Origin of the sequence: Variovorax sp. Root473 (assembly GCF_001426505.1) — a bacterium.
GTDB lineage: Bacteria > Pseudomonadota > Gammaproteobacteria > Burkholderiales > Burkholderiaceae_C > Variovorax.
Genome location: NZ_LMEV01000012.1, coordinates 111752 through 161811, shown reverse-complemented (window position 1 = coordinate 161811; position 50060 = coordinate 111752). Strand labels below are relative to the sequence as shown.

Here is a 50060-nt window from a genome sequence, read left to right as displayed (position 1 = left end):
CCAGTCTCTCAAAACCACTCCGGGTGAACACCCGCAACAACCTATTGAAGCTTCACACCTAGCGCCCGCGCGTCGCCCGCGCCTCGATCGCGTCGTGAACGACCAGCAGCGCCTGCGCTTGCGCCAGGTGCAGGCGTTCGACCATCTTTCCGTCGAGGTTGACGACCCCTGCGCCAGCGTTCTCCGGCCGGGCAAAGACCGCAACGATCTGCCGTGCGTCGGCCACCGCGGTTGCCGAAGGAAAAAAAGCCTGGTTCGTCGGCCCGATCTGCGTCGGATGAATGAGGGTCTTGCCGTCGAAGGCCATCTTCACGGACTCGGCCGCTTCCGCTGCGAAACCCGACTGATCTGCGAAGTCGTTCCAGACCCCGTCGAGCACGCACACGCCATGGCGCTTGGCGCAGAGCACGACGTGCATCAGCCAGGGCCGGAGAAAGGCGCGTCCGTCTCCAGCGGAAACGCCCGTCTCCTTGGCGATGTCGTTGGTGCCGACCACGAGGCACGCGAGGCGGGCCTGCGACGCGAGGCCCGCGCGAACGATCTCGTCGAGCGAGAGCAGTGCCGCGGGCGTCTCGACCATGGCCCACAGGCGCGGCGTCTCGTTCGTGCCCCTCTCTTGCAGCGCGCTCGCGATCACCGCGAAGTCACCTGGACTCGAGAGCTTCGGCACCAGCACCGCGTCCGGTCGGCAGGCCGCGACGGTTGCCATGTCGGCTTCGAAGTCCGTCGTGTCGATGGCATTCACGCGGATGACCCGCTCCTGCGTGCCCTCCTTCGGCGCCGCAAAGAAAGTCTCGAGGTTGCGCCTCGCGGCCTCCTTCATGTCGGGCGCTACCGCATCTTCCAGATCGAAGATGACCACATCGCAGTCGAGCGATGAGGTCTTTGCGAGCGCGCGCTGGTTGGTGGCGGGGACGTACAGGGCCGAGCGTCGGGGTCGTCGGGCTTGGGCAGTAAGTGTCATGGCAAGGGCATCGATGAGTTGAACAAGCGCATCGCAAGGGAAACGGACGCGAATGCCTAGTCTGGCCCGGGTGCGCTTGGACTTTCATCATGGATGTGATGGTGTTCCGCATCGATCAACCATCACATATGTGATGCAACTTTGCCCGAGCCTGCTCAATACTTTGGAGAGCCCACCAACGAGCCTCTCACCGAGGCCAAGAGACAACGTGAAGAATCAGACCAACGAGAGCATCGACAGCGTGGCGGTCACGCACCTGATGGCCGACTGGATCAGCCGCACCGACGATGCCGCCCCCACCCCCGCGGCGTACCAGTGGGCGAAGCACGCGATGTTCGACTGGCTCGCCGTCAGCATCGCAGGCACGGCCGAGCCGCTGGTGCAGATCCTTGCCGATGCGTACCAGGGGTCGGCAGAACAACCCTGCCTGCTGCTGGCGCGCGGACGGCGTGCAGCGCCACACGACGCGGCGCTCATCAACGGTGCGGCGGGCCATGCGCTGGACTACGACGATGTCGCTTCACGGATGTTTGGCCACCCCACGGTGCCGGTGGCGCCAGCCGTGCTCGCCATGGCGCAGTCTCGTGCGGTCTCGGGTCGCGACCTGCTGCGCGCCCTGGTGGTGGGCCACGAGATCGAGAGCCGACTCGGGGAGATCGTCGGCCCGAGCCACTACCAGCATGGCTTCCATGCCACCGGGACGGTCGGCACCTTCGGCGCCGCAGCGGCCTGCGCGAATCTGCGCGGTCTGAGCAGCGACCAGACGGCGCATGCCCTCGGACTCGCGGCGACCCAGGCCGCGGGGCTCAAGTGCATGTTCGGAACCATGGGCAAGCCGCTCCACGCCGGCAAGGCCGCGATGAACGGACTGATGGCTGCAGAGCTCGCCGCGCGCGGCTTCACGGTGAACGACAACGCCATCGAATGCGTGCAGGGCTTTGCCCGCACCATGGCCCCGGCGCTGAACAATGTGGCCCCGTCGATCGACACGCGCCAGGGCTTTGCCGTCGAACAGACGCTCTTCAAGTACCACGCCTCCTGCTACCTCACGCATTCCGCGATCGAGGCGATCCGCGCGTTGCGGCAGCACGATGGGATCGATCTCGACGCATTGGAGTCGATGACCATTCAGGTCGCGGGCAACCATCGCGGGGTCTGCGACATCGCGGTGCCCCAGAGCGGGCTCAACGTGAAGTTCTCGATCCAGCATCTGGCCGCGCTGGCGCTCGACGGCGCAGACACCTCCGACCTCGGCCTCTACTCCGACCAGACCGCGCTCGATGCGCGCTACGCCGCCGCGGCCCGGTGCGTGTCGATGGTCGTGGTCGAAGCCGAGAACCGCGATGCGGCCACGGTGACGATGCACACGCGCGACGGCAGAACGCTCTCCCGGACCGCCAACGTGGCGATTCCCGCCACCGACCTCGACGCGCAATGGAAACGCCTGCTGGCCAAGGCGCGCGCCATCGCCGAGCCGGTGCTCGGCACCGCCCGCTTCGACCGGTTCGTCGAGGCCGTAGACGCGCTCGACCGCTCCCCCTCTCTCCACCCTCTGTTTGAAGCCATCCAATGACTCCCAACGACACCACGGTCGCACGGCTGAAAGCCGACGCGACGCTGCGACGCCGCGGCAACCGCTACGAAGATTTCGAGATCGGCCGCAGCTTTGCGCACCACTGGGGTCGCACGGTCACGGCGGCCGACAACACGATTTTCTCGACGCTCACGCTTCACTACAACCCGCACTACACCAACGAGGCCTTTGCCAAGTTACACGGGCACCCGGCCACGCCGGTCAATCCGCTGCTGGTATTCAACACGGTCTTCGGGTTGTCGGTCGAAGACTTGTCGGAAGGCGGCGGCCCCTTCCTGGGCGTCGACGAACTCAGCTACCGCAAGGCGGTGTACCCCGGCGACACGCTGTACGCGCGCTCCGAAGTCATTGCGCGGCGGCTGGCCTCCAACCGGCCCGGCTACGGGATCGTGACCTGGCACACGCGTGGGTCGAACCAGCAAGGCGAGGAAGTCATCGACTTCAAGCGCTCCAACCTCGTCAAAACAAGGAACTGAGAATGTCAGAAGACGGACTGGGCTACATGACCGAAGAGCGTCGCATGATTCGCGACGCCGCACGCGACTTCACCATGAGAGAGGTGCTGCCGGTTGCCAACCGGCTCGACGGGCCCGACGGCGAGATCCCGATGGACCTGCGCCAGAAGCTGGCCGACATGGGCTACTTCGGCATCATGATCCCCGAGGAATACGGCGGCATGGGGCTGGGCTACTTCGAGTACTGCCTCATCTGCGAACAACTGGCGCGCGGCTGGATGTCGGTGGCGTCCATCGTGGCCCGCGCCCAGGGCGGGTGGATCAAGTCGGCCATGCCGGAAGAAATGCGTGCGCGCTACCTGCCCCGTGTCGTGCGCGGCGAGTTCCTCAACGCCAGCGCACTCAGCGAACCCGACACCGGCTCCGACCTGGCATCGATCTCGTGCCGCGCAGTGCGCGATGGCAACGAGTGGGTGCTCACCGGCAACAAGTACTGGTGCACCTTCGCCGATGGCGCCGACTACCTCACGCTCTTTGCGCGCACCTCGCCGCCACCGAGTTCGGACAAGCGCTACCTGGGCATCTCGTGCTTCCTGATCGAAAAGGAGCGTGGCAGCTTTCCCCAGGGCATGACGGGTTCTCCCATTCCGAAGATCGGCTACTTCGGCTGGAAGACCTTCGAGCTCGCGCTCGACGGCTTGCGCGTGCCGGCTGAAGGGCTGATCGGGGAAGAAGGCAAGGCCTTCCACCTGATGACCAAGGGACTCGAAGGCGCACGCGCACACACGGCAGCTCGCGCCATCGGCCTCGCGCAAGGCGCACTGGAAGACGCCATCGCCTATGCGGGCGAACGCAAGCAGTTCGGCATGCCCATTGCGGAGTACCAGGCGATCCGCTTCAAGATCGCGACCATGGCGACCGAGATCGAGGCGGCGCGCCAGCTGATGTACTACGTGTGCGGCCAGATCGACAGCGGCCGGCGCTGCGACAAGGAGGCTTCGATGGTCAAGTATTTCGCCTCCGAGATGGCCGAGCGCGTGACGTCCGAGGCGATGCAGATCTTCGGCGGCGCGGGCTACACCACGCTGTTTGCGGTCGAGCGCTACTGGCGCGACGCACGCCTCACCAAGATCTTCGAGGGCACGTCGGAAATCCAGCAACGCATCATCTCGACGCAGCTGCTGGGCAAGTCGGAAGTGGAAGCCATGATCGCCGAGCGCGCTTTCGAGAAGCTGCAGGCTGCCAAGCGGGGAGCCACGGCATGAAGGCGTCGGAACTCACCAGCACGGACAACTACTTCGAAGACTTCGAAGTGGGCGCATTGATCCGGCATGCACGCGGCAAGACCGTGACCGAGATGGACAACGTGCTCCTCACGAACATGGTCATGAACACGGCCGAGGGCCACTTCAACGAGCACGCGATGAAGCGCGATGCGCGCGGCATCTTTTCGCAGCGCGTGGTGTTCGGCGGCATCAACCTGTCGATGGTGCTCGGGCTCGCGGCGCAGGACACCGCCGAACAGTGCCTGCGCGAACTGACGCTCGACAAGATCCGCCTGTCGAACCCCGTCTTCCACGGCGACACGCTGTACGCCTTCAGTGAAGTGCTCGAACGCCGGGACGCCGACCGGCCCGACGCCGGCATCGTGCGCTTCCGGCACTACGGCATCAACCAGGACGACACGCTCTGCGTGGAAGCCGAGCGCACCGTGCTGCTCAAGCGCAAGAGCCACTGGGCCGACAAGTGATGGGCACTGCAGCGCCCTTCCGTTGTGCGACGGGGGCTCTCGAAGGCCTCGTTGTGCTCGACCTGACGCAGATGCTCGCCGGTCCGTACGCCACGATGATGCTGGCCGATCAGGGCGCGCACGTCGTGAAGATCGAGCCGCCGGGCGGCGACCTCACGCGCCGCACTGGGCCGCACCTCGAAGGCGCCAGGCGCATCGACGAACAGGGCTTCGGCAGCTACTTCGCTTCGATCAACCGCAACAAGGATTCGCTCGTCCTCGACCTGAAACATCCGGCCGGCAAGGCCGCACTGTTGCGCCTCGTGCGGCAGGCCGATGTGCTCGTCGAGAACTACCGCTCCGGCGTGATGGAGCGGCTCGGCCTCGGCTACGAAACGCTGGCGCTGGAGAACCCGCGCCTGGTGTATGCGGCGCTGCGCGGCTTCGGCGATGCACGCAGCGGCGAGAGCCCGTACGCCGACTGGCCCGCCTACGACCCGGTGGCCCAGGCGATGGGCGGCATCATGGGCATCACCGGCGCCGTGCCGGGCGGCGCTCCCACGAAGATCGGGCCCGGTGTGGGCGACATCGTGCCCGCCATGTACCTGGCCTACGGCATTGCCGCAGCCTGCTGGCGCACGCAGCGCACCGGCCAGGGCCAGTTCCTCGACGTGGCGATGGTCGATGCCGTGCTCGCGGTCTGCGAACGGCTGGTGTTCCAGCACAGCGCGACCGGCGCCGTCCCGGGACCCGAGGGCAACGGCCATCCGCTGCTGTGCCCCTTCGGCCTCTTTCCCGCAAAAGACGGTCATGTGAGCCTGGGCGTGCCCAACGACCGCTTCTGGGTGCCGCTCGTGCAATGCATGGGCCGGCCGGAACTCGCGACGGACCCGCGCTACGCGACCAACGAGGCACGCGTCAAGCACAAGGCGAGCGTCGAGGAGATCGTCGGCGGCTGGACCGCGCGCCACACCAAGGCCGAGCTGTCGGCGCTGCTGGGCGGCGAGATTCCGTTTGGCCCCGTCTTCAATGCGGCCGACATCTTCGACGACCCGCACTTTCGCGCGCGCCAGATGCTGGTCGATGTCGAGCAGCCGGGCGCTTCCCGCCCGCTCACCGTGGCCGGCACGCCGGTGCGCATGAGCGGCACCCCGGGCGGCGTTCGCCGCCGCGCGCCCCTGACCGGCGAACACACCGACGAGACGCTCCAAGCCTTCGGCTTCAGCCGCGAAGACATCGCGGCGTTGCGCGCCGAGCATGTCATCCAGTAACTCCTTCCCTCTTCTGATCTCCCAAGGAAAACCCATGCAAGAAAGACCCAAGCGGCTGCGCCGTTGCCAGTTGTCCGTTCCAGGCTCCAGCGAAAAGATGATGCAGAAGGCCGCCGGCATGGACGTCGACTTCGCCTTCCTCGACCTCGAGGATGCGGTCGCGCCTTCCGAGAAGCGGCCCGCGCGCGCAAAGATCGTGCAGGCACTGAACACCCTCGACTGGGGCCGCACCACGCGCTGCGTGCGCATCAACGACCTGACCACCGAGTACGCCTACGAGGACATCATCGAGGTCGTCGAAGGTGCGCGCGAGAACCTCGACATGATCATGCTGCCCAAGGCCATGAGCGCGGCCGACGTGCAGTTTGTCGACAAGCTGCTCACCATGATGGAAAAGAAGCTCGGCCTGAAGAAGTGCATCGGCATCGATGTGCTCATCGAAGAGGTCGAGGCCATGATGCACGTTGAAGAGATTGCCGCATCGACGCCGCGGCTCGAATGCCTGATCTTCGGCATGGGCGACTACTCGGCGAGCCAGGGCATATCGATCCGCGACATCGGTGGGCCGAGCGGCTACCCCGGCGACATCTGGAGCTACCAGCGCCACAAGCTCACGATCGCTGCGCGAGCGAACCGCATCGATGCAGTCGACGGGCCCTTTGCCGATTTCAAGGAACCGGAGGCCTTCCGCGAAGAGTGCCGCAGGGCCATGATTCTCGGAATGGTTGGCAAGTGGGCGATCCACCCGTCGCAGGTGGAGATCGCGCAGGCCACCTTCTCGCCGGCCGCCGCCGATGTGACGCGCGCGCGCGAAATGATCCAGGCCTACGACGCGGCGCTGGCGCAAGGGCTGGGCGCCGTCCAGTACGGCGGAAAGATGATCGACATCGCCTCGATCCGCATCGTGAAGAACCTGGTCGACCGCGCAGACCAGATCGGTATGTAGCCGCGCTTCACGGGCCCCTTGGCCCGGCACGCACACCTGATTCCCAAAAATGACGGAGACACACATGACGACGAACATCGAATCGACATCGGCCCCCGAGAGCGCGGAACGCCGCCGCCTTCTTGGCACCGGACTGGGCCTGCTGGGTGCCGGATGGCTTCCGGACGTGGCGCGTGCGCAGGACTGGCCTTCGCGGCCCATCAAGATCATCGCGGCGCAGGCACCGGGTTCGTCCAACGATGCGACCGCGCGCGCGCTCGCGGAATACATGACGGGCCGGCTCGGCGTTCCCGTGGTCGTGGAGAACCGACCCGGCGCCATCGGCATGATCGCGGCGGATGCCGTGGCGCGCTCCGCACCGGACGGCTACACCCTGCTGATCACACTGCACAGCCAACTGGCGCAGGCACCCGTGCTGCTCAAGAAGGTACCGCTCGACACCACCAAGGACCTGACACCGATCGCCGCGTTCAGCACCGGCACGTCGCCCATGGTCGTCAAGAAAGACCTGCCAGTGAAGAACTTCAAGGAGCTGATCGAGTTGGCGCGCAAGCGGCCGGTGTCTGTCGGCAACTACGGCATCGGCTCAGGTTGGCAATTGATGATGAGCCAGCTGGCCAAGCAGACCGGTGCCAAGTTCGATCTCGTCAACTACAAGGGGACGGGGCCGATGGTGTTCGACCTGATGGCAGGCAACATCGACATGGGGGCCGGTTCGATGGCCGGCATGGCAGCCGGCATCCAGCGCGGCGCGTTTCGGCCGATCCTCGTGATCTCGGGCGACCGTTCGGAGCGGCTGCTCCCGGGCATTCCGACCTGGGCCGACGAAGGCTTCACGGGGCCGGCGTTCGAGAACCTCAAGGAATGCAACATGGTGCTGGGCCCGGCCAACCTGCCCAAGGAGGTGGTGCGGCGGCTCGCCGAGGTGGCCCTTGAATCGTCGACGAAGTCTGAGCCCGTGAAGACCGTGCTCACGCAACTGGGCGTAGAAAGCCCGCCGTGGACCGGCGTCGAACTGCAGAAGTTCATCCAGCAGACCTGGCCGACGTACCAGAAGATGACGCGCGAGTTGGGGCTGATGGTCGAGTAGCAGGAACGACGTCCCCGCATTGCGTGCGGGGACCGGCGCGCGCTACGCCCGCAGAATCTTCTCGATCGCCTTCCCCTTCGCAAGCTCGTCGACCAGCTTGTCCATGTAGCGGATCTTCTGCATCAGCGGGTCTTCCACCTCCTCGACGCGCACGCCGCACACCACGCCCTTGATCAGCGCGCGGTTCGGATTCAGCGCCGGGGCCTGGGCGAAGAAGGTCCTGAAATCGTTCTGCTGTTCGATCTGCTGCTGCAGCCCCGCCGCGTCGTAGCCGGTGAGCCAGCAGATGACTTCATCGACCTCTGCCTTCGTGCGATTCTTGCGTTCCGCCTTCTGGACGTACATCGGGTACACCTTGGCGAACGGTATCGCGAAAATCTTGTGCTCGGGCATCGTCATTGCTCCTTCATGTCGGTCGGATGGTCGATTCTGGCCGGATGCTCGCGGCTACGGATACCAGACGATCGAACACCCGTTCTCGAGTGCGCCTTCGTAGTGCTTGCTGAACGCGTGCATCCGAGGATCGTTCAGCGACTCGACCATCAGCGGGCGCCCTGCCATGAGGTGAAGATCGACGAATCCGAATTTCGCGAGTTCCGCTGCGGCCTCCGCTTCGCGGGAGAAATCGTCGCCTTGTGCGAGGAAGAGCATGAGCTTGTGTCGGCCCCCAACGGGCGGTGCATCCCACGCGAAGTCGCAGGCCCCGCTGTAGGTCGCCTCGGCGCCGTAGGCACAGACGGTGATCGCGGGGGCTGGCGACCGACTCACTTCTTCCCGCCCCGTCCCGCCTTCTTCGCAGCCACGGTCTTGCGCACTGGCTTCAACGCCGGCGCCTCCCGCGCCGACTTCATGTGCCCGCTCTCCCCCGAGGTCATGCCCACGATCTTCGCGAGCTGGCGGCTCACGCTCACGTAGGCGTGTCCGAGGCGGCTGTCGAAATACAGCGAATCGCCACGCCCCAGGCGCACCACTTCCCCGTTGTCGAAGTGCACGTCGATCTCGCCCGACAGCACGTACGCGAACTCTTCGCCGGCATGCCGCACGAAGTCCTCGGGGCCGTTGATGCGGCGCGCATGCACGGTGCCGACGATGGGGCTCATCTGCTTGCCTGCGGCGGTGGTGCCCAGGAACTCGTAGGCGATGGCCAGCCCCTTGTAGACCACGCCCTTGCCCGCGCGCGTGACGACCGGACCGTCGAACTGCTCGGGCTTGACGCCGGCGCCCGCGAACATGGCGTTCATGTCCATCTCGAGCGCGCGGCCCAGCGCGGTGAAGTTCTCGTAGCCGAGCGCGAGCTGGCCCCGCTCGGCGCGCGAGATGGTGGTGATCGACACGCCGGAGCGCTCGGCCAGTTGCGCCAGCGTCCAGCCGAAACGCTTGCGCGCGGTGCGCAGGCGATGGCCGAAAGTGGTGCGGTCCAGCGTGGGCGGCTCTTCCTTCGGCTTCGCCCCGCCCCGGTTCCCTGTGTGTGGAGTCACGCTTGGCTTTCTCTAGGTATGCCGGGTGATTCTGCCAGCCCCGCGCCCGGCCGGCCACGCAGGGCGCGATCGGTTCCGGCATGCGTTTTGCGTATGCGCAAATTGCGTGTACGCAAATTTCACCTTGGTGGTGCACCCATGGTTTCCCCTTGGTCGGTGCAAATCAATTTGCGTATCCGCAAATTTCTACCTACACTTTTCGGCGATGACAACACGCACAACCACCCCCGTCGTGGCCGACTTTCTCGTGATCGGCGGCGGCATCGCCGGGGCCTCCGTGGCCCATTGGCTCGCCCCGCATGCCCGCGTGATCCTGCTCGAGCGCGAGGCCCAGCCGGGCTACCACTCCACCGGCCGTTCAGCCGCGCTCTTCATGGAAAGCTACGGCACGCCGCAGGTACGTGCCCTCACGATGGCCAGCCGTGCCTTCCTCGAACACCCGCCCGAAGGCTTCGCCGAGCACCCGCTGCTCACGCCGCGCGGCGCGATGATGGTCGCGGGCGCCGAGCACCTGCATGAGCTCGAAGCGCACTGGGAGCTGCTGCGCGCCATGAACGTCGGCGCCCAGCGCCTGGACGGCGCACAGGCGCGCGAGATGGTGCCGGCGCTGCGCTCCGAGCAGGTGGCCGGCGCGGTGTACGAGCCCGACGCGTCCGACATGGACGTGCACGCCATCCACCAGGGCTACCTGCGCGGCATGCGCCAGGCCGGCGGCAAGCTGGTGTGCGACGCCGAGGTCACGGCCATGGAGCGCGTGGGCGAACGCTGGCGCGTGAAGGCGGGTGGCTCGATGTACGAGGCGCCCGTGGTGCTCAACGCAGCGGGCGCCTGGGTCGACACCATTGCGCAGCTGGCCGGCGTGCGCCCGCTGGGCATCGAGCCGCGCCGCCGCTCGGCCTTCATCTTCGCGCCGCCCGAGGGCCAGAGCGTCGCGCACTGGCCCATGGTGTTCGCCGCCGACGAGGGCTGGTACATCAAGCCCGACGCCGGCATGTTGCTCGGCTCGCCGGCCAACGCAGACCCGGTCGAGCCGCAGGACGTGCAGCCCGAAGAGATGGACATCGCCATCGCCATGCACCGCATCGAAGAGGCGACCACGCTCGCCATCCGCCGTCCCACGCGCACCTGGGCCGGCCTGCGCTCCTTCGTGGCCGACGGGGACCTGGTGGGCGGCTTCGCGCCCGACGCGCCCGGCTTCTTCTGGGTCGCGGCGCAGGGCGGCTACGGCATCCAGACCTCGGCCGCCATGGGCGAGGCCTGCGCTGCGCTGGCACGCGGCCTGCCACTGCCCGAGCGCATCGCAGGCTTCGGACTCACGGCCGAGATGCTCGGCCCGCAGCGGCTGCACACGGCCGGCTGATCCGTTCCTTCTCCCCTACAAATCTTCCCCACGAGAAATCACCATGCGTGTCTTCAGTGCCTCTCTTGCGACCGAAACCAACACCTTCGGCCCGATGCCGACCGGCATCGCCTCCTTCAAGGATCGCGGCTACTTTCCCGCCGGCCAGCATCCCGATGCGTTGACGATCTACTCGGGTCCGCTGTGGGCCGCACGCATCCGCGGCAAGGAAAAAGGCTGGACGCTGCTCGAAGGCATGGTGGCGGGCGCGCAGCCCAGTGGCATCACCACGCGCCACGCGTACGAAACGCTGCGCGACGAAATGCTGAACGACCTGCGCGCGGCACTGCCAGTCGACATGGTGCTGCTCGGCCTGCACGGCGCCATGGTGGCCGACGGCTACGACGATTGCGAAGGCGACATGCTGGTACGCGTGCGGGAGATCGTCGGGCCCGACGTCATCGTCGGCGCCGAGCTCGACCCGCACAACCACCTCACGCCCGCCATGGTGGACAACGCCAACGTGATGGTCTCCTTCAAGGAGTACCCGCACACCGACGTGCTCGAACGCGGGCTGGAGCTGGTCGACATCTGCGCCGCGGCCGTGGAAGGCAAGGTCAAGCCGGTAGTCGCGATGGTCGACTGCGACATCATCGTCACCGTCCACACCTCGCGCGAGCCGGCGCGCAGCTTCGTGCAGCGCATGCAGGCGCTCGAAGGCAAGGACGGCGTGCTCTCGGTCTCGCTCACGCACGGCTTCTCGTGGGGCGACGTGCCCGAGATGGGCACCAAGGTGCTGGTCTACACCGACGGCGACCAGGCCAAGGCCGACGCACTGGCGCGCCAGCTGGCCGACGAGGTCATCGCCATGCGCGACGGCCTCACGGTGAACTACCCCGGCATCGACGAATCGCTCGACCAGGCACTGGCCTTCGACGGCGGCCCCGTGGTGCTGGCCGACGGCGCCGACAACCCCGGCGGCGGCGCGGCGAGCGACTCCACCTTCATCCTGCGCCGCATGCTCGAACGCGGCATCACCAACGCGGCCCTGGGCCCGATGTGGGACCCGATCGCCGTGCGCATCGCCTTCGACGCCGGTGTGGGCGCCAGGCTGCAGATGCGCATCGGCGGCAAGATCAGTCCGCTGTCGGGCGATCCGCTCGACCTTGAATGCACCGTGAAGGCGCTGCAGCACGACCTGGTGATGACGGGCCTGTCGAACACGCCCACGGCCATGGGCGACTGCGCGCTGGTCGAGGTCAACGGCATCGAGATCGTGCTGATCACGCGGCGCAACCAGGCCATGGGCACCGACCTGTTCACGCAACTGGGCTGCGACCTGGCGGCCAAGAAGATCGTGGTCGTCAAGTCGTCGCAGCACTTCTACGCGTCGTACTCGCAGGTGGCCAAGCACGTGATCTACGCCGGCGCACCGGGCGCCGTGACGCTCGACCTCACCACCCTGCCGTACCGCAAGGCCCGCCTGCCCAAGTGGCCCATCGGCGTCGCCGCCTGAACTCCCTCTTCTTTTTTCGCCCCACCGACCGGAGAACCGACGATGAAACGACGAACGCTTGCCGCCCTCGCTGCCCTGGCCTTTTCAGCCGCCAGCCTTCCCGCGCTCGCCCAGACAACGCCGCCCAAGACACTCAAGGTGGTGGCGCATGCCGACCTGAAGATCCTCGACCCGACCTTCACCACGGCCTACATCTCGCGCAACTTCGGCCACATGGTGTACGACACGCTGTTCGCGCAGGACGCCACCGGCAAGCCGCAGCCGCAGATGGTCGAGAAGTACACGACCTCGAAGGACGGCAAGCAATGGAGCTTCACGCTGCGCCCCGGCCTGAAGTTTTCCGACGGCACCGCCGTGACCTCGGCCGATGCCGTGGCGTCGCTGCAGCGCTGGGCCGCGCGCGACAGCCTGGGCCGTGCCATGACGGCCGTCGGCGCGCAGTGGAAGGCGACCGACGCGCGCAATTTCACGCTCGCGCTCAACGAGCCCTTCGGCATGGTGCTCGATGCGCTGGCCAAGCCCTCAGGCTTTCCCCCGGTGATCCTGCCCGAGCGCATCGCCAAGCTGCCGGCCACCGCGCCGCTGACCGAAGTCGTCGGCTCAGGGCCCTTCATCTTCAAGCGCGACGAATGGGTACCGGGCAACAAGACGGTGTTCGTGCGCAACCCGAACTACGTGGCGCGCAGCGAGCCGCCGAGCGGCCTGGCCGGCAGCAAGAAGACCACGCTCGACCGTGTCGAATGGCTCTACCTGCCCGACGCCAACAGCGCCGTGTCGGCGCTCAAGCGCGGCGAGGTCGACTACATCGAGCAGCTTCCGCCCGACTACATCGCGCCGCTGCGCACCGACAGCAACATCAAGATCGGCTCCGGCGGCGCCTACCAGGGCTTCCTGGTGATGAACCAGCTGCACCCGCCCTTCGACAACCCGAAGGTGCGCCAGGCGCTGCTGCAGGCCGTGAACCAGGAACGCTTCGTCGCGGCCATGGGCTTCCCGCTGGACATGCGCATGGCCTACTGCGCCACCTGGTTCATCTGCGGCAGCCCCAACGACACCTCGGCCGGTGCCGAGCCCTTCCGCAAGGCCGACGTCGCCAAGGCAAAGAAGATGCTCGCCGATGCCGGCTACAAGGGAGAGAAGGTGGTGCTGATGGTGCCCAGCGACGTGCCCTACCTCAACGCCGAGGCGCTGATGGCCGCGCAGACCATGAAGAGCATCGGCCTGAACGTCGATGCCCAGACCATGGACTGGGCATCGATCGGCGCGCGCCGCGCCAAGCGTGACGCGGGCGACGCGGGCGGCTGGAACATGTACGTCACCGTGGCCGGAGAGTTCGACGTGAACTCTCCCATCGCCAACGCCTACCTCGGCGCGGCCTGCGGCAACACGCTGCCCGGCTGGCCCTGCGACAAGCAGCTCGACGAACTGCGCACCGCCTGGCTGAAGGAAACCGTGCCGGCCAAGCGCAAGGAACTGCTCGACGCCTTCCAGACACGCGCCTACGAGGCCGTGCCATACATCAACGCCGGCCAGTACTCGGCCGCGTTCGCGGCACGCGCCAGCCTCAAGGGGCTGGACAAGATGTGGGCCGGCCTGCCGACCGTCTGGATGCTCGACAAGTAAGCCGCCGCGCACCACCATGGGCTACATCGTTCGACGCTTTCTTTCCACGCTGCCGGTGATGGCGGTGGTGGCCGTGGTGGTGTTCCTGCTGATCCACCTGTCGCCGGGCGATCCGGCCGCGCTCATCGCGGGCGACCTCGCCACCACCGAAGACATCGACAAGCTGCGCGCCGCGCTCGGTCTGAACCTGCCGCTGTGGCAGCAGTTCGGGCTGTGGATCGGCAAGATCTTCACCGGCGACCTGGGCACCTCGATCTTCACGCAGGTGCCCGTGACGCAGCTGCTCGGCCAGCGGCTGGAGCCGACGGTGTCGATTGCGGCACTGACCATGCTCATCACGCTGGTGACGGCCGTGCCGCTGGGCACGCTCGCGGCCTACTGCGCGGGCACCTGGATCGACCGCTTGGTGATGCTGTTCGCGGTGCTGGCGTTCTCGGTGCCGGTGTTCCTCGTGGGCTACCTGCTGGTCTACACCTTCGCGGTGCAGCTGCCGTGGTTTCCGGTGCAGGGCTACGTGAACTTCTCCGAAGGCCCCGGCGCCTGGCTGCGCGCGCTGGTGCTGCCCTGCGTGAACCTGGCGCTGGTGTACATCGCGCTGGTGACCCGCATGACGCGCGCCACCGTGCTCGAGGTGCTGCACGAGGACTACATCCGCACCGCGCGCGCCAAGGGCCTGGGCGTGCTGCCGGTGCTGGGCCATGCGCTGCGCAACGCGGCCATTCCCATCGCGACCACCATCGGCGCGGGCATCGCGCTGCTGATCGGCGGCGTGGTGGTCACCGAGACGGTGTTCGCCATTCCAGGCGTGGGCCGGCTGGTCATCGATTCGGTGCAGCGTCATGACTACCCGGTGATCCAGAGCGTGCTGCTGCTGTCGGCGGGGGTGTATGTGCTGATCAACCTGCTGATCGACCTGAGCTACCGCCTGTTCGATCCGCGCATCCAGTACTAGAACAAAGAACGAGCCCCACGACGCCATGTCCACTGCCCTGCCCTTGCGCGAGGTCGATGCGCCGGTTCCTGCCGCCGCCGCAGACTCCGCCGAAGACACCCCTTTCGTACCCCCACGCTGGCGCTGGGTGCGCAAGCACCCGACGCTGATCGTCGGCGCACTGCTGCTGATCGTGGTGGCCGCGCTGTCCATCGCCGCGCCCTGGATCGCCACCCACGACCCGCAGGACATCGATCCGCTGGCGCGCATGCAGTCGGCCTCGGCCGAGCACTGGTTCGGCACCGACGCGCTCGGCCGCGACGTGTTCAGCCGTGCCGTGTGGGGCGGTCGCGTGTCGATGATCGTCGGCGCCTCGGTGGCCGTGCTCGCCACCTTCTTCGGCATCGTGCTGGGCCTGGTGTCGGGCTTCGTGCGCTGGGCCGACGGACCGATCATGCGGGTGATGGACGGCCTCATGGCCATCCCCGGCATCCTGCTGGCCATTGCGCTCATGGCCGTGACGCGCGCCAGCCTCATCACCGTAATCATCGCCATCACCGTGCCCGAGATTCCGCGCGTGGTTCGGCTGGTGCGCTCGCTGGCGCTCACGTTGCGCGAGCAGCTGTTCGTGGAGGCCGCGCATGCGGTCGGCACGCGGCTGCCGGTGATCCTCGTGCGGCACGTGCTGCCGAACATCGTGGCGCCGCTGGTGGTGCAGGCCACCTTCGTCGCCGCCGCCGCCGTGCTCACCGAAGCCGCGTTGTCCTTCCTCGGCGTGGGCGTGCCTTCGCAGACGCCGAGCTGGGGCAACATGATGGCCGAGGGCCGCAACTTCGTGACCGTGGCGTTCCACATCATCCTGTACCCGGGCCTGCTGCTGGCGGCTACAGTGCTGGCCATCAACCTGCTCGGCGACGGCCTGCGCGATGCGCTCGACCCGCGCCTGGCGCGGCAGCTGTGAAGAGGAACGCGCCATGACCCTTCCCATGTCCCAGGCCACCCTCGCCCCCGGCGAGCCCTTGCTCGAGGTCGACAACCTGCGCACCTACTTCAGCACGCTCGCGGGCACGGTGCGCTCGGTCGACGGCGTGTCGTACACCGTGCGCGCGGGCCGCACGCTCGGCGTGGTCGGCGAATCGGGCTGCGGCAAGAGCGTGACGGCGCTGTCGATCCTGCGGCTGGTGCCCACGCCGCCCGGCCGCCACATGGGCGCGGTGCGCCTGCGCGGCACCGACCTGATGCAGCTGAGCGAACGCGAGATGCGACAGATCCGCGGCAACCGCATCTCGATGATCTTCCAGGAGCCGATGACCTCGCTGAACCCGGTGCTCACCGTGGGCCGGCAGATCGCCGAGACGGTGCAGCTGCACCAGAAGGCCAGCCGCGCCGAGGCGCTGCAGCGCGCGGTCGAGATGCTGCGGCTGGTGCAGATCCCCGAGCCCGAGCGGCGCGTGAACGAGTACCCGCACCAGCTCTCGGGCGGCATGCGCCAGCGCGTGATGATCGCGCTGGCCCTGGCCTGCAACCCCGAGGTGCTGATCGCCGACGAGCCGACCACCGCGCTCGACGTGACCATCCAGGCGCAGATCCTCGACCTCATCAAGCGGCTGCAGAAGGAGCTGGGCATGGGCGTGGTGATGATCACGCACGACCTGGGCGTGGTGGCCGAGAGCTGCGACCGCGTCGTCGTCATGTACGCCGGCAAGAAGGTGGAAGAGGCCGACGTGGTCGACCTGTTCGACCGCCCGCTGCATCCCTACACGCGCGCGCTGATGGCCTCGATGCCCGCCATGAGCACGTCGAGCGCGCGGCTGCACGAGATTCCGGGCATGGTGCCCGCCGCGCACGAGCTCGGGCGCGGCTGCGCCTTTGCCGCGCGCTGCGCGCAGGCGCGCGAACGCTGCCGCCGCGAGACACCGCCGCTTTCCACGCAGGGCGACGGGCACGTGGTTGCCTGCTTCGCGGTGCAGGAGCAATGGGCCGACGAGACTGCCGAGGTGAGCGCATGACGACGACAACAACGACAACATCCACGAAGGCGCCGCTGCTGCAGGTGCGCGAGCTGCGCAAGCACTACACCTCGCCGCGGCGCTGGCTGCGCCCGGCCAAGCCGGCCATCCAGGCGGTCGACGGCGTGTCGTTCACCGTGGGGCACGGCGAGACGCTGTCGCTGGTCGGCGAGTCGGGCTGCGGCAAGACGACCACAGCCAAGTCGGTGATGCGGCTGGTCGAGCCCACCTCAGGTTCGGTGCAGCTCAACGGCGAAGAGCTGCTGAGCCTGCCCGCGAACGCGATGCGCCAGCGCCGGCGCGACCTGCAGATCATCTTCCAGGACCCGTACGCTTCGCTGAACCCGCGCCTCACGGCCGGCGACATCGTGGCCGAGCCGCTGCGCAACTTCGGCGACGTGTCGGTGGCCGAGCGGCGCGAGCGCGTGCAGTGGCTGTTCTCGCGCGTGGGCCTGCGGCCCGAGGCGGCGAAGAAGTTTCCGCACGAGTTCTCGGGCGGCCAGCGCCAGCGCCTGGGCATTGCGCGCGCGCTGGCGCTGAACCCCAAGCTGATCGTCTGCGACGAGCCGGTGTCGGCGCTCGACGTGTCGGTGCAGGCGCAGGTCGTCAACCTGCTGATGGACCTGCAGGCCGAGTTCGGCATCGCCTACCTGTTCGTCGCGCATGACCTCGCCGTGGTGCGCCACATCAGTCACCGCGTGGCCGTGATGTACCTCGGCCACATCGTGGAGATTGCCGACCGCGACACGCTGTTCTCGGCGCCGCGCCATCCGTACACCGAGATCCTGCTGTCGGCCGTGCCCGTGCCCAACCCGCGCACGCCGGCACGCCGCCTGCTGCTGCAGGGCGACCCGCCGAGCCCGGCCAACCCGCCTTCCGGCTGCCGCTTTCACACGCGCTGCCCGATGGCGCAGGCCGTGTGCAAGGAGAAGACGCCCGCGCTGAGCGAGCGCCCCTCGACTTCCCAGGGCGGCCACTGGGTCGCCTGCCACTTCCGTTGAAAGCATTGCCCCCATGACCGACAAGACACCCCACTACGACCTCTTGATCCACGGCGGCACCGTGATCGACGGCACCAAGGCCCCGCGCTTCGACGCCGACGTGGGCATCGTCGACGGCCGCATCGCCGCCATCGGCAAGCTCGCGGGCCACACCGCCGACCAGACGCTCGACGCCACGGGCCGCATCGTCGCGCCCGGCTTCATCGACTCGCACACGCACGACGACCAGGCCGTGCTGTCGCAGGCGCAGATGCCGTTCAAGGTGTCGCAGGGCGTGACCACCGTGGTGGCGGGCAACTGCGGCATCAGCGCCGCGCCGCTGCGCGCCGACATGGACCTGCCCATGCCGCTGAGCCTGCTCGAAACGCCGCCGGAAGACCGCTTCACGACGTTTGCAGCCTACCTCGACGCGCTGCGCGCCACGCCCTCGTCGGTCAACGTGGCGGCGATGGTCGGCCACTCGACGTTGCGCGCCGTGACCATGTCCGACCTCGACCGGCCTGCGACCGACAAGGAGATTGCCGCCATGCAGGCGCTGGTCGAAGAAGCCATGCAGGCCGGCGCGATCGGGCTGTCGACCGGCACCTTCTACCCGCCGGCCGTGAAGGCGACGACCGAAGAGATCATCGAGGTCGGCCGCCCGCTCACGGCGCGCAAGGCGCTGTACGTGACGCACATGCGCGACGAAAGCGACCGCGTGATGCAGTCGCTGGAAGAAACCTTCCAGATCGGCCGCGCGCTCGACATCCCGGTGGTGGTGTCGCACCACAAGGTGCAGAACACGCAGAACTTCGGCAAGACCAAGGTCACGCTGCCCTTCATCCAGGAAGCGATGAAGCACCAGTGCATCGGCCTCGACTGCTACCCGTACACCGCAGGCTCCACCATGATCCGCACCGACCGCGGGATGATGGACGGGCGCGTGCTCATTGCCTCCAGCGTGCCGCACCCCGAATGCGCAGGCCGCGACCTGAAGGACATCGCGGCCGAATGGGGCGTGTCGGGCGAAGAGGCCGCGCTGCGCCTGTCGCCCGGCAGCGCGATCTATTTCATGATGGACGAGGACGACGTGCAACGCGTGCTCGCCTTCGACGAAACCATGATCGGCTCCGACGGCATTCCGCTGGGCGACAAGCCGCATCCGCGCCTGTGGGGCACCTTCCCGCGCGTGCTGGGGCACTACAGCCGCGACGTGGGCCTGTTCCCGCTGGAGACGGCCGTGTGGAAGATGACAGGGCTCACGGCGCGCAACTTCGGCCTGCACGAGCGCGGCGCGCTCAAGGTCGGCCATCACGCCGACGTGGTGGTCTTCAATGCCGCGACGGTGCGCGACACCGCGAACTACGAAACGCCGACGCAGCCCGCTGAGGGCATCGATGCGGTCATCGTGAATGGCACCGTCACGTGGCGCCACGGCGTGCACAGCGGTGCGCGCAACGGGCAGGTGATCGTGCGCAAGGACGCGGCCTGACAGGTCGCACGCGCCATCATCCGCATGGCGCCGCTGCTTCACATCCTGGTGCATGCGCAGCACCGGATCGGTGAACACGCCGGGCCTCACGGGCCCGGTTTTCTTTCTTTTTCTCTCCCTGATCCTGTGACGGCGCGCCCCTAGGGGATTTCCCTCGACGGCTGGCCCGGAGCTTGCGTAGTCCGCCCTCATAGTTGAAGATTTCAACTATTGAAGACTTCTACAAACCCTCATGCATGCCCCGCTTCGCCTGAAGAACGACTACCTCAACGTGCTGATCGACCTGGCGTCGCAGCGCACGCGCGATCGCGGCTCGCGCATCTACGAGATCGAGCTCGGCCTGTCGATCCGCGACGTGCGCCTGCTGCGCATGATCGGCGCTGCGCCCGGCATCACCATGGGCCAGCTGGTGCAGACCTGCGCCATCGAGAAGACGCTGGTCTCCAAGCTGGTGGGTTCGCTGGTGCAGCGCAATCTGGTCGAGCGACACATCGGCACCGAGGACGCGCGGCAGATCCGCCTGTGCCTGAGCAAGACGGGTGTCGACATGGTGCTGCGCGCCGAGCCCATCGGGCATGAAATGGAAGCGCGCTTTCTCGACTGCCTGAGCGTCGCCGACATCGAGAACCTGCGCCGCATCATGCACAAGCTCATCGACGCCGAAGAAGGCTCGCGCGACATCTTCGAATTCCTGCTGGTGCAGCTGCGCGAAAGCAAGGAATCGCCCCCGTCCTCCTCCCCCGTGTCTTCCGCTCCCTCCCGAAAGAAGTAAGGCTCCATGGCAATCCACCTTTCACCGCGCCGCGTCGCGGCGGCTTCCCTGTCGGCGCTCGCTTTGTGCTTCGCCGCCACCGCCCCCGCGCAGACCGTGCTTCGCACCGTGCCCTCGTCGGACCTGAAGATCGTCGACCCGATCTGGACCACCGCCAACATCACGCGCAACCACGGCCTGATGATCTACGACACCCTCTTCGCGATGGACGAGAAGGGCGTCATCAAACCGCAGATGGTCGACAAGTACAGCGCGAGCGCCGACAACAAGGTGTGGAGCTTCACGCTGCGCCCGGGCCTGAAATTCCATGACGGCGCACCGGTCACCTCGCAGGACGTGATCGCCTCGCTGGCGCGCTGGGCCAAGCGCGACACGCTGGGCCAGAAGATGTACGAGGCGATGGACAGCGTTGCCGCCGACGGCCCCAACGGCTTTCGCATGACGTTCAAGCAGCCCTTCGGCGTGGTGCTCGACGCGCTCGGCAAGCCCAACCCGCTGGTGCCTTTCATCATGCCCAAGCGCGTGGCCGACACGCCCGCAGACAAGCAGATCGACGAGATGGTGGGCTCCGGCCCCTTCACGCTCGCCAAGGAAGACTTCCGCCCCGGCGACCGCGTCATCTACCGCAAGAACACCGCCTACGTGCCGCGCAAAGAGCCCGCCTCGGGCCTGGCCGGCGGCAAGGTGGTGCACGTCGACCGCGTCGAATGGGTGCTGCTGCGCGACCCGCAGACGCAGACCAATGCGCTGCTCAACGGCGAGGTCGACATGCTCGAGACCGTGCCCGCGTCGGGCTACACCGGCATGCGCACCAACGACAAGATCGAGCTGGTCGACGTGATGCCGGCGGGCCCCTTCACGGTGCTCTACAACCACAAGGTGCCGCCCTTCAACAACCCGAAGGCGCTGAAGGCCGCGATGCTGGCCGTCAACCAGGAAGCGATGCTGCGCGCGCAGGTCACCTTCCGCGACTTTTACAAGCCCTGCGCGTCGATCTACCTGTGCGGCTCGCTCTACGCGAGCGACAAGACCGGCTTCTACACCGGCAAGCCGCAGTTCGAGGAAGCGCGCAAGCTGCTCAAGGAATCGGGCTACGACGGCAAGCCGGTGGTCATCATGCTGCCGGGTGATTCGCCCGCGCTGAACAAGCTGCCGGCGGTGTACGGCCAGCTGCTCAAGCAGGTGGGCTTCAACGTCGATGTGCAGACCACCGACTGGGCCACGCTCGTGACCCGCCGCACCAAGAAGGACCTGCCCGAGAACGGCGGCTGGAACGCCTTCATCACCTTCTGGGGCGGCGTGGACGCAAGCAGCCCCATCAGCTACAGCCCGCTGACCGGCAACGGCGACCAGGGCTACTTCGGCTGGCCCGTGGTGCCCGAGCTCGAGGCGCTGAAGTCGAAGTTCATCGCCACCGCCGACCTCGCGCAGCGCAAGGACATCGCCACGCAGATCCAGCAGGTCGTGCTCGAGCACGGCGTGCTCGCGCCGCTCGGCGAAGGCAAGGCACCCACGGCCGTGCGCCGCGGCACCATCACCGGCCTGCTGCCCTCGCCGGCGGTGCTGTACTGGAACGTGCGCAAGAAGCAGGCGCCGTAGGCCGGCGCGCACTCGCGCCGCTCTCCCCTCCTGATCGACACCCCTGACCGGCTGCGCCCTGCGCGGCAGCCGGGCGGGACTTCCTTTGCCCGCGCCGGACGCCCGGCCCTTCGTCACGGAACCGATTCACATGCTTCACTTCCTGTTGCGCCGCGGACTGGCCACCGCGCCCGTGCTCCTGATCGTGGCCGTCATCGTCTTCCTGCTGCTGCGCATGACGCCCGGCGATCCGGCGGCGGCCATCGCGGGCGACGCGGCCAATGCGCAGGACATCGCGCGCATCCGCGCCCAGCTGGGCCTGGACGCATCGATCGTCACGCAGTTCGTGCACTGGCTCGGCCAGGTGCTGCGCGGCGACCTGGGCTACTCCTTCTTTTACCGGATGCGCGTGACCGAGCTGATCGGCCAGCGCCTGGAGCCCACGCTCTCGGTGGCGGCAGTGACGGTGGTGCTCACGGTGCTGATCGCCGTGCCGCTGGGCGTGCTCGCGGCCTCGCGGCGCGGCGGCCGGCTCGACCGCTTCATCATGGGCGCTTCGGTGCTCGGCTTCTCGGTGCCGGTGTTCGTGGCCGGCTACGTGATGATCTGGCTGTTCTCGATGCAGCTCGGCTGGCTGCCCTCGCAAGGCTACCAGCGCATCGGCGACGGCATCGGCCCGTGGCTGCGCCACCTGGTGCTGCCCTGCGTCACGCTGGCCGTGATGTACGCGGCACTCATCGCGCGGGTCACGCGCGCGGCGGTGTCGGAGGCCCTCACCGAAGACTACGTGCGCACGGCGCGCGCCAAGGGCATTTCGGAGTGGCGCATGCTGCTGCGCCACGCGCTGGCCAACGCGGCGGTGCCGATCGCCACCGTCATCGGCCTGAGCGTGGCGGGGCTGATCGGCGGCGTGGTGGTCACCGAAACGATCTACGCGATCCCCGGCCTCGGCCAGCTCACGGTGGATGCGGTGCTCTCGCGCGACTATCCGCTGATCCAGGCGATCACCCTCTTCTTCTCGCTCGTGTACGTGGTGGTCAACCTGCTGGTGGACCTGAGCTACCTGCTGCTCGATCCGCGCATCCGGTACTGACCTTCCTTCGAAAGCCCCGCCATGACTTCGATCTCCCTGCGCGACGATGCGCCCACCTCGGCTGCGGCTGCAGCGGCCGGGGTTGCTCCCGCCGCGCCCCGCGCCCCGGCCCGGTCGCTGCTGCGCCGCCTGCTCGCCAACGGCGGCGTGCGCATCGGCGGCGCCCTGCTGGTCGCGATGCTGGTGCTCGCGATGGCCGCGCCCTGGCTCTACACCATCGACCCGAACGCGATGGACCCCGCCAACTCGCACCTGCCGCCCGGCGCGCGCACCGAGTTCACCACGCTCGCGGGCGACAGCTTCGAGCGCTTCTTCCCTCTGGGCACCGACAGCATGGGCCGCGACCTGTGGAGCCGCACGGCCTATGGCGCGCGCATCTCGCTGTCGGTGGGCGTGGCGGTGGCGCTGGGCTCGGTCGCGTTCGGCCTCGTGATCGGCATGGTCGCCGGCTACTTCCGGCGGCTCGACGGCTTGATCATGCGGGTGATGGACGGGATGATGGCCATCCCCGGCATCCTGTTCGCGATCGTGCTGGTGGCCGTGTGGCGGCCCAGCCTGCTCACGGTGATCCTGGCCATCGTGGTGCCCGAGACACCGCGCGTGGCGCGGCTGGTGCGCTCGGTGGTGCTGTCGGTGCGCGAGGAGCCGTACGTGGAAGCGGCCGTCGCTCTCGACACGCCGACCTGGAAGCTGATGCTGCGCCACATCCTGCCCAACACGGTGGCACCGCTGATCGTGCAGGGCACCTTCATCTGCGCCGCCGCAATGCTGGTGGAGGCCGTGATGTCGTTCCTGGGCATCGGCCTGCCGTCCGAGGTGCCGACCTGGGGAAACATCATGTCCGAGGGCCGCACGCACTTCACCTCGCACCCCTCGACCGTGCTGATGCCCGGCGCCTTCCTCGCGCTCACGGTGCTGGCAGTGAACATGCTCGGCGACGGCCTGCGCGACGCACTCGACCCCAAGTTCAAACCGCGCGGAGGCTGAGCATGACATCCACCACTTCTTCGGCTTCCACGACCACTCCCGCGCCCTGCCTCGTGGTGCGCGACCTCGCCATCGACCTGCCCGCCGGCGCCGACCGCGCACACGCGGTGCACGGCATCTCGTTCGACGTGATGCCCGGCCAGGTCGTGTGCCTGCTGGGCGAGTCGGGCTCCGGCAAGTCGGTCATCGCGCAGGCCGCGATGGACCTGCTGCCCGCGTCGCTGCGGCCCTCGGCCGGGCGCATCGAGGTGCAGGGCGAGGACGTGCTCGCAGCCAGCCCGGCGCGGCTGCGCGCCCTGCGCGGCGCGCGCATGGCGATGGTGTTCCAGGAGCCGATGACCGCGCTCAACCCGGTGATGCGCTGCGGCGAGCAGGTCGACGAAATCCTGGCCGAGCACACGACGCTGGGCGCTGCCGCGCGTCGCCAGCGCGTGCTCGCCATCTTCGAACGCGTGCGCCTGCCCGAGCCCCAGCGTATCTACGACGCCTACCCGCACCAGCTCTCGGGCGGGCAGCGCCAGCGCATCGTGATCGCCATCGCGCTGATCCTGCGCCCGGCATTGCTGATCTGCGACGAACCCACCACCGCGCTCGACGTGACCACGCAGGCCGAGATCCTCGCGCTCATCCGCGAGATGCAGCAGGAGAACGGCACGGCCGTGCTGTTCATCACGCACGACTTCGGCGTGGTGGCGGACATCGCCGACCAGGTGGTGGTGCTGCAGCTGGGCCGGCAGGTCGAGAGCGGCCCGAAGGACGAGGTGCTGCGCCGCCCGAAGGAGGCCTACACGCGCATGCTGCTCGACGCGGTGCCGCGGCTGGCCCCGGTGCTGCGCGCGCCCATCGACGCCCAGGCGCCGCTGCTCGACGCGCGCGGCGTGGGCAAGGTCTACCGCACGGGCAGCTGGCCCGGCAAGCGCCGCACGGTGCATGCGGCGGCCGACGTGTCGCTGAAGCTGCATGCGGGCGAGACGGTCGGCATCGTGGGCGAATCGGGCTCGGGCAAGTCGACCGTGGCGCGCTGCATCGCGCGGCTGATCGAACCCACCGACGGCGACATCCGCGTGCCGGGCATCGAGGGCTCGCGCGGCGCGCAGCGCTCGGCTTTCCGTCGCATGGTGCAGGTCGTGTTCCAGGACCCGAACCGCTCGCTCAACCCGCGCCGCACGGTGGGCCAGTCGATCGTCGAGGGGCCGGTGAATTTCGGCGTGCCGCACGCCAAGGCCTGGCAACGCGCCGAGGAGTTGATGGCGCTGGTGCGGCTGCAGCCCGAGGTGCTGCACCGCTACCCGAGCGAGTTCTCGGGCGGCCAGCGCCAGCGGCTGTGCATTGCACGCGCGCTGGCCTGCGAGCCACGCGTGCTGATCGCCGACGAGGCCGTGTCGGCGCTCGACGTGTCGGTGCAGGACCAGATATTGAAGCTGCTCGCGGAGATCCAGCAGCGGCTGTCGATCGGCATCCTGTTCATCACCCACGACCTGCGCGTGGCCAGCCAGATCTGCGACCGCCTGATCGTGATGCACAAGGGCCGCATCGTCGAGCAAGGCAGCGCGCACGACGTGCTGCTGTCGCCGCGCGAGGCCTACACGCGCACGCTGCTGGCCGCCGCGCCGGGCCAGGGCTATGCGTTCGGAGGCGGCTGAGCGCCGTCGCCTCCCCTGTCTTTTCCGACCACCTTCATCCAACCAACCCAAAGAGACGAAGCCATGACCACACCCCTGTACGAACTCAGTGCCCTCCAGTTGCTCGAACGCTACCGTGATCGGGCCTTGTCGCCGGTCGAGGTGACGCAGGCCGTGCTTGCGCGCATCGAGCGCTGGGAGCCGCACATCCACGCCACCTACGGGCTGGACGCCGAAGCCGCGCTCGCATCGGCGCGCACCTCCGAGGCACGCTGGGCCCAGGGCAAGCCGCAGGGCGAGCTCGACGGCGTGCCGGTCACGCTGAAGGAAAACATCGCCACGCGCGGCACGCCGTCGCCGATCGGCAGCGCGGCGACCGTGCTGGCCCCCGCCCCTTCCGACGCCCCTGCGGCCGCACGCCTGCGCGAGGCGGGCGCGGTCATCGTGACCAAGACGACGATGCCTGACTTCGGCTTCCTGGGCGCCGCGCCGTCGAGCTTCCACGCGCTCACGCGCAACCCGTGGGACCTGGGCCGCAACACCGGCGGCTCGAGTTCGGGCGCGGGCGCTGCCGCCGCCGCGGGCTACGGCCCGCTGCACCTGGGCACCGACATCGGCGGCTCGGTGCGCATTCCGGCCAGCTTCTGCGGCGTGTTCGGCCTGAAGCCCAGCCACGGCCGCATTCCGGTCGACCCGCCCGCGGCCGCGCGCGTGATCGGCCCGATGACGCGCACCGTCGCCGACGCCGCGCTGATGATGCAGGTGGTGACACGGCCCGACGCGCGCGACTACATGAGCCTGCCGCCGAACGACTTTGCATGGCAGCGGCTCGAGCGCAATGTGAAGGGCCTGCGCATCGGCTTGTGGACCGAGACCACGGGCGGCTGGCCCATCGATGCAGAGGTGAAAGAAGCCGTGCTCGCCGCGGCCCGCCTGTTCGAGCAGGCCGGTGCCATCGTCGAGCCGCTGGCCGACTGGAGCACGCTGGACATGCGCATGGGCATGGCCCACTTCTTCACGATGCGCTGCCGCGTCGACCTGGCCGCGATGCCGCCGGAACGCGCAAAGCTCGCGGCCGGCTACATCCATCAGGCGGCGGAGTACGCGGCCTCGCTCACGCCCGAAGACACCTTCCGTGCCTTCACGCGCATGCAGGCGCTGCGCGCGGCCACCGTGGCGGCCACTCAGCCCTTCGACTACGTGCTGTCGCCGGTGTCGCCAGTGCTGCCGTTCGCGGCGGACGCCATCAACAGCGGCTCGGAGAACCTGATGAAGGACTCACACTTCACCTCGGTGTTCAACCAGTCGGAACAACCGGCCGCGTCGATCAATTGCGGCCACGCGAAGAACGGTTTGCCGATCGGCCTGCAGATCGCGGGGCGCCGCTTCGACGACCTGGGCGTGCTGCAGATGGCGCACTTCTACGAATCGGTGCGTCCGGCACAGGCGCGCTGGCCGGAACCGTCCTGATCGAGCGGATCAGTCCGGCGCGTTCATCACGCGATCGAACTCTTCGTCGGCCGGCACGTTGTCGGCATCGAGCTCGCTGGCATCGGTGAGGTCGATGCCCGTTTCGTCCGACAGGTCGTCGGACGCATCGGCTTCGAGTTCCTCGAAGTCGTCGGCAGGCGTGTTGTCCTCTTCGTCGTCTTCGGACGACGAGGCGGAGCGCGCGGTGGCATCGGCGTGGGGCGTCATGATCGAATTCCTCGGCAGATGGGTGAACGGCCCTCTATGGTGCGCCTGTTTTGCCCCTTGCGGTGGATCGACGGGCTGACGTCGGTGTCGGAAAGTTTCCCGTCCCCCGAGGCCGCGCGCACGCTGCAGCGTCAGTCCTTGTGGACGTGGCCGTGCTCGCCGTGCCCTTCATCGTGGCCGTGTTCATGGCCATGCTCGCCGTGCGCGAGCCGGCTCACGAGCGTGACCAGCACGATGCCGGCGACCAGCCACGCGATCTGCGCCGCGGTCTGGCGCGCGGGTAGGCGCTTTTGCAGCTGCGGAATCAGGTCGGCCAGCGCCACGTAGACGAAGCTGCTACCCGCCAGCACCAGGAAGTACGGCAGCCAGCCATGCAGCTGGTCGACCAGCCACCAGCCCGCGATGCCGCCGAGCATGGTCATCGTGCCCGCGAGCGACACCTTCACCAGCGCCGCGCGCGAATTGGCCGAGCTCTGGCGCAACACGACGAGGTCGCCGATGTGGTGCGGCACCTCGTGCGCAAGCACGGCCAGCGCGGCCACGAGGCCCAGGCGGATGTCGGCCACGAAGGCCGAGGCGATCAGGATGCCGTCGCCGAAGCAGTGCACGCTGTCGCCGGTAAGCACGGCCCAGCTGCCGCCGCCCGTGGGCGACGTGTGATGGTGGGCGTGGCCGTGCGAATGGCCGTGGTGGTCGTGATCGTGGTGATCGTGCGCTTCGCCCTTCACGGGTGCGACGTCGCCATGGTGGTGCTCATGCCCGTGGTGCCACAACTCGGCCTTGTCGAGCAGGAAGAAGAACACCAGCCCGAACAGCAGCACGGCGAACAGCAGCGCGGGCTCGATGCGGCTTTCGAAGGCCTCGGGCAGCAGGTGCATGAAGGCGGTGGCCAGCAGCGCACCGGCGGCCAGGCTCAGCAGGTGCTGCGAATTCACGCCGCCGCCGCCGCTTCGCACGCCCACGCGCAGCAGCAGGGCCGCGAGCCAGACGCTTCCGATGCCGGCGACCAGGGTCGCCACGAGAATTACTATCAAATTCATAGCTGCTTGCGCAAGAGGAACGGCCAGTGAAACCATTTCATGGCCTTGTTCCGATCATAAAAAGAGAAAGGCCGTCACGTCGGACGGCCTTCGGCGGAGAGTGGCTACGGGTCGCTGACGCGGTCAGGCGACACCATTGGCTTTGAACCAGGCCGTGGCACGCTGCCAGCCGTCGTCCGCGGCGCTCTTGACGTAGCTGGGACGGTAGTCGGCGTGGAACGCGTGGCCTGCTTCGGGGTACACGACGAAGCTCGATGCCTTGGCCGCCGGGGTTCCAGTGGCCAGAGCAGCTTTCATCTTATCAACCGTGTCAAGGGGGATCCCTTGGTCTTTTCCGCCGTACAAACCGAGCACCGGCGCCTGCAGGCTGGCGGCGATGTCGACAGGGTGTTTGGGCTGCAGTTCGCTGGCCTGCCCGACCAGCCGGCCGTACCAGGCCACACCGGCCTTGACCTTGCCGGTGGCGGCATACAGCCACACGATGCGCCCGCCCCAGCAGAAGCCGGTGATGCCGGCCTTGCTGGTGTCGCCGCCGTTGGCCTTGGCATAGGCGAGCGCGCCGTCGAGGTCGGCCATGACCTGCGCGTCGGGCACCTTGGTGACGATGTCGGCCTGCAGCTTGGGAATGTCGGTGTAGCCGCGCGGATCGCCCTGGCGGGCATACAGCTCGGGCGCAATGGCGAGGTAGCCGAGCCCGGCGAAGCGGCGGCACGTGTCGGCGATGTACTCGTGCACGCCGAAGATTTCCTGGATCACCAGGACCACCGGCAGCCCGGTCTTGCCGGCCGGTGCGGCGGCGTAGGCGGGCACCTCGAAGCCGTTCACGGTGTACTTGATGGGGCCGGCCTTCAGGCCGTCGGCCGGGGTCGAGATGGCTGTCTGCGCGGCCACCGGCAGCACGGCGGCGGCGTAGCCGACACCGAGGGCGGCCTTGAGCGCGGTGCGGCGCGTGGCCCCCTGCTCGGTGCTGTCGCCGGGGCGCAGCGAATCGAATTCGGAACGGTTGTCGTCGTAGGAGGTCATGCGAAGGCTCCGGTTGAATCGTCTGACAAGGGGGTGGCGCGTAGAAAAACGCACGCCGCAATGTAGGCGAAATCGGGCCGGGCCGTGTGACCGGACCGTAAAGCAGCCGGGCCGCTTCCGGCTGCGGTCAGGTGCCGTAGGCCCGCCGCGCCAGCGCCTCGGCCAGCACCTGCGCCGGATCGACGAGGCGCAGCCCCGCCACCGCGGCCGAGCCCTGCAGGCCCAGCGGCACCTCGGTGCAGCCCATGATGATCGTGACCGGGCCGTGCCGTTCGGCCAGCCGCAGCGCAACCTCGGAGAAGCAACGTTCGGCCAGCGGCAGGTTGCCGGCCTTCACGCCCTCGAAGATGCCGCGCATGATGGTCTGGCGCTCGTCGGCCAGCGGCACGTGGCAACCCAGTCCGGCCTCGGCCAGCGCCTCTTCATACAGCCGCACGCGGTAGGTGCCTTCGGTGGCCATCAGCGCCACCTCACTCGCTCCCTGCGCGGCCAGGTGCTGCGCGGTTTCGCGCGCCATGTGCAGCAGCTCGACCTGCGGAAAGCGTTCCTGCAGGTTGGCGTGCCACGCATGCGCGGTGTTGCAGGCGATGGCCACGGCGCGGCTGCCCAGTGCGGCCAGCCGGCCCAGCGCCTGCAGCATCGGCTCGAGCGGCTGGTGCGCGCCCTGTGCGTCGGAGGCCAGCGCGCCGGTGCGGTCGGGCACCGGCACCTGCGCCAGCCAGTGCTCGGGAAAAGACTGGTCGCGCACCGGCTCGCCGCGCGCGCGCATCTGCTGGGCACAAGCCTGCACGAAGAGCCGGACGAAGTCGGCGCCCGCCGCGGGGCCCATGCCCCCGAGGATGCCGACGACCTGTGTGGCAGCGACCATGTCTTTTCTCTTTCGCTCTCTCTGTGCGATCAGGTCGCTGGTTTGTCGCTGAAGGCCTTGAGGTTCTCTTTCAGCTGATCGCTCATCGGCAGATTCAGCGGCACGTTCTTCGGCGGGATCGGCTGCATGAACCACTTGGTGTAGAGCTTCTCGAACTCGCCGCTCTTCATCATGGCGGTGAAGGTGTCGTCCACCAGCTTCTTGAAGGCCGGGTCGTCCTTGGGCAGCATGCAGGCGTAGGGCTCGACCTGCAGCGACTCGCCCACCACTTCGTAGTCGGCCGGGTTCTTCGAGTTGGCGATGAGGCCGAACAGCAGGATGTCGTCCATGGCGAAGGCCACGGCGCGGTCGTTCTCGACCAGCAGGAACGCGTCGGCGTGGTCCTTGCCGAGCACGATGTCCATGCCCAGGTTCTTCTCGGCGTTGTACTTGCGCATGACCAGCGCGTTGGTGGTGCCGGTGGTGCTGGCCACGGTCTTCTTCGCGAGGTCGGCGTAGTCCTTGATCCTGGAAGATTTCTTCGTCAGCAGGCGCGTGCCCGTGTAAAAGTGGTTGACCGCAAAGGCCACGTCCTTGCCGCGCGCGGTGTTGTTGGTGGTGGAGCCGCACTCCAGGTCGACGGTGCCGTTGGTGATCAGCGGAATGCGGTTCTGCGAGGTGACCGCCATCAGCGAGACCTGCAGGTTGGGCTTGTTCAACTTCTTCTTCACCGCCTCGACCACGGCGTTGGAGAGTTCCACCGAAAACCCGATCGGCTTGTTGGGGCCGTCCAGGTAGCTGAAAGGCACCGACGACTCGCGGTAGGCGAGCGTGATCTTGCCGGACTCGGCGATCTTGGCGAGCGTGTCGGCAGCCTGCGCGGCGGGTGCGGTGAAGAGGACCGCGGCAGCCAGGGAAGCCATCAAGACGGAGAGTTTCATTCGAGCCTTCATTCGGTTGGATTGATCAGACAACCAGTGTAAGAAGGAGTGACACATCGGGACAATTCCAATTAACCCCGGGGTCATGCCCAAAGGTTATGGGCTGGGTTCTTTTGGCATTTCCGGCCAACGCGGGGCGCCTCTACAGTCGCAGGCTGTCTCTTTTGACTTCCTTCTTCTTCACTTCCGGAAAGTTGCCCCCATGCATGTGTGCGTGCTCGGCGCCGGCATCGTGGGCCTGGCGACCGCCTGGCAACTCGAGCGCCAGGGCCACCAGGTCACGGTGATCGACCGCGCGGCGCCCGGCGCGGGCGCCAGCGGCGGCAACGGCGCGCAGCTGAGCTACTCGTACGTGCAGCCGCTGGCCGACCCGTCGATCTGGAAGCAGCTGCCCAAGCTGCTGTTCTCCCCCACCTCGCCGCTGAAGCTGCGCCCGCAGCTCGACCCGCTGCAATGGCGCTGGGGCCTGGCCTTCCTCGGTGCCTGCAACGCCGAGACCTCGCGCGACACCACCGCACAGTTGCTCGCGCTGGCGGCCGCGAGTCGCACGGGCTTCGAGGCCATGCAGGCCGACATCGCACCCGACTGCGACTTCTCCGCCACCGGCAAGCTGGTGCTCTACGCCAGCGAGGCCTCGCTGGCGGGTGCGCGTGCGCAGGTCGAACTGCAGCGCCGCATGGGCAGCGAGCAGCGCGTCGTCACGCCCGACGAGTGCGTGGCCATCGAGCCCGCGCTCGCGGACTATCGCGGCCAGATGGCGGGTGCGGTCCACACGCCGAGCGAGTGCGCGGCCGATTGCTTCAAGGTGTGCGCCGAGCTGATGCGCGCATTGAGCGCGCGCGGCGTGCGCTTCGTGCTCGGTGCCGACGTGCACGGCTTCGCGCGCAGCGCAGGCCGCGTGGCAGCCGTGCAGACCAGACAAGGCGACATCGAAGCCGGTGCCTTCGTGATGGCGCTGGGCTCGGCCTCGCACACGCTCGGTCGCGCACTTGGCGCCTACCTGCCGGTGTACCCGCTCAAGGGCTACAGCATCACGGTCGACGTCGACCCCGCGCCCGGCGCAGCGCCGCGCGTGAACGTGACCGACAGCGCGCGCAAGGTCGTCTTCGCGCGCATCGGCTCGCGCCTGCGCGTGGCCGGCATGGCCGAGCTCGTGGGACACGACGCGAGCATTCCCGCCACGCGCATCGAGACGCTGGCCGACGCCACGCGCGCCGTGTTTCCGCGCGCGAGCCGGCTGGCCGAACTGCACCCCTGGACCGGCATGCGCCCGGCCACGCCGAAGGGCTTGCCGATCATCGGGCGACTGCCGCATGCGCCGTCGAACATGCTGTTCAACACCGGCCACGGCGCGCTGGGTTTCACGCTGGCCTTCGGCTCGGCGCAGCGGATCGCGCAGGCGCTGGACGCGCCCCCGTCGCACTTCTGAGCTTGCGGCCCAGGCGCCGCCAGCCGATCACCACGCCGGTCAGGCTCAGCAGCGCGCCGCCCGCACTGAGTGCGACCAGCAACACGTCCCACAGCGGGCGGTGCTCGAGCAGCGGCAGCCAGTCCCAGCTGTGCAGCATCGCGAACAGCCATCGGCTCAGGCGCCGCGTGCGGTCGCTGCGAGCAAGCACGGCACCGGTCTGCGGATCGACGTGGACCCAGGTGGCGTGCGTGTCGGCGAACACCACGCGCCAGACGGGCAGCGGCTTCTCGCTGCCGCCGGTCATGGTGTGCGCTTCGCGCGTGTAGTAGTGGCTGTCGTAGGCGGTGAGCACATCGATGCGCGCGACCGGGTCGGGCAGCAGCTGCGCGACGGCAGTGCGCAGCGCCTCCGGGTCGATCTGCCGAGGCTGTGCGCGGGCCGCGTCGCGCACCAGCGGTCGGCCGCCGGCGGTGCTGGCCAGCACCAGCGTCTGCCCCGCCGCGCGCACCCAGCGCAGTTCGCGGACGTCGCCGCGCGTGGAAGCCAGCAGCGCAGCGGGCGTCGCATCGCCTGCGTTCACCACGAGCGGCCCGCCCTGCATCGCCGCCATGCGCAATGCCGGCGCACCGCTGTCGAACACGCGCCAGGGGTTCATCGACATCAGCCCGCTGAAGATCCACGTCAGCGTGACGAGCGCAAACAGCAGCCCGCTGATGTGATGCCAGCGCATCATGAAGCCCTGGTACGGCGAGTGCGAGCCGCTCTTGTAGGTGCGCCGGAAACGCCAGCGCATCACGCCCACCACCGTGCCGGTGAGCGTGACGGCGATGCCGACGATCGACAGCCAGTTGACGATGTCGGCCCAGTAGCGGTCCAGGCCCGTGCCGCGCAGCGGGTACAGCCAGTGGATCCACGCACCGGCGTAGTTCCACAGCCGCTCGGCACGCGGTGCATCACGCACCACCTCGCCGGTGCGGCCCGAGATGTACAGCCGCGTGGCCTGCGCATCGGCCAGGTCGACCACATGCAGCGGGCGGTGCGCGTCGAGCCCGCGCGAATGGGTGAAGGCGTCTTCGTCGATGGTGCCCCGGTACCTGAGCAGCACGCCCTCGCCCCCATAGGCCTGCGCGCTGACGAGCGCGCGGGCGCGGTCGACCTCGCGCAGCAGCGCGCCGGTCTGCGCATCGACGACGACCACGCCGCGACCCGCCGGCGAACGGCGCGCGCCGGGCTCTGCTGCGCGCGCCGGCACCGCAAGGTACACCGCCTGCCCGCCGCTGGCCACGGCGAGCCGCAGGTCCTGCAACGGCCCCGCGATGCCGGCCGCGTCGAGCGCCTGTCGCGGACCCAGCAAGGGCGCCGACGCATCGAGCGGCGGCAGGTGCTGCAGGCGTTCGGCCTCGGTGAGCTTGGGGTAGCCCACGTACATCATCACGACGCCCGAGATGAACCACATCGCGAAGAAGGCACAGACGACGACACCGAGCCAGCGGTGGACCAGGAACAACCAGCGTTTGGCATGCATGGCGGTGCTCCTGCGGTTCAGAAGCTCACGCGCAACGACACGTCGGCCGTGCGCGGCGCGCCCAGGTAGGCGAAGCCGGCGCCGACGTTCGCGGCATACACGCGGTCGGTCATATTGCGGATGCGGCCCACCACCGACACCGTCCGGTTCACCTGCCAGCTCAGCCCGAGATCGAGCAGCGTGTAGCCGGGCCAGTGCATCGTGTTGGCCGCATCGGCGTACACCTTGCCCACATGCCGCACGCCCGCCGTGGCCTGCAGACGCGGCGTGATGGCGTACGACACCCAGAGGTTCGCGACCACCGCCGGCGTGTTGGTGGGCGTTCGGCCCGCGAGCGACACGCCGCCCTGGCGGAACTGCTCATAGCGCGCATCGACGTACGTGAGGTTGCCTTGCAGCGACCACTGCGGCGTCGGCTGCAAACCGAACGCCAGCTCCACGCCCTTGGACGACTGCTCGCCAACGAGCACCGTGAGCGCGCTGTTGGCCGGGTCCTGCGTCGCGATGTTGGTGCGGCGGATGCTGTAGGCCGCGAGCGTGGCCGTGCCCTTGCCCTGCCAGAAGTCGAGCTTGGTGCCGACCTCGACCTGCCGGCCGGTGGTGAGCTCGCTGTTGTTGCGCACGTCGGCGAACGACGCGGTCGAGAGCACGCCCGACGGCGGATCGGCCGCCGTGGCGTACTGCGCGTAGAGGCTGGTGCCGGGCGCGAAGTCCCACACCAGGCCGATGCGGCCGGTGGTGGGTTGGTAGCCGCGATGGAAGGTGGCCGGGTTCGCCGCGTCCACGGTGCGGCGGTTGACCAGGTCGAGGTCGATGCGCTCGTGGCGCAGCGCCGTCACGAGGTGCAACGACGGCTGCAGCGCGGTGCGGTTCTCCAGGTACAGCGCGGTGGTTCGCACCTTGTTGTTCCGGTCGGGCCGGAAGCCCGGCGTCATGCCGGGCACGTCGAAGAAGCGCTCGGTGGCGAAGACATACGGGTTCACCGTGCTCACGGTGCCGGGCAGGCTGTTGGGAAAGCGCGTCTGCCGGTTCACGCTGAAGTCGAGCCCGAAGGACCAGTCGCTCTTCAACCCGCCGAGCTGCCCCTTGTAGGTGCCTTCGACGCGGTTGCCCCACACGCCCTGGTCGTGCCGCTGCAGCAAGGCGCCCGAGCGGATGACCGCCGTGTTGTTCGCGTTGTAGCGGTAGTTCTCGACATTGCGGTAGTCGCGCAACGCGTCGTAGGCGTAGAAGGTGTTCTTGAACTGCAACGCATCGCTGGCCTGCCACTCGGTGACCGAGCGCAGCCACTGCACGCGCTGCGCGTAGAGGCCGTCCGCGCTGTTGTAGTTCTTGAAGCGCGCGGCGCGGTCGATGCGCATCTCGCCGCCCGCGGGGTTCAGCACGGGCGTGCCCCAGTAGGGCCGCGTGACATCTTCGTCCTGGTATTCGTAGGCCAGCGTGTGCTTCAGGCCGCCGCCGAAGTCCGACAGCAGCGAAGCCGCGAGCTGCGTCGACTGGTTCTTGGTGCCGTCGGTCCAGCCATTGGCGTCGCGGTGGTTCACGTCGATGCGCGCGTAGTGGCTGCCCGCGCCGCCGTCACCGGCGATGCGGCGGTTCAGGCCGAACGAAGCCTCTTTCAGGTGCTGCGTGCCCAGGCGCAGTTGCGCTTCGGCGAAGTCGCTGCGCTCGGGCGCCTTGGTGATGTAGTTGATCGAGCCGCCCAGCGCGCCCGAACCGAACAGGAAGCTCGATGGGCCGCCGATGGCCTCGACGCGGTCGTAGATCCAGCTGTCGACCGGGCGGGCCGCGATCGAATACTGCACGTTGATGCCGTTGAACAGCTGCGCGATCGAGCCGCTGCCGAAGCCCCGGTAGCTCACGCCGACATTGCCGGGCGCATCGTGCGCGGTCACGCCGGGCACGGCACGCAGCGCCTCCTGCGTGTTCTGCGCACCGCGCGCATCGAGCACCGCGCGGTTCACCACGGTGACGGAAGCCGGCATCTCGCGCGGCGTGAGGCCCAGGCGGCTCGCGGTGTCGGCGGGCGTGTCGAGGTCGAGCCGCCCATTGGGGCGCGGGGCGTCGTCGGCCACTTCGATCAAAGGCAGTGAAGACACGGCGGTCTGGGCATGGGCAGGCGCATGGACGGCGCCGAGCAAGGCAAGCAGCCCCAAAGCGGGGGCACGGGACAGGGTAGGCATGGCATCTCTCTCGCGACGGCGCTGGCGAAAAAATGAAACGCAGCACCGGCCGCACAACGACCGGGAACGCACCGCGCGGCCCGTTCAGGCGGCGTCAGGTGCAGGAACGACGAAGCTCAGGAGAGATGCGTGGGCGGCGCTCGCGCCGGCGGCGGCGAGGCCGTGGCTGCCGCAAGGCGGGCAGCGGGAATCGATTGCAGCGCGCGGCCCAGCGGCAGCGGCGTGGGCAGTGTCACCTGCACAGTGGCAGGCGGTGGTCCGGAGACCATGCACAGCGGGCAGTCCATGGCCGCCATGCCGACTTCGGTCGCACCGTCGTCGCCCTGCACGATGAGCTTGACGGTGCCCGCAGCGGAACACACCAGCTCCATCGCCTGCGGGTTCACGAGCGGCGACGCGCCCGCGACCAGCAGCGACGCCATGAACCACGCCAGCACCAGGCGGTGCATTGCGAAGAAGGTTCGAAGGGCGTGCATGGGCGCGGATTATGGCGCGAGGCGAATGCCCCGCATCTTTTCTCAGGCGGTCTGCTCGATCGCTTCGCGCATGCAGCGCGTGATGCCGCGCACGGCCACGGAATCAGGCCGGCCCGCGAAGCGCAGCGCGCGCACCGGCACCGGAATGTGTGGCTCCAGCGTCAGCACGTCGACCTTGGCGTGGTCGGCCGAGCGCGCCGTGCAGCCGTCGACCAGCGCCACGCCCAGCCCGTGGTGCGCCATGGCCAGGGCCGCGTGGTAGGTCTGCACCGTAACCACGGCCTGCTGGAAACCCACGCCCGCCTGCCGGCAGGCCTGGCTCAGGCTGGTGCCGACGGGGTCACGGCCATCGAGGCCGATCACGGGACGGTCGATGAGGTCGTGCAGCGCCACCGAGCCGTTGCGTACCAGCGCGCGCGGCAGCATGCCCTTGGGCGCGACGCACACCATGCGGCTGTCGGCCAGCGTCTCCTGCGTGAGCGAGGGATGCACCGCGGGGCTGAAGGCAAAGCCCACGTCGGCCTCTTGCAACAGCAGCGCGGACATGATCTGCGGCGAGTGCAGCGACTCGACCGTGATCGCGTAGCCCGGATGCATTTCGCGGAAGGCCTTGAGCGCGCGCGGCAGGATTTCGTAGCTCAGCGCGAGCACGCTGAGGATGCGCAGCTCGCCGGTGTCGTTGCCCGCGCGCAGGTTCGCCGCCAGGCGCTGCACCTCGTCGAGTTGCGCGAACAGCCGCTCGATGTGCGGGTACAGCGTGAGCGCCTCGGTGGTCGGGGTGAGCCGTCCCTTGGCGCGCTGGAACAGCGGAAAGCCCAGCTGCAGCTCGGCATGCTGCAGCGTGCGGCTCACGGCCGGCTGCGTGATGTTGATGAGCCGCGCAGCCGCGCTCACGCTGCCCGCGAGCATGATCGCGTTGAAGACCTCGATGTGGCGCAGCCGCATGGCCGACAGCGGTTGGTTTCGCTCAGCGGACGGTGGTCTTGCCGCTCGCGATGTCCATCACCATGCGCACGCCCAGGTACAAGCGCGGCTCGATGGAATCGATCAGCACGTACTCCGCGTCGGCCGAATGCGCGCCGAAGCCCTGCAGGCCGAAGCGCTCGATGACGGGCGCCTTGGTCTTGAGCGAGGCGAACGCCGCGTCGGTGCCACCACCGGCCGCCTTGTCGTCGGCGCCCAGCGGGCGGCCCAGCTCATCCTTGTAGATCGCCTGCGCGTGCTTGGCGAGCGCACGGGAGGCGTCGGTGGCTTCCAGCGGCGGACGGCGGCGCTCGAACTTCAGCTCGACCTTGGCCTCGGGCACCAGCTGCTTCTTCACGCGCTCGTTCACCTGCTGCTCGATGCGGTCGTAGTCGGCCACCTTGAGCACGCGCACGTCGGCGCCCGCGGTGGCGCTGGCCGGAATCACGTTGCGGTTGGTGCCCGACTTCGAGATGGTCCAGTTCATCTTCAGGCCCGAGGCCGGGTCGGACAGGTCGCGCATCTGCAGGATCTGATGCGACAGCTCGTACAGCGCGTTCACGCCCAGCTCGGGCGCCGAGCCCGCATGCGAGGCCTTGCCCGCCACGTTCAGCGTGACCGAGGCGATGCCCGCGGTGGCCAGCGAGAGCTTGTCGTCTTTGATGGACGCACCCTCGAACGACAGCACGGCATCGTGCTCACCGCCCAGTTTGGTCAGCAGCGCGCGCGAACCCGGCGAGCTGATCTCTTCGTCGCCGTTGATCAGCACGGTGAGCGTGCCGTAGTCCTTGAACTTCAGTGCCTGCAGCATCGACACCAGGTGCGTGATGACCGCCACGCCCTGCTTGTCGTCGGCAATGCCCAAGCCGTAGGCCTTGTCGCCGTCGATGCGGAACGGCTGCTTGTTGAGCATGCCGATGGTGTAGACCGTGTCCATGTGCGCGATGAGCATGATCTTCTTCGTGCCCGTGCCCTTGAAGGTGGCGCGCACCACGCGGCCGATTTTCTCGGGCGTGTCTTCCATGCGGTAGGCCTCGGCGCTCGGGTCGATGAGCTCGACCTCGCCGCCCAGTGCCTTGAGCTTGGCGGCGATGAGGTCGGAGATCTTTTCCAGACCTTCGATGTCGCGGCTGCCCGACTCGATGGAGACCAGTTCCTTCAGGGTCTCGAGCAGCGCGGGCTTTTCCTTGGCGGCGAGCGCAGCGATGCGGGCATCGGGTGCGGCGAAAGCCGTACCGAGGAAGGCCGCGCAGACGGCGGCAAGCAGGAAGGTACGAGGCTGGAGTGTCATGGACGTGCTTCTTCTTTCTGTCGTTTGTCTCAGGGCGTCGTGTACGTGCGAATCAGTGGGCCTTGTCCCAGTTGGGACCGACGCCGATCTCGGCGAGCAGCGGCACCTTGAGCGCCGCCACGCCGGCCATCAGGCGCGGGATTTCGGTGCGCACCCATTCGACCTCGGCCTCGGGCACTTCGAACACCAGTTCGTCGTGCACCTGCATGATCATCTTGGTGGCGCGCTTTTCTTCGTCAAGCACGTTCTGTACCTTGACCATGCTGAGCTTGATGAGGTCGGCCGCCGTGCCCTGCATCGGCGCGTTGATGGCCGCACGCTCCGCGCCGCCGCGGCGCGGGCCGTTGGGCGAATTGATCTCGGGCAGGTACAGGCGCCGGCCGAACACAGTCTCGACGTAGCCCTGCTCCTTGGCGAGCGCCTTGGTCTCGTCCATGTAGGCCTTCACGCCCGGATAGCGCGCAAAGTAGCGCTCGATGTACGAGGCCGCGGCCTTGGTCTCGATGCCCAGGTTCTTCGCCAGGCCGAAGCTGCTCATGCCGTAGATGAGGCCGAAGTTGATGACCTTGGCGTAGCGGCGCTGCTCGCTCGACACCTGGTCGGGCGTGGAGCCGAACACCTCGGCGGCCGTGGCGCGGTGCACGTCGACGCCGTCGGTGAAGGCGCGCAGCAGCGACTCGTCGCCGCTGATGTGGGCCATGATGCGCAACTCGATCTGCGAGTAGTCGGCGCTGGCGATCACGCAGCCCGCCGGCGCCACGAAGGCCTCGCGCACGCGACGGCCTTCGGGCGTGCGGATCGGGATGTTCTGCAGGTTGGGATCGTTGCTGCTCAGGCGGCCCGTGACGGCCACGGCCTGCGCGTAGTGCGTGTGCACGCGGCCGGTGCGCGGGTTGGCGAGTTGGCCAAGCTTGTCGGTGTAGGTGCCCTTGAGCTTGGACAGCCCGCGGTGCTCGAGGATCTTGGCGGGCAGCGGATAGTCTTCCGCCAACTTCTCGAGCACTTCTTCGTCGGTGCTGGGGGCGCCGCTCGGCGTCTTCTTGACCACCGGCAGGCCCAGCTTGGTGAAGAAGATTTCGCCGATCTGCTTGGGCGACCCGAGGTTGAAGGGCTGGCCCGCGATCTCGTAGGCCTCCGACTCCAGCGCCATGATGCGCGTGCCAAGGTCGTGGCTCTGCGCGGCCAGCGTGGGCGCGTCGATCAGCACGCCGTTGCGTTCGATGCGGTAGAGCGCCTCGCTCGAATCCATTTCGAGCTGGTAAATGAAGCCCAGCTTCTCTTCCTTCTGCAGCTGAGGCCACAGGGTGCGGTGCACGTCGAGCGTCTGGTCGCTGTCCTCGCACGAATATTCGGCGGCCTTGGCGATGTCGACCTGGCTGAACGAGATCTGGTGCGCGCCCTTGCCGCACAGGTCTTCGTACGAAATGCCGCTGCGCCCCAGGTGGCGCTCAGCCAGCGACGACAAGCCGTGCGGGCGGTGCACTTCGAGCACGTAGCTCTGCAGCATGGTGTCGTGCGCGTAGCCCTGTACCTCGATGCCGTGGTTGGCGAACACGTGGCGGTCGTACTTGATGTGCTGGCCGAGCTTTTTCTTGTCGGCGTTCTCCAGCCAGGGCTTGAGCTTCGCGAGCACCTCGTCGATGGGTAGCTGCGCGGGCGCGTCGGGGTAGTTGTGCGCGAGCGGAACGTAGGCGGCCTCCCCCGGCGTGACGCTGAAGCTGATGCCCACGATCTGCGCGACCATCTCGTCGAGCGAGGTGGTCTCGGTGTCGATGGCCGTGAGTTCGGCGGCCTCGATCTTCGCGAGCCAGGCGTCGAGCTGCGCCCACTCGATGATGGTGTCGTACTTCAGGTTGCTCGCGGGCGCGGCGGCATCGAGCGCGCCCAGTTCGGTGCTCTCGTCGAACAGCCCGCCCTGGTCGGCGCTCGCGCCGCCGCCGCGGGCCTTCTGCTTCTTGAGGTTTTCCTCGATCAGCTCGGGAGGCACTTCCTGCGCTTCGAGCGACTTGACCAGGCTCTTGAAACCGAACTTCTCGTAGAAGGGCTTCAACGCGTCCGTCTGCGGCGCGCCGACAGGCAGGCCCTCGAGCGACGGCAGGCCGGTCACATGGCCGTCGAGGTCGCAGTCGGTGCGGATGGTCACGAGGCGCTTGCTCAGCGGCAGCTTGTCGAGCGCCTGGCGCAGGTTCTCGCCGGCGGCGCCCTTCACTTCGGTGGCGCGTTCGATCAGCGCGTCGAGCGAGCCGTATTCGAGCAGCCACTTGGCCGCGGTCTTGGGGCCGACCTTCGGCACGCCGGGCACGTTGTCGACCGTGTCGCCGATGAGCGTCTGGTAGTCGACCATGAGGCTGGGCGGCACGCCGAACTCGGCCGTCACGCCGGCGACGTCGCGCTTCTTGCCGTTCATCGTGTCGATGATGGTGATGTGCTCGTCCACCAGCTGGCTCAGGTCCTTGTCGCCGCTGGACACGATCACTTCGACGCCCTGCGCAGCCGCGATCTTGGCGAGCGTGCCGATCACATCGTCGGCCTCGACGTCGGGCACCGTGAGCACGGGCCAGCCCATCAGTTTCACCACTTCGTGGATGGGGTCGATCTGGCTGCGCAGGTCGTCGGGCATTGGCGAGCGGTTGGCCTTGTACTCGGGGTACCAGTCGTCGCGGAAGGTCTTGCCGGGAGCGTCGAAGATGCAGGCCGCATAGTCGGCGCGCACCTCGCGGCGCAGCGCCGTCATCATGTTGATCATTCCGCGAATGGCGCCGGTGGCGGGGCTCTTCGGGTCGCCGGGCACGGCGCGCAGATCAGGCATCGCGTGGAAGGCCCGGTACAGGTAGCTCGAGCCATCGACGAGCAGCAGCGTTTTCTTGTCGGTCATCGGGGCATTTTGCCGTGCCCGGACCGGCGTCCGGAACCACACCAGGGTCGGCCGGCGGCCGACACGCCACCAGCGGGTGCGCGCCTACAATCTGCGCATGCCTAGCTCCCCACTCCTGGTCGCCCGCCGCATCCTGCTGGCGCTGGCTTTCGCCACCCCTGTTGCCGCCCTGGCGCAAGCGCCAGCCGCGCCCGCCGCCCAGTCGGCACCGGCGGAACCGCTACAAAATCAGGAGCAAGCCGACGGCCGGCGCAACCAGAAGGTCGAGCACATTCACACGGAAGACAGCGGCGCCTCGGTCGACGAGGTGCGCTACGGCGGTCGCACGCAGAGCATCAACGTCAAGCCCAAGTCGAACATGCCCGGCTACGAAGTGCTGCCCAGCGACGGCGGCAGCGCCCGCCCCGGCACGACCGGCGACGCGAACAGCGGCGGCAACGGCCCGCGTGTCTGGAACGTGCTGAAGTTCTGACCGTGACGTCGTCGTTCTCCTTCCCGGCCACCCTCTTCTCTCCCGCAGCCGCCGCCCGGCGCTGAGCATCGCCATGGCAGTTTTTACCGAAGTCCAGTTCGGCGAGGCAGACGCGCTTGTCCAGCGCCTTGGCATGGGCGCCCTGCGCGAGCTGCGCGGCATCGAGGGCGGCATCGAGAACACCAACTACTTCGCCACCACCGAGTCGGGCGAGTTCGTGCTGACGCTGTTCGAGCGCCTGAGCGCCGAGCAGCTGCCGTATTACCTTTGCCTGATGAAGCACCTGGCCGGTGCCGGCCTGCCAGTGCCCGCGCCCGTGGCCGACCCCACCGTGACGCCACCGACCGGCCATGCGCTTTCGATTCCCGCGCAGGCGCCCTGCGAGCTGCTGCACAGCGTGGCCGGCAAGCCCGCGGCGCTGGTGCAGAAGCTGTCGGGCCGCAGCGAGCTGGCGCCCACGGCCGCCCACTGCGCCGAACTCGGCGCCATGCTGGCCCGCATGCACCTGGCCGGGCGCGACTACCCGCGCATCCAGCCCAACCTGCGCGGTCTGCCCTGGTGGAACGAAACCGCCCCGGTGGTGCTGCCCTACATGGACGAGGCGCAGTCGGCGCTGCTGCGCGCCGAGCTGGCCTACCAGAACCATGTCGCCGAATCGTCGGCCTACGCCGCACTGCCGCGCGGCCCGGTGCATGCCGACATGTTCCGCGACAACGTGATGTTCGCGACCGGCGGCGCGCCCGATGCGCCGCCGCGCCTCACGGGCGTGTTCGACTTCTATTTCGCCGGCACCGACACCTGGCTGTTCGACCTGGCCGTGTGCCTGAACGACTGGGCCATCGACCTGTCCACCGGCCGGCACGATGCCGCTCGCGCCGACGCCCTGCTCGCTGCCTACGAAGGCGTGCGCGCGCTGAACGCCTCCGAGCGTGCCCTGCTGCCCGCGATGCTGCGCGCCGCCGCGCTGCGCTTCTGGATCTCGCGCCTGTGGGACTTCCACCTGCCGCGCGAAGCCAGCATGCTCAAGCCCCACGACCCGACGCACTTCGAGCGCGTGCTGCGCGAGCGCGCCTCCCACCCGCACGCCATCGCCCACGTCCTCGAGCCGTTGATGGCAGCCTGACCGTACACATGAAACTCCACCTCGTGCCGGCGCGCACCGGCTTCGACTGGGTCCGCCTCGGGCTCAAGACCTTCTGGCGCCAGCCGCTGGCCTTCATCTCGCTGTTCTTCATGCTGATGGCGATGATCTCGACCGCGTCGATGCTGCCGGTGCTCGGCAGCGTGCTCGCGCCGATCCTGCTGCCCTTCCTGACGCTCGGGCTCATGGTCGCGAGTTCGGTGGCTGCGAACGACAACGCCGACGGCCTGGGCAATGCGGGCGACCTGCAACGACCCACGGGCTCGGCGATGTTCATCGCCGTGTTCGACGCCATGCGCACCGAATGGCGCTCGCTGGTGGTGCTGGGCGTGATCTCGGCCGTGTACTTCGTGCTGGCCGTCACGCTCACGGCGCTCATCGACGGCGGCCAGCTCATGCGTGCCTACCTGTTCGACGAAACGGTGACGCCCGAAGTCATGAAGAGCAGCGAGTTCCTCACGGCGCGCACGCTGCTGATGTGCCTGAACCTGCCGCTGTCGCTGGCCATGTGGCATGCGCCCGCGCTGGTGCACTGGCACCGCGTGGAGCCGGTGAAGAGCATCTTCTTCAGCATCGTCGCGCTGTTTCGCAACTTCGGCGCCTACGCCCTGTTCGGCCTGGCGTGGTTCGGCGTGTTCATGGCCGCGGGCATCGCCATCGGCCTGCTCGCCACCGTGCTGATCGGCGTCGGCGCCATGGGCTCCGACGGCGCGGCCCTGGCGATCGGCAACATCCTGATGATCGGCACGGCGCTGGTGCTCGCGGCGATGTCGCTGGCTTCGACCTGGTTCACCTTCCGGGACAGCTTCGACGCGAACTGAGCCGCGAACTGCCCGCCCTTGCGGGCAGGCGTCGGCCTCAGACCGGCGTGAGCTTCGCCACCGACAGCGCCAGCCACTTCACGCCGTGGCGCGCAAACTTCACCTGCGCACGCGCGTCGTCGCCCGTGCCTTCGAGCGCGGTCACCGTGCCCTCGCCGAACTTGTTGTGGAACACCTGCATGCCTGATCGCAGGCCGTGCGACGGCGCGGTCTTCTGCGGCGGCACGGGCGGGCTGGCGAAGGTGTCCTTGCCGGAGCTGCTGCCGCCTCCGCTGTAGCGGTTGCCACCGCCGTAGGCCCCGGAGCCGCCGCGCGTGCTGCCGTAGCCGCCGCCATAGCCGAAGGCCGAAGGCGTGAAGCCCTGGTTCTTCGGCGTGAGCCACTTGAGCGCGCTTTCCGGCAGCTCGTCGAAGAAGCGGCTCTTGACGTTGTAGCGCGTCTGGCCGTGCAGCATGCGCGTCTGCGAGTGGCTCAGGTACAGGCGCTTGCGTGCGCGCGTGATCGCCACGTACATCAGCCGACGCTCTTCCTCGAGGCTCTCGAAGTCGCTCATCGAGTTCTCGTGCGGGAACAGGCCCTCTTCCATGCCGGTGATGAACACGCAGTCGAACTCCAGGCCCTTGGCGGCGTGCACGGTCATGAGCTGCACCGCGTCCTGCCCGGCCTGCGCCTGGTTGTCGCCCGACTCGAGCGCCGCGTGCGTCAGGAAGGCCGCGAGCGGGCTCAGCGTTTCGCCCGTTTCGGCGTCGGGCGCCAGCGCCTCGTCCAGCACCGGTCGGCTGGGGTCGATGCCCTGGCTCGCAGGCGACTGGCGCAATTCGTCGACCGGCAGGGCCACGGCATCGCGGCCGAAGCCCTCCTGCGTGACGAAGCTTTCGGCCGCGTTCACGAGTTCGTCCAGGTTTTCGAGGCGGTCAGCGCCTTCGCGGTCGGCCTTGTAGTGTTCGACAAGGCCACTGTGGTCGAGCACCAGCTCGATGATCTCGCGCAGGCTCACACCTTGCGTCTGCTCGCGCAGCACGTCGATCTTGGCGACGAAGGCCGTGAGGTTCGAGCCGGCCTTGCCGCCGACCGCGCTCACCGCATCGTGCAGCGAGCGCCCGGCAGCGCGGGCCGCGTCCTGCAGGCTTTCGAGCGTGCGTGCGCCGATGCCGCGCGGCGGGAAGTTGACGACGCGCAGGAAGCTGGTGTCGTCGTCCTTGTTCTCGAGCAGGCGCAGGTAGGCCAGCGCATGCTTGATTTCGGCGCGCTCGAAGAAGCGCAGGCCGCCGTACACGCGGTACGGCACCGAGGCGTTGAACAGCGCCGTTTCAATCACCCGGCTCTGCGCATTGCTGCGGTAGAGCACAGCCATTTCCTTGCGGTCGAAGCCGTCGCGCGCCAGCTGGCGCATTTCCTCGACCATCCACTGCGCCTCGGCGAGGTCGGTGGGCGATTCGTACACGCGTACCGGTTCGCCCGGCCCCTGCTCGGTGCGCAGGTTCTTGCCCAGGCGCTTCTTGTTGTGGCTGATGAGTTCGTTGGCCGAATCGAGGATGTTGCTGTAGCTGCGGTAGTTCTGCTCCAGGATGATCTGGTGGCGCACGTCGAACTCGCGCACGAAGTCGGTCATGTTGCCCACGCGCGCGCCGCGGAAGGCGTAGATGCTCTGGTCGTCGTCGCCCACGGCGATCACGCTGTTGTGCTCACCCGGCGTGAAGTGGCCACCAGGGGCGGTGTGGCCCGAGAGCATCTTCAGCCACGCATACTGCAGGCGGTTGGTGTCCTGGAACTCGTCGACCATGATGTGGCGAAAGCGCCGCTGGTAGTGCTCGCGCACCGGGTCGTTGTCGCGCAGCAGCTCGTAGCTGCGCAGCATCAGCTCGCCGAAGTCGACCACGCCTTCGCGCTGGCACTGCTCTTCATACAGCTGGTAGAGCTCGACCTTCTTGCGGTCGTCGTCGCTGCGCGCCTCCATGTCGCCGGGGCGCAGGCCGTCTTCCTTGGCGCCGGCGATGAACCACTGTGTCTGCTTGGCCGGAAAGCGCTCGTCGTCGACGTTGAACTGCTTCATCAGGCGCTTGATGGCCGAGAGCTGGTCCTGCGTGTCGAGGATCTGGAAGGTCGAGGGCAGGTTGGCCAGCTTCCAGTGCGCGCGCAGCAGGCGGTTGCACAGGCCGTGGAAGGTGCCGATCCACATGCCGCGCACGTTGACGGGCAGCATCGCGGTCAGCCGCGTCATCATTTCCTTGGCGGCCTTGTTGGTGAAAGTGACGGCCAGGATGCCGCCGGCGGACACCTGCCCCGTCTGCAACAGCCACGCGATGCGGGTGGTGAGCACCCGCGTCTTGCCGGAGCCGGCACCGGCGAGGATGAGCGCGTTGCCCGCAGGCAGCGTGACGGCAGCAAGCTGCTCGGCGTTGAGGTTGTTCAGCAACGGCGAGGCAGGGCCGCCCGCATCGGCTGCGGACGCGCCGGAAAACAGGTCGTGAGGGAGCATGGGTGCCATTGTAGAAAGCAGCCCCGCCGCAGGCGCCGCCGGGCCGGGGTGACCTTGCGGGCATGACATGGAATCAAGGCACGCGCGACCCGCGCCTGTTCGGCGTGAGCATGGGCATGGGCCACCGGATCTGATGAAGCACCGCACCCTTGTCGTCCGGTATACGCAGCAACCCATAGGGTCAATACGCCCCGGCAACTTGCGTATCGCGACCATGGCCGTAAAATCAATCACCGGGCCCAAGTTTCTTGCGTCCGGTTTTTTTTGGCCGTCATTTTCATGACGCGACCACGAGAACCGGCCGGACCAAGCGCTCATTCGTTCCACTCAACGATTCCTTTCAGGAGCCTGGTCATGCAAATCTTCGATTACGACAACATCCTGCTGCTGCCGCGCAAATGCCGCGTGGAAAGCCGCTCGGAATGCGACGCCAGCGTCACGCTGGGCGAGCGCACCTTCCGCCTGCCGGTGGTGCCTGCCAACATGAAAACGGTGGTCGACGAGTCGATCTGCCTGTGGCTCGCACAGAACGGCTACTTCTACGTGATGCACCGCTTCGACCTGGACAACGTCCAGTTCGTGAAGGACATGCAGGGCCAGGGCGTGTTCGCCTCGATTTCGCTGGGCGTGAAGAAGCCCGACTACGACACGGTCGACCAGATGGTCGCGCAGGGCCTCGTGCCCGAATACATCACGATCGACATCGCGCACGGCCATGCCGACAGCGTGAAGAACATGATCGGCTACCTGAAGGCCAAGCTGCCCAAGTCGTTCGTGATCGCCGGCAACGTGGGCACGCCCGAAGCCGTGATCGACCTGGAGAACTGGGGCGCCGACGCCACCAAGGTCGGCATCGGCCCAGGCAAGGTGTGCATCACCAAGCTCAAGACCGGCTTCGGCACGGGCGGCTGGCAACTGTCGGCGCTCAAGTGGTGCGCGCGCGTGGCCACCAAGCCGATCATTGCCGACGGCGGCATCCGCGACCACGGCGACATCGCCAAGAGCATCCGCTTCGGCGCGTCGATGGTCATGATCGGCTCGCTGTTCGCGGGCCACGAAGAGTCGCCGGGCAAGACGGTCGGCGTCGACGGCACGCTCTTCAAGGAGTACTACGGCTCGGCCAGCGACTTCAACAAGGGCGAGTACAAGCACGTCGAAGGCAAGCGCATCCTCGAGCCCATCAAGGGCAGGCTGGCCGACACGCTGGTCGAGATGGAGCAGGACGTGCAGAGCTCGATCAGCTACGCGGGCGGCCGCACGCTGATGGACATCCGCAAGGTCAACTACGTCACGCTGGGCGGCGACAACGCCGGCGAACACCTGCTGATGTGAGCGCGACGGGCGGCCTGTCCGCCCGTCTTTTCTTTTTCCTTCAGGCCTCGAGCAACTTCACTGCGTAGCGGTGCAGCGCGTGCGCCGGATCGGCCAGCGCATCGACCACGCCGAAGTGGTCCAGCCCCGGCAGCACCTCGCACACCGGCACCGTGTGGCGGCCCCAGGCCTCGCGGATCATCGCGTTGTGGCGCAGGAACTCGGCGCTCTCGTTGCCCCCCACCGCCGCATAGAGCTGGCCGCGCGCCGGCGCGGGCCACAGCGCCGGGCTTGCGCGCCGCGCGTCGGCATCGGTGAGCTTCAGCGTGTGCGCGAGGAACGGCGTGCGCTGCAGCGGCCGCAGATCGAACAGCCCCGAGACCGACAGCGCATTGCGCACCAGCTGCGCGGGCAGATCGGGCGCCACCGCCTTCCAGTCGCAGGCCAGCAGCGCCGCCGCCATGTGGCCGCCCGCGGAGTGCCCGGCGACGGTGATGCGCGACGGGTCGCCGCCATAGCTCGCCACATGGCGCCAGGTCCATTCAAGCGCCCGCACCATCTGCAGCAGGATGCCCGGCACCGTCACCGGCTGGTCGACCGGGCCCGGGCACAGGGCGTAATTGGGCTGCACCACGCAGATGCCGCGGTCATGGAAAGCGGGGCTGATGAACGAATGGTCCTTCTTGTCCATGGCGCGCCAGTAGCCGCCATGGATGAAGACCAGCACCGGCGCATCGGGCACGGGCGCCGGAAAGACGTCGAGCGTTTCGTTCGGGCCGGTGCCGTAAGGCACATCGATGCGACACGGCAGCGTGTCGCGCGTCGCGGCGGAATCGCGGGCCCAGCGCGCGAAGTACGCGGGGTGGTCCTTCACCCGCGCCAGGTTGTTGTACATGCCTTCCAGCCAGGCGGGGTCGTGCGCGTCCATGCGATGCTTGCTCCTTGTTTTTCCGGCGCGCATCTTGGCACGACCGCGTGCATGGAAACGCGCGGCTCGATAAAATGCGGGGCGTGTTGGGGGGGGTAGCTCAGCTGGGAGAGCGCCGCGTTCGCAATGCGGAGGTCGGGAGTTCGATCCTCCTCCTCTCCACCAACCGACCCAGCAAAAAGGCCTTGGCGATTGCCAAGGCCTTTTTCATTTGCAGCTGTGCGCTGCCGCCGGGAAATGTCAGGCGTCGAGCGTCAGGTGCTGGCCGTGCAATGCCGCAGCGCCCGACGATGCCAGGAAGCCGATGGTCTGCGCCGCGACCGAGGTCGACACCCACTCGGCCGGGTTCGCGTCGGGCATCGCCTGGCGGTTGGCCGGCGTGTCGAGCACGCTGGGCGCCACGCTGTTGATGTTCACGCCGTGCGGCGCGGCCTCGGCCGCCATCGATTCCACCAGCCGCTGCAGCGCGCTTTTCGATGCGATGTAGGCCGCCATGGCCGGCAGGCCGCGCGCCGCCACCTTGGCCGTCACCGCGACGATGCGGCCCGCGCGGCGCTCGATCATCGAAGGCAACACGGCCTGCGTCACGGCGACGAAAGACCAGGCGTTGAGGTTCATCATCCGGTCCCAGCTCTCGCGCGTGAGCGCGTGCGTCGCCTCGCCCATCTCGAAGCCGCCGGCGATGTGCACCAGCGCATCGACGCGGCCGAAGGCCTGCAGCACCTGGCCGGTGAGCGCGGCCATGTCGGGTGCCGAGGTCACGTCGCCGGCGAGCAGCAGGTGCTGCGAGTTGTCCAGGCCCGGAAAGACGTCGGCCAGGCGGCCGGCGTGGTGGTCGACCAGCGCGAGCCGCGCGCCCTGGTCGAGAAAGTGCTGGGCCACGGCCCGGCCCAGTGCGCCCGCGGCGCCGGTGATCACGACGTGGGGGGTATTGCTTGCATCGCTCATCGAAAACTCCTCGGATAGGGGCGGGGCCATGCCCCGACGGTCGGGCATCCTAACGCCGACGTACAAATGTGCAGAAAGTTTTTGAAGTGCCAAAAAGATTGGTATATACTCGTGGTCTTGCCAGAAAACACTAACGGTTTTCAAAGCAAGGGCTCTTAGCTCAGTTGGTAGAGCAGCGGACTCTTAATCCGTAGGTCGAGTGTTCGAGTCACTCAGGG

The 50060-nt window shown here is 68.0% G+C and carries 44 protein-coding genes and 2 tRNA genes (1 of these 46 cut by a window edge); 28 read left to right on the top strand and 18 right to left on the bottom strand.

Going from position 1 to position 50060, the window contains the following annotated elements:
• Positions 1-58: 58 nt before the first annotated feature.
• Positions 59-964: an HpcH/HpaI aldolase/citrate lyase family protein gene (locus ASD34_RS06380; protein WP_056574431.1), complete on the bottom strand. Its 906-nt coding sequence runs from the start codon at positions 962-964 to the stop codon at positions 59-61.
• A gap of 208 nt (positions 965-1172) precedes the next feature.
• Between ASD34_RS06380 and ASD34_RS06375 the strand changes: the two genes are divergently transcribed.
• The 7 genes from ASD34_RS06375 to ASD34_RS06345 all read left to right on the top strand — a co-directional run bounded on the left by ASD34_RS06375 (position 1173) and on the right by ASD34_RS06345 (position 8049).
• Positions 1173-2537 (top strand): MmgE/PrpD family protein, encoded by a 1365-nt coding sequence (locus ASD34_RS06375; RefSeq protein ID WP_235509988.1) that lies wholly within the window; start codon positions 1173-1175, stop codon positions 2535-2537.
• Positions 2534-3034 carry a MaoC family dehydratase gene (locus ASD34_RS06370; RefSeq protein ID WP_056574428.1) on the top strand — a complete coding sequence of 167 codons (501 nt, stop codon included), beginning with the start codon at positions 2534-2536 and terminating at the stop codon, positions 3032-3034. The genes ASD34_RS06375 and ASD34_RS06370 overlap by 4 nt, the downstream gene beginning before the upstream one ends.
• A 2-nt stretch (positions 3035-3036) precedes the next feature.
• The gene (locus ASD34_RS06365) at positions 3037-4278 is read left to right on the top strand and encodes an acyl-CoA dehydrogenase family protein (protein ID WP_056574425.1); all 1242 of its coding nucleotides are present in this window, start codon (positions 3037-3039) and stop codon (positions 4276-4278) included.
• On the top strand, positions 4275-4763 hold the full coding sequence (locus tag ASD34_RS06360; protein WP_056574422.1) for a MaoC family dehydratase: 489 nt from the start codon (positions 4275-4277) through the stop codon (positions 4761-4763). The genes ASD34_RS06365 and ASD34_RS06360 overlap by 4 nt, the downstream gene beginning before the upstream one ends.
• Positions 4763-6013, top strand: a complete 1251-nt coding sequence (locus ASD34_RS06355; RefSeq protein ID WP_056574418.1) for a CaiB/BaiF CoA transferase family protein — start codon at positions 4763-4765, stop codon at positions 6011-6013. Before ASD34_RS06360 ends, ASD34_RS06355 begins: the two co-directional genes overlap by 1 nt.
• Before the next feature lie 34 nt (positions 6014-6047).
• Complete coding sequence (locus tag ASD34_RS06350) at positions 6048-6959, top strand: HpcH/HpaI aldolase/citrate lyase family protein (protein WP_056574415.1); 912 nt, start codon at positions 6048-6050, stop codon at positions 6957-6959.
• A 64-nt stretch (positions 6960-7023) separates the two neighbouring features.
• A complete protein-coding gene (locus ASD34_RS06345) occupies positions 7024-8049 on the top strand; it encodes a Bug family tripartite tricarboxylate transporter substrate binding protein (protein WP_056574412.1) in 1026 nt (341 codons plus the stop codon).
• A 42-nt stretch (positions 8050-8091) separates the two neighbouring features.
• Here the strand turns inward: ASD34_RS06345 and ASD34_RS06340 are convergent, their stop codons facing one another.
• The 3 genes from ASD34_RS06340 to ASD34_RS06330 form a co-directional block, all read right to left on the bottom strand.
• Positions 8092-8442 carry a DUF2200 domain-containing protein gene (locus tag ASD34_RS06340; RefSeq protein WP_056574447.1) on the bottom strand — a complete coding sequence of 117 codons (351 nt, stop codon included), beginning with the start codon at positions 8440-8442 and terminating at the stop codon, positions 8092-8094.
• Positions 8443-8496: 54 nt separating this feature from the next.
• Positions 8497-8700 carry a hypothetical protein gene (locus ASD34_RS27480; RefSeq protein ID WP_157609650.1) on the bottom strand — a complete coding sequence of 68 codons (204 nt, stop codon included), beginning with the start codon at positions 8698-8700 and terminating at the stop codon, positions 8497-8499.
• Between the two features lie 113 nt (positions 8701-8813).
• Positions 8814-9527 carry a helix-turn-helix domain-containing protein gene (locus tag ASD34_RS06330; RefSeq protein ID WP_056574406.1) on the bottom strand — a complete coding sequence of 238 codons (714 nt, stop codon included), beginning with the start codon at positions 9525-9527 and terminating at the stop codon, positions 8814-8816.
• A 205-nt stretch (positions 9528-9732) separates the two neighbouring features.
• On the opposite strand from ASD34_RS06330, the gene ASD34_RS06325 reads away from it, so the two are divergent.
• From ASD34_RS06325 to ASD34_RS06260, 14 genes are all read left to right on the top strand, one after another.
• Positions 9733-10887, top strand: coding sequence for an NAD(P)/FAD-dependent oxidoreductase (locus ASD34_RS06325; protein ID WP_056574402.1), 1155 nt, complete (start codon positions 9733-9735; stop codon positions 10885-10887).
• 43 nt (positions 10888-10930) lie between these two features.
• Positions 10931-12382 (top strand): M81 family metallopeptidase, encoded by a 1452-nt coding sequence (locus ASD34_RS06320; protein ID WP_056574399.1) that lies wholly within the window; start codon positions 10931-10933, stop codon positions 12380-12382.
• A 42-nt stretch (positions 12383-12424) separates the two neighbouring features.
• Positions 12425-14005 (top strand): ABC transporter substrate-binding protein, encoded by a 1581-nt coding sequence (locus tag ASD34_RS06315; protein WP_056574396.1) that lies wholly within the window; start codon positions 12425-12427, stop codon positions 14003-14005.
• 16 nt (positions 14006-14021) lie between these two features.
• Positions 14022-14957, top strand: a complete 936-nt coding sequence (locus ASD34_RS06310; protein WP_056574393.1) for an ABC transporter permease — start codon at positions 14022-14024, stop codon at positions 14955-14957.
• A 25-nt stretch (positions 14958-14982) separates the two neighbouring features.
• Positions 14983-15897, top strand: coding sequence for an ABC transporter permease (locus ASD34_RS06305; RefSeq protein WP_056574389.1), 915 nt, complete (start codon positions 14983-14985; stop codon positions 15895-15897).
• Between the two features lie 13 nt (positions 15898-15910).
• Complete coding sequence (locus tag ASD34_RS06300) at positions 15911-16945, top strand: ABC transporter ATP-binding protein (protein ID WP_056574444.1); 1035 nt, start codon at positions 15911-15913, stop codon at positions 16943-16945.
• A complete protein-coding gene (locus tag ASD34_RS06295; RefSeq protein WP_056574386.1) occupies positions 16942-17946 on the top strand; it encodes an ABC transporter ATP-binding protein in 1005 nt (334 codons plus the stop codon). The genes ASD34_RS06300 and ASD34_RS06295 overlap by 4 nt, the downstream gene beginning before the upstream one ends.
• A 13-nt stretch (positions 17947-17959) precedes the next feature.
• Positions 17960-19417 (top strand): N-acyl-D-amino-acid deacylase family protein, encoded by a 1458-nt coding sequence (locus ASD34_RS06290; protein WP_056574383.1) that lies wholly within the window; start codon positions 17960-17962, stop codon positions 19415-19417.
• A 232-nt stretch (positions 19418-19649) separates the two neighbouring features.
• Positions 19650-20189, top strand: coding sequence for a MarR family winged helix-turn-helix transcriptional regulator (locus tag ASD34_RS06285; RefSeq protein ID WP_056574379.1), 540 nt, complete (start codon positions 19650-19652; stop codon positions 20187-20189).
• Between the two features lie 6 nt (positions 20190-20195).
• Entirely contained in the window at positions 20196-21788 is a 1593-nt protein-coding gene (locus tag ASD34_RS06280; RefSeq protein ID WP_082548515.1) for an ABC transporter substrate-binding protein, read from the top strand.
• 130 nt (positions 21789-21918) lie between these two features.
• The gene (locus ASD34_RS06275) at positions 21919-22860 is read left to right on the top strand and encodes an ABC transporter permease (RefSeq protein ID WP_056574376.1); all 942 of its coding nucleotides are present in this window, start codon (positions 21919-21921) and stop codon (positions 22858-22860) included.
• Positions 22861-22881: 21 nt separating this feature from the next.
• Positions 22882-23847, top strand: coding sequence for an ABC transporter permease (locus ASD34_RS06270; protein ID WP_082548514.1), 966 nt, complete (start codon positions 22882-22884; stop codon positions 23845-23847).
• A gap of 2 nt (positions 23848-23849) precedes the next feature.
• Entirely contained in the window at positions 23850-25490 is a 1641-nt protein-coding gene (locus tag ASD34_RS06265; RefSeq protein ID WP_056574373.1) for a dipeptide ABC transporter ATP-binding protein, read from the top strand.
• Positions 25491-25553: 63 nt separating this feature from the next.
• Positions 25554-26939, top strand: coding sequence for an amidase (locus ASD34_RS06260; RefSeq protein WP_056574369.1), 1386 nt, complete (start codon positions 25554-25556; stop codon positions 26937-26939).
• A gap of 9 nt (positions 26940-26948) precedes the next feature.
• On the opposite strand, the gene ASD34_RS06255 is transcribed toward ASD34_RS06260, so the two are convergent.
• From ASD34_RS06255 to ASD34_RS06235, 5 genes are all read right to left on the bottom strand, one after another.
• A complete protein-coding gene (locus ASD34_RS06255; RefSeq protein WP_056574367.1) occupies positions 26949-27167 on the bottom strand; it encodes a hypothetical protein in 219 nt (72 codons plus the stop codon).
• 131 nt (positions 27168-27298) lie between these two features.
• Positions 27299-28207, bottom strand: a complete 909-nt coding sequence (locus ASD34_RS06250; protein ID WP_056574364.1) for a ZIP family metal transporter — start codon at positions 28205-28207, stop codon at positions 27299-27301.
• Positions 28208-28330: 123 nt separating this feature from the next.
• Positions 28331-29230 carry a dienelactone hydrolase family protein gene (locus tag ASD34_RS06245; protein ID WP_056574361.1) on the bottom strand — a complete coding sequence of 300 codons (900 nt, stop codon included), beginning with the start codon at positions 29228-29230 and terminating at the stop codon, positions 28331-28333.
• 127 nt (positions 29231-29357) lie between these two features.
• Complete coding sequence (locus tag ASD34_RS06240; RefSeq protein WP_056574357.1) at positions 29358-30098, bottom strand: aspartate/glutamate racemase family protein; 741 nt, start codon at positions 30096-30098, stop codon at positions 29358-29360.
• A gap of 29 nt (positions 30099-30127) precedes the next feature.
• Entirely contained in the window at positions 30128-31018 is an 891-nt protein-coding gene (locus tag ASD34_RS06235; protein WP_056574355.1) for a transporter substrate-binding domain-containing protein, read from the bottom strand.
• A 202-nt stretch (positions 31019-31220) separates the two neighbouring features.
• Here ASD34_RS06235 and ASD34_RS06230 point away from each other — a divergent pair, with 202 nt between their 5' ends.
• The gene (locus ASD34_RS06230) at positions 31221-32447 is read left to right on the top strand and encodes a D-amino acid dehydrogenase (protein WP_056574353.1); all 1227 of its coding nucleotides are present in this window, start codon (positions 31221-31223) and stop codon (positions 32445-32447) included.
• Here the strand turns inward: ASD34_RS06230 and ASD34_RS06225 are convergent.
• From ASD34_RS06225 to polA, 6 genes are all read right to left on the bottom strand, one after another.
• Entirely contained in the window at positions 32380-33954 is a 1575-nt protein-coding gene (locus ASD34_RS06225; RefSeq protein ID WP_056574350.1) for a PepSY domain-containing protein, read from the bottom strand. The two genes, ASD34_RS06230 and ASD34_RS06225, sit on opposite strands and share 68 nt — an antisense overlap.
• Before the next feature lie 17 nt (positions 33955-33971).
• On the bottom strand, positions 33972-36137 hold the full coding sequence (locus tag ASD34_RS06220; RefSeq protein ID WP_056574347.1) for a TonB-dependent receptor: 2166 nt from the start codon (positions 36135-36137) through the stop codon (positions 33972-33974).
• A 116-nt stretch (positions 36138-36253) separates the two neighbouring features.
• Positions 36254-36613 carry a DUF2946 family protein gene (locus ASD34_RS06215; protein WP_056574344.1) on the bottom strand — a complete coding sequence of 120 codons (360 nt, stop codon included), beginning with the start codon at positions 36611-36613 and terminating at the stop codon, positions 36254-36256.
• A 42-nt stretch (positions 36614-36655) separates the two neighbouring features.
• Positions 36656-37558, bottom strand: a complete 903-nt coding sequence (locus tag ASD34_RS06210) for a LysR family transcriptional regulator (RefSeq protein ID WP_056574341.1) — start codon at positions 37556-37558, stop codon at positions 36656-36658.
• A 22-nt stretch (positions 37559-37580) separates the two neighbouring features.
• Positions 37581-38867, bottom strand: coding sequence for a M20/M25/M40 family metallo-hydrolase (locus ASD34_RS06205; RefSeq protein WP_056574338.1), 1287 nt, complete (start codon positions 38865-38867; stop codon positions 37581-37583).
• 52 nt (positions 38868-38919) lie between these two features.
• Positions 38920-41742 carry a DNA polymerase I gene (polA, locus tag ASD34_RS06200; protein ID WP_056574335.1) on the bottom strand — a complete coding sequence of 941 codons (2823 nt, stop codon included), beginning with the start codon at positions 41740-41742 and terminating at the stop codon, positions 38920-38922.
• A gap of 97 nt (positions 41743-41839) precedes the next feature.
• Here polA and ASD34_RS06195 point away from each other — a divergent pair, with 97 nt between their 5' ends.
• The 3 genes from ASD34_RS06195 (at position 41840) to ASD34_RS06185 (ending at position 44176) form a co-directional block, all read left to right on the top strand.
• Positions 41840-42214 carry a hypothetical protein gene (locus tag ASD34_RS06195; protein WP_056574435.1) on the top strand — a complete coding sequence of 125 codons (375 nt, stop codon included), beginning with the start codon at positions 41840-41842 and terminating at the stop codon, positions 42212-42214.
• Between the two features lie 73 nt (positions 42215-42287).
• Positions 42288-43337, top strand: a complete 1050-nt coding sequence (locus ASD34_RS06190; protein WP_056574332.1) for a homoserine kinase — start codon at positions 42288-42290, stop codon at positions 43335-43337.
• An 8-nt stretch (positions 43338-43345) separates the two neighbouring features.
• On the top strand, positions 43346-44176 hold the full coding sequence (locus ASD34_RS06185) for a BPSS1780 family membrane protein (protein WP_056574329.1): 831 nt from the start codon (positions 43346-43348) through the stop codon (positions 44174-44176).
• A 37-nt stretch (positions 44177-44213) separates the two neighbouring features.
• Here the strand turns inward: ASD34_RS06185 and ASD34_RS06180 are convergent, their stop codons facing one another.
• A complete protein-coding gene (locus tag ASD34_RS06180) occupies positions 44214-46655 on the bottom strand; it encodes a UvrD-helicase domain-containing protein (RefSeq protein WP_056574326.1) in 2442 nt (813 codons plus the stop codon).
• Between the two features lie 354 nt (positions 46656-47009).
• Here ASD34_RS06180 and ASD34_RS06175 point away from each other — a divergent pair, with 354 nt between their 5' ends.
• Positions 47010-47987 carry a GMP reductase gene (locus ASD34_RS06175; protein ID WP_056574324.1) on the top strand — a complete coding sequence of 326 codons (978 nt, stop codon included), beginning with the start codon at positions 47010-47012 and terminating at the stop codon, positions 47985-47987.
• 40 nt (positions 47988-48027) lie between these two features.
• On the opposite strand, the gene ASD34_RS06170 is transcribed toward ASD34_RS06175, so the two are convergent.
• Positions 48028-48894, bottom strand: coding sequence for an alpha/beta hydrolase (locus ASD34_RS06170; protein WP_056574321.1), 867 nt, complete (start codon positions 48892-48894; stop codon positions 48028-48030).
• An 89-nt stretch (positions 48895-48983) separates the two neighbouring features.
• Here ASD34_RS06170 and ASD34_RS06165 point away from each other — a divergent pair.
• A tRNA-Ala gene (locus tag ASD34_RS06165) sits at positions 48984-49059 on the top strand.
• Between the two features lie 75 nt (positions 49060-49134).
• On the opposite strand, the gene ASD34_RS06160 is transcribed toward ASD34_RS06165, so the two are convergent.
• Positions 49135-49842: an SDR family NAD(P)-dependent oxidoreductase gene (locus tag ASD34_RS06160; RefSeq protein ID WP_056574319.1), complete on the bottom strand. Its 708-nt coding sequence runs from the start codon at positions 49840-49842 to the stop codon at positions 49135-49137.
• A 149-nt stretch (positions 49843-49991) separates the two neighbouring features.
• Here ASD34_RS06160 and ASD34_RS06155 point away from each other — a divergent pair.
• Positions 49992-50060, top strand: a tRNA-Lys gene (locus tag ASD34_RS06155) (it continues 7 nt past the right edge of the window).

Excerpts from the sequence above, each read along its gene's own strand:
- ASD34_RS06185 (WP_056574329.1), top strand. The coding sequence starts at position 43,346 with ATGAAACTCCACCTCGTGCCGGCGCGCACCGGCTTCGACTGGGTCCGC.
- ASD34_RS06175 (WP_056574324.1), top strand. The coding sequence starts at position 47,010 with ATGCAAATCTTCGATTACGACAACATCCTGCTGCTGCCGCGCAAATGC.
- ASD34_RS06315 (WP_056574396.1), top strand. The coding sequence starts at position 12,425 with ATGAAACGACGAACGCTTGCCGCCCTCGCTGCCCTGGCCTTTTCAGCC.
- ASD34_RS06190 (WP_056574332.1), top strand. The coding sequence starts at position 42,288 with ATGGCAGTTTTTACCGAAGTCCAGTTCGGCGAGGCAGACGCGCTTGTC.
- ASD34_RS06280 (WP_082548515.1), top strand. The coding sequence starts at position 20,196 with ATGGCAATCCACCTTTCACCGCGCCGCGTCGCGGCGGCTTCCCTGTCG.
- ASD34_RS06320 (WP_056574399.1), top strand. The coding sequence starts at position 10,931 with ATGCGTGTCTTCAGTGCCTCTCTTGCGACCGAAACCAACACCTTCGGC.
- ASD34_RS06210 (WP_056574341.1), bottom strand. The coding sequence starts at position 37,558 with ATGCGGCTGCGCCACATCGAGGTCTTCAACGCGATCATGCTCGCGGGC.
- ASD34_RS06260 (WP_056574369.1), top strand. The coding sequence starts at position 25,554 with ATGACCACACCCCTGTACGAACTCAGTGCCCTCCAGTTGCTCGAACGC.
- ASD34_RS06340 (WP_056574447.1), bottom strand. The coding sequence starts at position 8,442 with ATGCCCGAGCACAAGATTTTCGCGATACCGTTCGCCAAGGTGTACCCG.
- ASD34_RS06265 (WP_056574373.1), top strand. The coding sequence starts at position 23,850 with ATGACATCCACCACTTCTTCGGCTTCCACGACCACTCCCGCGCCCTGC.
- ASD34_RS06325 (WP_056574402.1), top strand. The coding sequence starts at position 9,733 with ATGACAACACGCACAACCACCCCCGTCGTGGCCGACTTTCTCGTGATC.
- ASD34_RS06345 (WP_056574412.1), top strand. The coding sequence starts at position 7,024 with ATGACGACGAACATCGAATCGACATCGGCCCCCGAGAGCGCGGAACGC.
- ASD34_RS06380 (WP_056574431.1), bottom strand. The coding sequence starts at position 964 with ATGACACTTACTGCCCAAGCCCGACGACCCCGACGCTCGGCCCTGTAC.
- ASD34_RS06275 (WP_056574376.1), top strand. The coding sequence starts at position 21,919 with ATGCTTCACTTCCTGTTGCGCCGCGGACTGGCCACCGCGCCCGTGCTC.
- ASD34_RS06310 (WP_056574393.1), top strand. The coding sequence starts at position 14,022 with ATGGGCTACATCGTTCGACGCTTTCTTTCCACGCTGCCGGTGATGGCG.
- ASD34_RS06235 (WP_056574355.1), bottom strand. The coding sequence starts at position 31,018 with ATGAAACTCTCCGTCTTGATGGCTTCCCTGGCTGCCGCGGTCCTCTTC.
- ASD34_RS06360 (WP_056574422.1), top strand. The coding sequence starts at position 4,275 with ATGAAGGCGTCGGAACTCACCAGCACGGACAACTACTTCGAAGACTTC.
- ASD34_RS06240 (WP_056574357.1), bottom strand. The coding sequence starts at position 30,098 with ATGGTCGCTGCCACACAGGTCGTCGGCATCCTCGGGGGCATGGGCCCC.
- ASD34_RS06300 (WP_056574444.1), top strand. The coding sequence starts at position 15,911 with ATGACCCTTCCCATGTCCCAGGCCACCCTCGCCCCCGGCGAGCCCTTG.
- ASD34_RS06170 (WP_056574321.1), bottom strand. The coding sequence starts at position 48,894 with ATGGACGCGCACGACCCCGCCTGGCTGGAAGGCATGTACAACAACCTG.
- ASD34_RS06370 (WP_056574428.1), top strand. The coding sequence starts at position 2,534 with ATGACTCCCAACGACACCACGGTCGCACGGCTGAAAGCCGACGCGACG.
- ASD34_RS06365 (WP_056574425.1), top strand. The coding sequence starts at position 3,037 with ATGTCAGAAGACGGACTGGGCTACATGACCGAAGAGCGTCGCATGATT.
- ASD34_RS06355 (WP_056574418.1), top strand. The coding sequence starts at position 4,763 with ATGGGCACTGCAGCGCCCTTCCGTTGTGCGACGGGGGCTCTCGAAGGC.
- ASD34_RS06160 (WP_056574319.1), bottom strand. The coding sequence starts at position 49,842 with ATGAGCGATGCAAGCAATACCCCCCACGTCGTGATCACCGGCGCCGCG.
- ASD34_RS06220 (WP_056574347.1), bottom strand. The coding sequence starts at position 36,137 with ATGCCTACCCTGTCCCGTGCCCCCGCTTTGGGGCTGCTTGCCTTGCTC.
- ASD34_RS06205 (WP_056574338.1), bottom strand. The coding sequence starts at position 38,867 with ATGACACTCCAGCCTCGTACCTTCCTGCTTGCCGCCGTCTGCGCGGCC.
- ASD34_RS27480 (WP_157609650.1), bottom strand. The coding sequence starts at position 8,700 with ATGCTCTTCCTCGCACAAGGCGACGATTTCTCCCGCGAAGCGGAGGCC.
- ASD34_RS06225 (WP_056574350.1), bottom strand. The coding sequence starts at position 33,954 with ATGCATGCCAAACGCTGGTTGTTCCTGGTCCACCGCTGGCTCGGTGTC.
- polA (WP_056574335.1), bottom strand. The coding sequence starts at position 41,742 with ATGACCGACAAGAAAACGCTGCTGCTCGTCGATGGCTCGAGCTACCTG.
- ASD34_RS06255 (WP_056574367.1), bottom strand. The coding sequence starts at position 27,167 with ATGACGCCCCACGCCGATGCCACCGCGCGCTCCGCCTCGTCGTCCGAA.
- ASD34_RS06230 (WP_056574353.1), top strand. The coding sequence starts at position 31,221 with ATGCATGTGTGCGTGCTCGGCGCCGGCATCGTGGGCCTGGCGACCGCC.
- ASD34_RS06180 (WP_056574326.1), bottom strand. The coding sequence starts at position 46,655 with ATGCTCCCTCACGACCTGTTTTCCGGCGCGTCCGCAGCCGATGCGGGC.
- ASD34_RS06295 (WP_056574386.1), top strand. The coding sequence starts at position 16,942 with ATGACGACGACAACAACGACAACATCCACGAAGGCGCCGCTGCTGCAG.
- ASD34_RS06245 (WP_056574361.1), bottom strand. The coding sequence starts at position 29,230 with ATGACCTCCTACGACGACAACCGTTCCGAATTCGATTCGCTGCGCCCC.
- ASD34_RS06290 (WP_056574383.1), top strand. The coding sequence starts at position 17,960 with ATGACCGACAAGACACCCCACTACGACCTCTTGATCCACGGCGGCACC.
- ASD34_RS06270 (WP_082548514.1), top strand. The coding sequence starts at position 22,882 with ATGACTTCGATCTCCCTGCGCGACGATGCGCCCACCTCGGCTGCGGCT.
- ASD34_RS06250 (WP_056574364.1), bottom strand. The coding sequence starts at position 28,207 with ATGAATTTGATAGTAATTCTCGTGGCGACCCTGGTCGCCGGCATCGGA.
- ASD34_RS06215 (WP_056574344.1), bottom strand. The coding sequence starts at position 36,613 with ATGCACGCCCTTCGAACCTTCTTCGCAATGCACCGCCTGGTGCTGGCG.
- ASD34_RS06350 (WP_056574415.1), top strand. The coding sequence starts at position 6,048 with ATGCAAGAAAGACCCAAGCGGCTGCGCCGTTGCCAGTTGTCCGTTCCA.
- ASD34_RS06285 (WP_056574379.1), top strand. The coding sequence starts at position 19,650 with ATGCATGCCCCGCTTCGCCTGAAGAACGACTACCTCAACGTGCTGATC.
- ASD34_RS06195 (WP_056574435.1), top strand. The coding sequence starts at position 41,840 with ATGCCTAGCTCCCCACTCCTGGTCGCCCGCCGCATCCTGCTGGCGCTG.
- ASD34_RS06305 (WP_056574389.1), top strand. The coding sequence starts at position 14,983 with ATGTCCACTGCCCTGCCCTTGCGCGAGGTCGATGCGCCGGTTCCTGCC.